Source organism: Stenotrophomonas sp. TWI809 (assembly GCF_039673205.1).
Lineage (GTDB): Bacteria > Pseudomonadota > Gammaproteobacteria > Xanthomonadales > Xanthomonadaceae > Stenotrophomonas.
Genome location: NZ_JBDJLE010000021.1, coordinates 1 through 57,671 on the forward strand (window position 1 = coordinate 1; position 57,671 = coordinate 57,671).

The following is a 57,671-nucleotide window of genomic DNA, read 5'->3' on the forward strand; positions in this document are numbered from 1 at the left end:
TTTCGCTCTGTTGCGGGCGCCCCGGCACCCCCCCCCCCTTTTCGCTTCCCCACCCCCCCCCCCCCCCCCCCCCCCCCCACTACCGGTCGCTGGCCGGCATTGAAGGCGTAGCGACCAACGCTCGCTACCTACCCGTGGGCTGGAGACCCACCGGTCGTTGTCACGCCAGCCAGACCTGGCCGTCGCGCACCTGCACCGGCACCGCGCGCAGGCGATCACCGCGGCACGGCCCGGCCACGCAGTCGCCGTTGTCCAGCGAGAATGAGGCGCCGTGCGCCGCGCACACCAGGTGGCCGTCCTTGCTTTTCAGGAACTGCCCCGGGGCCCAGTCCAACCGGCGGCCGGCGTGCGGGCAGATGTTCAGCCACGCGCGCACCTGGTCGCCCTCGCGATACAACACCACCGATTCGCTGTCGCCCTCAATGCTGGCATCGGTTTCGGCGAAACCCCCGTCGGCCATGGCATCCAGGGCAATGAGGGCGGTGGCGGTGGACTCAGGGTGGGACATGGCATCCAGACAGCAGGCAGTGGAGGCACAGTGTCTCACGCGCTCATGTCACTGGCTCCCGGATGAATACAAGTCATTGATTTGCAATGCGCGCGGGGTACGTTTAACGCTTTTTTCACTCAATCACAAAGGCCAGCACGGATACTCGTCCACTGCTGACCTCAGCCAAAAAGAGTGCCATGTACAGCCGCATCTTCCAGTTCAACCAGTTCCGTGCCCTGTTCGCGCCGCGCAAGCCGCGCCACCCGTTGGTGCGCGTTGCGGTCGGTCTGTTGGGCCTGGCGATCCTGGCCGCGCTGGTGTTCGTGGGTGTGTTCGTGGGCGCGGCGATGATCATCGCCGGTCTGGCATGGAAGCTGCTCGCCCAGCGCAAGAGTGCGCGCACCGTTCCGTCGCAGGTCGTGGACGGCGAATACCGGGTGGTCCGCAAGCAGGCCTTGCCGATGTCGCGTTGATCGACGCGCATTCCTCCTGATGACGGCCGCGCCCTGCGCGGCCGTTTCTGTTTGTGGCGGCGGGAAAACGCTCTAGACTGCGGCGAAACCTCTCCACAGGACGCGCGCATGACCGATGTAATTCCCACGCCCGAGCAGCCCCGAATTCCGGTCGCCGGCGGCGGTACCTTCCCGGTGCGTCGCATCTACTGTGTCGGCCGCAACTTCGCTGATCACGCGCGCGAAATGGGTGCGGCCGTGCCGGCCGCCGATGATCGCGGCCGCCCGATGTTCTTCAGCAAGCCGGCCGATGCGATCGTGGTCGGGCATGACGATGTGATCCCCTACCCGCTCGCCACCCAGGACCTGCACCATGAGGTGGAACTGGTGGTGGCGATCGGCAAGGACGCCCCTGCCGGCGAGCTGCCCGTCGATCAGGCCGAGGCGCTGGTGTTCGGCTATGGCGTCGGCCTGGACCTGACCCGCCGCGATCTGCAGGCGCAGGCCAAGGCCAAGGGCCACCCGTGGGATCCGGCCAAGGGCTTTGATCAGTCCGCGCCGGTGAGCGAGCTGGTGCCGGCCGGTGAAGTCGGCGATCTGGCCGCCCTCAATCTGTCGCTGGAGATCAATGGCGAGGTGCGTCAGCAATCACTGCTGGACCAGATGATCTGGAACGTGCCGGAGATCCTGCACGAGCTCTCCAAGCTGTGGGCGTTGCGCGCAGGCGACCTGGTCTTCATGGGTACGCCCTCGGGCGTGGCCGCATTGAAGCCGGGCGACCGTTTCAGTGCACGCCTGGAGAACGTGGCCGAGCGCCACGGCATCATCGCCGGATGACAATCGCTGCGTTACGCTGCGGCGTCATTTGATTCCCCCACTACGACAGGAGAGCCCGATGGGTGTACTGACTGAGTTCAAAGAATTCGCCATGCGTGGCAACGTCATCGACCTGGCGGTTGGTGTGGTCATCGGTGCGGCGTTCGGCAAGATCGTCACCGCGCTGGTGGACAAGATCATCATGCCGCCGCTGGGCTGGATGATCGGCCGCGTGGACTTCTCCGAGCTGGCCTGGACCCTGGCCCCGGCGCGGATTGCCGCCGATGGCAAAGAGATTCCGGCGGTGGTGATCGGCTACGGTGATTTCCTCAACACCGTGGTGCAGTTCGTGATTGTGGCCTTTGCGATCTTCATGGTCGTGAAGTTCATCAACCGCCTGGCGCGCAAGAAGCAGGCCGAGCCGGCCGCCCCGGCGGCGCCGAGTGAAGAAGTGCTGCTGCTGCGCGAGATCCGCGACAACCTCAAGCACTGAGGCAGCAACACCGGTAGTGCCGGCCGCTCGTCGGCAGCACGGATATCCTGCCTCGTGCGGAGCCGGCCAGCGGCCGGCACTACCGATCGAAAGCCCCGCTTTGGCGGGGTTTTCGCTTTTGGAAAACAGTATCCGCCGGGACATGACCTACCGCCCATGTGCGTGCCGGCGAGGCTGGTAAGCTCGGACGCTTCCGCCCCGTTTCCCGGAGTTCGTCCATGCGTCGCCGCGTCCTTGCCATCGCATCTTCCCTCGCCCTGCTGGCCGCGCCCGCATTCGCGGCGACCGGTATCACCACGCTGCCGCCGACGTCGCTGGCCACCGCCGCCGAGCTGCGCGAGCAGGCCCTCAAGGACGACACCGGCTGGAAGGTGGTCGAATCGCTCACCACCGAGATCGGCCCGCGCATCGCCGGCAGTGAAGCCGACGCACGCGCCGTGGCCTGGGCGGTGGCCAAGTTCAAGTCACTGGGCTTCGACAAGGTCTGGACCGAGCCGGTCACCTTCCCCAAGTGGGAGCGCCGCAGTGAGCACGCCGAAGTGATCGGCAAGCATGCCCAGCCGCTGACGGTCACCGCCCTTGGCGGCAGCCCGGGCGGCACGGTGGAGGCCGACGTCGTGCGCTTCGCCGATCTGGCCGCGCTGCAGGCCGCGCCGGAGGGTTCGCTGAAGGGCAAGATCGCCTTCGTCGATTACCAGATGACCGCCTACCGCGATGGCCGCGACTACGGCAACGGTGGCGCCGTGCGCAGCAAGGGCCCGTCCGAGGCGATCCGCAAGGGTGCGATCGGCTTCGTGATGCGCTCGGCAGGCACCGATTCGCACCGCGTGCCGCACACCGGCATCACCCGCTTCGATGACGGCCTGACCCCGGTGCCGGCCGCCGCGCTGTCGGTGCCCGATGCCAACCAGCTGGCACGCCTGGTCGCGCTCGGCAGCACCACGCTGAAGCTGAGCCTGGATTGCGGTTGGGATGGTACGGCCACGTCGCACAACGTGATCGGCGAGATCACCGGGCGCAGCCTGCCCAAGGAAGTGGTGGTGATCGGCGGTCACCTCGACTCCTGGGACCTGGGCACCGGCGCGGTGGATGATGGGGCCGGCGTGGGCATCACCATGGCCGCTGGCCATCTGATCGGCCAGCTCAAGCAGGCGCCCAAGCGCACGATCCGCGTGGTCGCGTTCGCCAATGAGGAGCAGGGCCTGTACGGCGGCAAGGCCTACGCCGAGGCACATGCCAAGGACGTGGTGCGGCACCAGCTGGCCGCCGAAAGCGATTTCGGTGCCGGCCGCATCTATGCCTTCAACACCGGCTCGCCGAACCCGGCCAATTCGCGCGAGGCCACCCGCCAGATCGCCGAGGTGCTCAAGCCGCTGGGCATCGAGTACGCCGCCGACAAGGGCGGCCCGGGCCCGGACGTGGGTCCACTGGCGGCCAAGGGCGGCGCGTGGGCATGGCTGGCGCAGGACGGCAGCGACTACTTCCACCTGCACCACACCGCCGACGACACGCTGGACAAGATCGACCCGGCGGCGCTGGCGCAGAACGTCGCCGCCTACACGGTGTTCGCGTATCTGGCCGCCGAGGCCGACGGCAGTTTCGGCAGCGAAGCCAAGCCGACCACGCCGCCGAACGAGTAATCCCGACACGCAGGCGGCAGGTACCGACCGTGGGTCGGCACAAAAAAAAACCCGGTCGCAATGCGACCGGGCTACCGGGATTCGTCACACCCCACGCGGTGAGCGCCGTACTACTTTCACGGTCCGGAGAAACGGACCGTCGCACTGCGTGGATGTCTCTCCTCATCTACGCAGCACAACGTCCACCCCGCACTGTGCTCAGTTCTCACGTCGAGCGCCATGCGGAAAATCCGAATCGGATGTAGTCACGACGCGTTCGGTGAAACCGATCACACCGCGGGTCCGGCGCAACGCGCCGTTCCCGACAAACGCACACCTTCCGATCAGCGCGAGCGGCTGCCGTACCAGTGCGCCAACAACACCGCCGTCGCCGAAGCGACGTTGAGGCTTTCCACGGCACCGGACCCGGGAATGGACACCTGCAGATCGCAGTCGTCGGCCAGATCGCGGTCCATGCCCTCGCCCTCGGCACCCATCACATAGACCAGGCGTTGCGGCAGCTCCGTGGCGAACAGGTCCTTGCCTCCCTCCACCAGCGTTGCCGCCAGGCCGATGCCGGCCGCGCGCAGCTGCGCCATCGCCTCGGGCAGTTCCGGCAGACGCACCAGCGGCACCGACTCGGCGCCGCCTTCGGCCACGCGCGCGGCCGCGCCGGACAATGCCAGCGTGGACCCCGGCGGCAGCAGCAGCCCGGCCACACCGAAATGCGCCGCCGAGCGCAGGATCGCGCCGAAGTTGTGCGGGTTGCCTACGCCATCCAGCCACAGCGCCAGCACCGGCGCGCCGGCCGGCAACGTGGCCAGCCATTCGTCCAGCTCCAGCATCGGCGCACGCAGCACGTCAGCCACCAGGCCCTCGTGGTGGGTGGTCGCGGCGAGCTTGTTCAGATCGCCGTCTTCCACCACACGGTAACCGACGCGGTTGGCCACGCACCATTTCAGCACCGGCTGCATGCGCGGGATCAGCGACTCGGTCAGGTACAGCTTGCGCAGCGCCTGCGGGCGATGCTCGAACAGTGCCTGCACGGCATTCCAGCCGTACAGGCGCAGCTCGTCGTTGCCGCGGCCGGGCGGCGGCGGCGTGCCACCTTCGCGCGGCGGCAACGGCGTGGCGCGCGGCGGCCGCAAGGACGGACGGCGCGCATTCTTCCAGGGATCATTCACTACGGGACAGCTCCAGCTTGCGTTGACGCCAGAAATCGGCGTTCTTGATGCCAAGTGCATCGGGGTCGAAGGTCGGATCCAGGCCGAGCTTCTTTTGACGTTCGTAGTCGCGCAGGGCCAGCATCGCCGGCTTCTGCACGATCAGGATCGCGATGATGTTCAACCACGCCATCAGGCCGACGCCGATGTCGCCCAGCGCCCACGCCATGCCGGCATTGTGGAAGGCACCGAAGATCACCATGCCGATGATGCCCAGGCGCAGCAGCAGGACGGTCAGCGGGCGCTTGGCGTTGTTGTTGACGTAGGTCAGGTTGGTCTCGGCCATGTAGTAATAGGCCATGATCGTGGTGAAGGCGAAGAAGAAGATCGCGATCGCCACAAAGGCCGCGCCGAAGCCCGGGATGACGGTTTCCACCGCCGCCTGGGCGTAACCCGCGCCTTCAGCGACACCGGCCAGGCCGGCGAACACGGGTGCGCCGCCCGGGACCGGGGAATACACGTTGTAGGTGCCCGCGGCCAGGATCAGGAACGCGGTGGCGGTGCACACCATCATGGTGTCGAAGTAGATCGCGAAGGCCTGCACGTAGCCCTGCTTGGCCGGGTGCGAAACCTCCGAGGCGGCCGCCGCATGCGGGCCGGTACCCTGGCCGGCCTCGTTGGCGTAGATGCCGCGCTTGACGCCCCACTCCACCGCCAGGCCCATCATCGCGCCGAACGCGGCATGCGCACCGAAGGCGCTGCTGAACACCGTGTGGAACATGTCCGGCACGCGGTCGTAGTTGATGATCATGATGACGATGGCCATCAGGATGAAGGCGGCGGCCATGAACGGAACGACCACCTCGGCGAAGTTGGCGATGCGCTTGACGCCGCCGAAGATCACCACGGCCAGCAGCAACGAGACCACGATGCCGATGCCCAGCTTGAGCGCCTGCACCGATTCCAGGCCCATGAACTGACCATCCAGTGGCCCGCACAGCGCACCGCCGCGGCAGGCATTGATGATGCTGTCGGCGATGGCATTGGCCTGCACGCCCGGCATCAGGAAGCCGGCGGCGATGATGGTGGCCACGGCGAAGGCCAAGGCGTACCACTTCAGGCCCATGGCCTTTTCGATGTAGTACGCCGGGCCACCGCGGTAGCGGCCTTCGGCATCCTTGGTCTTGTAGATCTGCGCCAGGGTGCATTCCACATACGAGGTGGACGCACCGAGGAAGCCCATCACCCACATCCAGAAGATCGCACCAGGGCCACCGAAGGCGATCGCGGTGGCCACACCGGCGATGTTGCCGATGCCCATGCGCCCGGCCATGGACATGGCCAGCGCCTGGAACGAAGACACGCCCGCCTCGGATTTCTCACCCTGCACGGTGAGCCGGCACATCTCCACGAACCCGCGGATCTGCATGAAACGGGTACGGGCACTGAAGTACAGGCCTGCGGCAAGACACAGGAAGATCAGGGCTTTGCTCCAGATGATCCCGTTGATGAAACTGACTACTTCTTCCACGCGCTCTCTCCAGTCGGCGGAAACAAAAGGAACGTCCCCGTCGGCTGGGACCCGGTCGATTCTCCACGATCCGCGCCGGACTGCGTAGTGGCAATTTCGATGAATGGGCGGCAATGCCGCCCATTCGGGTCAGGCATGGCCGCCGACCGAGGGGGTTTCCGCTTCCTGGCGGGCCAGTTCACGCGCCACGGCTTCCGGCGAGCGGGTGTACGGGGCCAGCAGCGAGTAGAACGCCGGCACCACGAACAGCGACAGGAAGGTGGACACGGTCACGCCGAAGATCACCACCACGCCGATCGTGCCGCGGCTGGCCGAACCCGGGCCACCGGCCACCACCAGCGGGATCGCACCGACCACGGTGGCGATGGAGGTCATCAGGATCGGGCGCAGGCGCACCATCGCCGATTCGACGATGGCCTGGTGCACGTTGCGGCCCTCATCGCGCAGCTGGTTGGCGAACTCCACGATCAGGATGCCGTTCTTGGCCGCCAGGCCCACCAGCATCACGATGCCGATCTGGCTGAACAGGTTGATCGTGCCACCACTGACATACAGCCCCAGCAGCGCGCCGAGCACGCCCAGCGGCACGGTGAGCATGATCACCAGCGGGTGGATGAAGCTCTCGAACTGTGCGGCCAGCACCAGGAACACCACCAGCAGGGCCATCGCGAAGGTCAGCAGCACGGCGCTGCCGGCGTTCTGGTACTCGCGCGATTCGCCCTTCCAGCTGATCTGCGCATGCTGTGGCAGCTCCTCGCTGGCCACCTGCTGGGCCCAGGCGATGGCCTCGCCCAGCGGATAGCCCGGGGCCAGGCCGGCGTTGATGGTGATCGAGCGCAGCCGGTTGAAGCGGTTGAGGCTGCCGGCTTCGGCCACTTCGCTGAGCGTGACCAGGTTGGACAGCGGGACCAGTTCGCCGCCACTGGCGCGCACGCGGATCGCGGCCAGATCCGACGGCGAGGCGCGGCCGTCGCGGCCGGCCTGGACCAGCACGTCGTACTCCTCGCCGTTGTCGACGAAGGTGGTGACGCGGCGCGAGCCCATCATGGTTTCCAGCGCGCTGCCGATCGCGGTGACCGATACGCCCAGATCGGCCGCACGCTGGCGATCGATGTTCACGCGCATCTGCGGGCGGGTTTCCTTGTAATCCGAGTCCGCACCGACCAGGCCAGGGTTGTCGGCCATGCGCAGCAGCATGCGGTCACGCCACTGCGCGATCTCCGCGTACTCCGGGCCACCCAGCACGATCTGGAACGGCTGGCCCTGGCTGCGGACCAGACCACCCCCGACCTGGGTGCGCACGCGCACGCCCCGCAGATCATTGAGGTGGGTCTGCAGCTCGGCCGCCACATCCGGGGTGGAGACATCACGTTGGCGCCAGGGCTGCAGGAACACGCTGATGCGGCCGGTGTGCATTTCCTCGCTGGAGCCCCAGCCGCCGGGCACGCGCGGGTTGGCGCGCACGATCGGCTCATCTTCGCCGACGAAGCCGGAGACGATCTTCTCGACCTGCTGGACCTGGCCGACGGTGTAATCGAAGCCGGCACCTTCCGGGCCATCGATCATGATCTGGAAGGAGCCACGGTCTTCGGCCGGGGCCAGCTCGGACGGCAGCACCTTGAGCAGCAGCGCGCTGGCCAGCAGCGACAGGATCATCACCACGATGTAGACCCAGGTGCGGGTCACGTGCGCTTCCAGGAAGCGCCCGTAGGCGGCCGACAGCCGATCCAGGTTGCGGTTGATCAGCCCGTGCAGGCCCTTCGGTGCCTGGCCGGTATGCGGCTTGAGCAGCTTGGAGGCCATCATCGGGGTCAGCGTGAGCGACACGAACGCCGACAGCGCCACCGCCGCGGCCAGCGCCACGGCCAGCTCGCGGAACAGGCGGCCGGTATTGCCTTCCAGGAAGCCGACCGGCAGGAACACCGCGACCAGCACCGCGGTGGTGGCGATCACCGCGAACGCCACCTGGGTGGTGCCGCGCTTGGAGGCGACCAGCGGCGGCTCGCCCAGATCGATACGGCGTTGCACGTTCTCCACCACCACGATGGCGTCATCCACCACCAGGCCGATACACAGCACCAGCGCGAGCAGGGTCAGCAGGTTAATCGAGAACCCGAAGGCATACAGCGCGATGAAGGCCGCGATCAGGCAGACCGGCACCGTTACCGCGGGAATCAACGCCGCGCGGAAACTGCCCAGGAACAGCCAGATCACCGCCAGCACCAGCAGCATCGCCTCGACCAGCGTGGCGTAGACGCGATCGACCGCGGCCTCGATGAAGGTGGTGTTGTCGAAGGCCACGAAGATGCGGGTGCCTTCGGGCAGCGTGCTGCTGATCCGGTCGGCTTCGGCGCGCGCTTCGCGGGCGACATCCAGCGCGTTGGCGGTGGAGGTCTTGACGATGCCCAGGCCGATGTTCGGCTCACCGTTGCTGCGGTAGTACGCGCGGCGTTCGGACGAGGCCAGTTCGATCTTGGCGACATCGCCCATGCGCACGACGTACCCATCGGCGCCCTTGCCCAGCGGAATGCCGGCGAAGTCTTCCGGTTTGACGTAGTTGCGCTCCACGCGCAGGGTGAAATCGCGGTCGGCCGATTCGATGCGGCCGGCCGGCAGTTCCACGTTCTCGTTGCGCAGTGCACTTTCCACATCGCCCACGGTCAGGCCGCGCGCGGCGAGCTGGTCGCGGTCCAGCCAGATCCGCATCGCATAGCGCTGGCGGCCACCGATACGCACCTGGGCAACGCCATCGAGGCTGGAGAAGCGGTCGACGATGTAGCGGTCGGCGTAGTCGCTCAGCTCCAGCGTATCCATCGAGGTCGAGCTCATGTTGAGCCAGATGATGGGATCGGCGTCGCTCTCGACCTTGGCGATTTCCGGCGGCCGCGCCTCTTCGGGCATGCGGTCGGCAACGCGGCTGACCGCATCGCGCACGTCGTTGGCGGCCGCTTCGATATCGCGGTTGGAGGTGAATTCGATACTGACCTGCGAGCGCCCGTTGGAGCTGCGCGCGTTGATCGTATCGATGCCTTCGATGCCGGCCAGCGCATCTTCCAGCACCTGGGTGATGCGGCTTTCGATGACCGCTGCCGACGCGCCGGTGTAATCGACCGAGACCGAGACGATGGGCGGATCGATCGCAGGCAGTTCGCGCAGGGTCAAGCGTGTGAATGACATGAAGCCCAGCACGACCAGCAGCAGGCTCATCACCACGGCGAAGACCGGCCGCTGGATGGAAACGTCGGAGAGCTTCATCCGGCAGTGTCCGGTTCGGCCGTCGTAGCGGCGGCCGGCGCGATCGGCGCGACCGGCGCAGCTTCTTCGGCCTGGATCTTCAGCCCCGGGCGCAGCTTGCCGGTGCCGTCCACCACGATGCGGTCGCCGGCGGCGAGCCCCTCACGGATTTCGACCACGCCGCTGCGGCGCGCGCCGGCGGTGATGTCCACGCGCTCCACGACCTGGTCCGGCGTGACCCGGAACACGTAGGAATCGCGCCCGACCTGCACCACCGCGATTTCAGGGATGACCAGCGCCTGGCGCTCGGGGCGGAACATGCGCACATCCAGCAGCATGCCTGGGCGCAGTGCGTGATCGGCATTGATGAAATCCGCGCGCACGGTGACCGCACGCGTGCCCGGATCCACGCGGGTATCGATGGTGGCGACCTGGCCTTCGAAGTTGCGGCCCGGATACGCCACGCTGGTCGCGTTGACCTTGTCACCGGTGCTCAGCGAAGCCAGCTCGGCTTCGGGCACCTGGAAGTCCACGTGCATGCGCTCGATGTCATCCAGGGTGGTGATCGCGGTGCTGGGGGTGACCAGCGAACCGGCGCTGACCTGACGGATGCCCAGCACGCCGGCGAACGGCGCGCGTACCCGGCGGTCGCCGATGTCGGACTGCATTTCGCGCACGCGGGCGTCAGCGGCATCGCGGATGGCGCGCTGCGTGTCCAGCGTGGAGCTGGCCACCAGCTGCTGGGCGGCGAGTTCGCGCTGGCGCTTGTACAGCTGGTCGGCTTCCAGGAACGTGGCCTGGGCCTGCAGCAGCGCAGCTTCCTGGGCTTGCCCGCGCAGGGTCACCAGCGGCGTGCCGGCACTGACCTGCTGGCCACTTTCGAAGTGCACCGTTTCGATGATTTCGCTGACCTTGGCGGTGACCGTCACCGACTCGCGCGCCTTGGCCGTGCCCAGGGCCTGCAGCGTGTCGCTCCATGCCGAAGCCTTCACCACCTGGGTGGTGACCGGTACGGCGTCTGCCTGCCGGCGAGCGGCCTCGTCTTTGCTGCCACACCCAGCCAAAGCGACCAAGGCGATGCCAGCGGCGAAGCGCGCTGCGATGCGTCCCAACATGTAATGCAATCCCGGTTGTTTCTCGACCGCCGAGTGTATAGAGGGGTCGAGCCGGGGCATATGTGCCAAGCGTTTACCGGCCTCTTCACATCTGCCGGTGACGGGCGAAGGCCTTTCCGTGCTGGGGCCTGCGCAGGATGTATCGCCATGTATCGACGCATGTCGAAGTGCGCGGCACGCGCCGGGGTGTCGGCCCCGGCGGCAGCGGGCGCCGGGCGGGCGAGATGTCCCCCGCCCGGCCAACGTGCTCAGTACCGATAATTCACTTTCAGCCAGGCGGTACGGCCGGGTTCGTTGATACGCACCGGATCGGCCGGGAAGCCGAAATCGGCGCTGCCGGCCAGGTTCAGATGCTCGCTGTAGGCGCGGTCGAACAGGTTGTCCACGCCTGCACTGACCAGGAGCGCCTCGTTGACCCGGTAGCTGGCGTTCACGGCCAGGGTGGCGAAGCCGGCGCTGGGGCCGAGATCGCGGGCGACCACGTTGCCCTGCCCCGCCGCGACCCGGCCCTGACGCGAGACCGCGCGTGCCAGCGCCCCCACGGTCCAGCGCTCGCGTTCCCAGACGGTGCTGAGCCGGGCTTCCAGCGGCGGCATCTGCGGCAGTGCGCCGCCATCACTGCGGTTCTGGCCCCAGGCATAGGCCAGCGTGCCGCCGAGTTTCCACTGCTGCGCCAGCTGCCACTCCACGCCCGCCTCGGCGCCGGCAATGCGCGCATCGACATTGCTGGCCTGGCTGGTGCTGCCCATCATGCCGCCGTCGCGGTAGGTGAACAGGATGTAGTCCTGGATGCGCCCGGCATACGCCGAGACCCAGGCGTTGAGGCGATCAGTGCGGTACTGCAGACCCAGATCGAGCTGGGTGGTTTTTTCCGGCTGCACACCGGTGAAGGCGTTGACCGCGCCGGCCGGGCCGAGCGTCGGCGAGAACAGTTCCCAGTAGTCGGGCATGCGCTCGCTATGACCGATACCGGCGTACCAGGTCAGTGCGGGGGCGATATCACGCTCGAACCGGACAAAACCGCTGCCGAGATTCTCGCGCCGGGTCTGCCCGGCAGTCGGATTCGGCATCGCCATCATGCCGCTGGTGGCGCGCTCGTCCTTCACCTCGGCACGGTCCATGCGCAGGCCACCCACCCAGCGCTGGGCAGTGCCCTCGCCCAGGGTGATCTCGGTGAACGCCCCCAGATTCCCGAAGCGCGCATCGGTGCGCCACGGCTGCTCCCGGTACGTGTTGCGCCCCATGGCATTGCGGCTGCGGTGACGGCTGTCCTGCGCGTCCACGCCGGCCACGATGGCGATGTCCTGCCAGCGCCATTCCGATGCGATGCGGCCCCCGGTGGTGCGACGGTCGACATTGGAGCCCATCGGCATCGGCATGCTGCTGGCCGGGTTCGGCGTGCGCAGCGTGTAGTTGTCCATCACGTGGTCGGCGTCGTTGTAGTACAGGTTCGCCTGCAGCCGGTCCCATGCACCCGGCAGATTGTCCTTTTCGAAGCGCGCAGCGTAGCTGGTGCGCTTGAACGAGGCGCCATCCATGCCGCGACCGGCGTAGCGCGCGATCGCATCGCCGGTGCCGGCCGACAGCTCCAGCACGGTATCGGCATCGGGCGTCCAGCCGACGGCGACATCGCTGTTCCACTTACGCCACCTGGAGGGCACTACATCCCCGTTGCCGTCCTTGTAGTCCTCCGATTCGGAGCGGTTGCCGTTGACCCGCACATAGCCCGGCGAAGCGCCGGCGGTGAGATCCAGCACCTGGTCGTTGCGGTTGCGCGAGCCGACCAGCGCGCTGGCGTTGATATCCACGCCCGGCTGATCGAAACGCGGGGTATCGCGCTCGAAGCGCACCGTGCCGGCCGAGGCACCGGCACCCCAGCGCACGCTCTGCGGCCCCTTGATGATGGTCAGCCGATCGAAGGTTTCCGGGGCGATGTAGGACAGCGGGTTGTCCATGCGCGAGGGACAGGCACCGATCAGATTGCCTTCGTTGCTGACGATGTTCAGGCGCGAACCGAACATGCCACGCAGCACCGGATCGCCGTTGGTGCCGCCGTTGCGGATCGCCGAGAAGCCGGGAACCGTCTTCAGATAGTCAGCGCCATCGCTGGCCGGCACCGGCTGCCGCGGCAGGCGCGGATCGGTGACCCAGTGCAGCGGCGAGGAGGGCGCGGTGGCGGTGACCACCAGCGTATCGAGCGTACGGGCGTCGTCGTTGGCGGCATGCAGCGGCAGCGCGACCAGGGCCAGCGACAGGGAAACAGACAGGCGCGTCAGTGCGCCCGCGCTGCGGGAAGAAACAGTCATGGTGGAACTCCAGAAAAGCACGCAGGCACGCGCCGCCATCACGGCGACACGGGCAGAAAGGGCGGTGGTCTCAGGAGAGCGCGGGGGGGCCGCGCGCGGCGTGGGCCGGCCAGCGCAGGCTGCGTGGCGTGCCCACCGCGCGCAGGACGCGTGGTGCGATGACCGGCAGCGCCGGCAGCAGCAGGATCAGCACCGCCAGCCACGGCATCAGCCGCGAGGCCATCATGCAGTACTCGCAGGCATCGCCGTGCCCGGCATGCTCGCTCATCGGTGGCGACGATGCGGGGGTGTCGTGGGCGCTTGGCAGGGCGTGCATCGGCATGGGCTGCATCGCCATGTCATGGCGCGCCATGTCGTGCTGCTGCATGCCGTGGTGGTGCACGTCGCGCCGCGCGATGTCGTGCGGCATGTCGTGCCCGGCGTGGGCATCGGGCGGCACGGGCATCGCGTGGGTCATGCCGGTCGGCATCAGCATCACCGGCGCCTCGGCATGCGCCTGTTGCCAGCGGCTGACCAGCGGCGCCAGCGCCATCAGCAACGTCGCCACGAAGGCAAGCTGCAGAAAGACGGCATACGGGCGACGGCGGACGTTCACCCCGTCATGGTAGCGCCCGAGCGTTGGCCGGCCGACCCGAAGCCCTGCGACCAACCGTCGCATTGGCCCTTTCGAAGCGCCCACCGACCCCCTCAACCGCTCTGGAGAAAAGCCCCCTTCTGTTGAAGGGGGCGCGCCAACGGCGCGGGGTAGAGGGGGAATGCGCGGGCAGCCATCACCGTCGCTAGACGGTGATGGTCTGCGTCAGCGATTCCCACGTCGGCGGCAGCGGCCAGTTGGCTTCCTGGTTGCCGTCGATCACCCGGCGCAGGTCGCGGGTATCGATCTGCGGGGCGAGCACGTGCACCAGCTCCAGCGCGTAATCGCGCAGCACGCGGTCACGCGGCAGCACCGCCCAGGCGATGCACTCGTCGATCGGCGTCGGGGCCGGCCAGGACCGCAGGTCTTCATCGCTGGCGTTGACCGCCATTTCCGCCAGCAGGCCCACGCCAAGACCGGTGCGCACATACGTCTTGATCAGGTCCGCATCGAGGGCGGTCAAGGCGATGTCCGGGGTCAGCCCGGCGCTGGCGAAGGCGCGCTGCAGCGAGGAGCTGCCGCGGGTGGAGGATTCGTAGCTGATCAGCGGGTGGCTGGCGAGCGCCTGCAGGTCCGGCGCGGCGCCCGGGCGGTCCAGCGCGTGCCCGCGCGGCACCAGCACCAGCCGACGCCAGCGGTACAGCGGAATGGCCAGGCCGGCAGTGGGTTCACCGCCGGCGGTGCTGATGATGGCGATGTCCGCGTCGCCCTGGCTGAGCAGGTCCAGCGCGTCGCTTTCGGCAGCCTGCTGCAGATGCACGCTGACCTGCGGGTAGGCCTGCTTGATCCGCGCCACCGCCGGCGGCAGCACGAAGCGCGCCTGGGTATGGGTGGTGGTGAGCACCAGCTGGCCCTGGCTTTCACGGCGCTGGTTGGCGGCATACGTGCGGATGTTGTTGGCCTCGCCAAGCACGGCGCGGGCGCGGCCGATCACTTCCACGCCGGCCGGGGTCACCGCTTCCAGGCTGCGACCCTTGCGCACGAACAGGAGAAAGCCGAGTTCATCCTCCAGCTGCTTGAGCTGCTTGGACAGGCCGGGCTGGGTGGCGTGCACACGGGACGCCGCCAGCGTGATGTTCAGCTCGGCGTCGGCGATGGCGACCAGGTAGCGAAGTTGGGTCAGCGTCATGGGCGGGCGATACGGCGCATGGAGAGGGGGCCATCCGACTGTAGGGCAAATGCCGTCACCAGCTTATAACCAAACGTTGTTTAAGAAGGTAATCAGGTCATTTCGCGCGGTCATATGCCAGCGGTACGGTCTGACCGACCCCGGCCCGGCCGCGCGCGGGCGCCTTGCGCCGCCACCGGCCCGACCCTTTCCCCCTGCCGCACGGCCCCCGGGCGGCAACGACTTCTCCGGAGCATCCCCATGGCCCTGTACGACTCCATCCTGGACACCATCGGCAACACCCCGGTGGTGCGCCTGCACCGTCTCGCCCCCGAGCACGTCACCCTGTATGCCAAGGTCGAGTCGTTCAACCCCGGCGGCTCTGTCAAGGACCGACTGGCGCTGGCGATCATTCTCGACGCCGAAGCCAAGGGCCTGCTCAAGCCCGGCGATACCATCGTGGAAGCGACCTCGGGCAACACCGGCGTGGCGCTGGCGATGGTGGCCGCCGCGCGCGGCTACAAGTTCGTGGCCACGATGGTGGAGACCTTCTCGATCGAGCGCCGCAAGCTCATGCGCGCCTATGGCGCCAAGGTGATCCTGACCCCGGCCGCCGAGCGCGGCTCGGGCATGGTGCGCCGGGCGAAGGAACTGGCCGAGGAACATGGCTGGTTCCTGGCCAGCCAGTTCGCGAACCCGGCCAATCCTGCGTATCACCGCAACACCACCGCACCGGAAATCCTGCGCGACTTCGCCGGCAAGCGGCTGGACTACTTCGTCACGGGCTGGGGCACCGGCGGCACCCTGACCGGCGTCGGCGAGGTGCTCAAAGTGGCCCGCCCGGAGACGCGCATCGTTGCCACCGAGCCGGAAGGCGCCGCCCTGCTCAAAGGCGATGAGTGGAAGCCGCACAAGATCCAGGGCTGGACCCCGGACTTCGTGCCGGAGGTCCTCAACCGCGGTGTCTACGATGAACTGCTGACCATCGACGACGCCCGCGCGATCGAGACCTCGCGCCGGCTGGCGGCCGAGGAAGGCATCTTCGTCGGCATCTCGGCCGGTGCCACGGTCGCCAGCGCGCTGGACATCGCTGCCAAGGCCGCACCCGGCGCGGTGATCCTGGCGATGCTGCCCGACACCGGCGAGCGCTACTTCTCCACCCCGCTGTTTGCCGATATCAACGAAGGCTCCGACGACGACTGGCTGGCCGGTCTGCCCTGATCTGCCCGTTGGTCCGTAGGAACGAAGCGCCCGCCCACATCGGCGGGCGTTTTGCATGGGGCGCTTCATCTGCGGTGAAGCGATCCGGCGGCATCGTGTGAAGGTCAGCCAGCGCTCGGGCGGGTCGCACTGCCTGAGACGACGATGACGCAGCCTAGATGTCCTGCCGGGTAACGTGCAGGTCAGGCACGTCATTCCGTTGTATGGACCCGGTAACAGTCAGTAAGGAGCGGTACGCATGAAGATCGAAGTGTGGCAGGGCGACATCACGACCCTGGCGGTGGATGCGATCGTCAATGCGGCCAACGAATCCCTGCTCGGCGGTGGTGGCGTGGACGGCGCGATCCATCGTGCGGCCGGCCCTCAGCTGCTGGAGGCCTGTCGCGCCCTGCCGGAGATCCGCCCGGGCATGCGCTGCCCGACCGGCGAAGTGCGCGAGACGCCAGCGTTCGAGCTGCCGGCGAAGCATGTGTTCCACACCGTCGGCCCGGTCTGGCAGGACGGTCTGCGCGACGAGCCGGCGCTGCTGGCCAACTGCTACTGGAAATCGCTGCAGCTGGCCGAAAAACTGGATCTGGAATCGATCGCCTTCCCGGCGATCAGCTGCGGCGTGTTCGGCTATCCGCTGCACCAGGCCGCGCACATCGCCGCCACCGAGACCCTTACGTGGCAGCGCTCGCATCGCCAGCCGCGCCGGATCATCCTGGTGGCGTACAACGCGGCGACGTACAAGGCCTACCAGTCGGCGCTGGCCGCGCTGGGGCAGCCGGTCGAGCCGTCAACCTCGGCGATCTTCGCGCCGCTGGCGCTCGGGTTGCCGCCGGCGGCGGCGCACTGAGCAAACCACCGCGCAAACAAAAACGCCGGCCCAAGGCCGGCGTTTTCGTTGAGGCTGGTCAGGCGTGAATCAGCCGTTCCACTTGCCCAGGGCAGCCTGGCCGTTTTCCTTGGCGCGATCGAAGATCGTCTGCTGCGCCTTGGCAACGTTCGCCTTGGTGTCCTTGGCCCACAGCTTCAACGCAGCCTGCTGCATGGCGCGGCCGTAGGAGAAGCTCAGCGGCCACGGCAGGTTGCCCATCTGGTTCATGGCATTCAGATGCGCGGTGGACTGCTCATCGCTCTGGCCACCGGACAGGAACACCACGCCCGGCAGGATCGCCGGCACGGTGCTCTTGAGGCACATCACGGTCGACTCGGCCACTTCCTCGACGTCGGCCTGCTCTTCGCAGCCCTTGCCGGAGATGACCATCGAGGCCTTCAGGATGGTGCCTTCCAGCAGCACGTTCTGCTGGTACAGCGCGTCGAACAGCGAACGCAGGGTGGCTTCGGTGACTTCGTAGCAGGTCTCGATGTCGTGGTCGCCGTCCATGATCACTTCCGGCTCGACCATCGGCACCAGGCCGCATTCCTGGCACAGCGCCGCATAACGGGCCAGCGCGTGGGCGTTGGACTCGATGCAGGTGCCCGACGGGATGCTTTCACCGATGTTGATGACTGCACGCCACTTGGCGAAGCGCGCACCCAGCTTGTAGTACTCCTGCAGGCGCTCGCGCAGGCCATCCAGGCCTTCGGTGACCAGTTCGCCCGGGCAGCCGGCCAGGGCATGGGCGCCCTTGTCGACCTTGATGCCCGGGATGATGCCCTGGGCCGCCATGTACTTGGCGAACGGGACGCCATCCTTGGTGGACTGACGGATGGTCTCGTCGTACAGGATCGCGCCGGAGATGTGCTCGTTCAGCTTGGGCGTGGTGAGCAGCAGTTCGCGGTAGGCGCGACGGTTCTCCTCGGTGTTCTCCAGGCCCACGCTGGCGAAGCGCTTGCCGATGGTGCCGGTGGATTCGTCGATCGCGATGATGCCCTTGCCCGGGGCGACCATGGCCTGTGCGGTTTCAGCCAGCTGTTCGATGCTCATGTACTTCCTGTGGCGGGTGCGGGAAAACCCCAATTATAGACCCCGCCTCCCGTGAACTGACCGTCCACGGAATCTGGAAACGATTCCATCTGAAACGACGAACCCGCGCGGCCGTGAGGCCACGCGGGTCCGGGTCTTGCGGGGTGGGTCGGTTAGAGTTCGCCCAGGCCGCTCGCACGGCCGTCTTCGCCCACTTCCAGCAGGCGCAGCGTGTTGGTGGCGCCATGGGTTTCCATGTGCTCACCGCTGGTGAAGACGACGCGGTCGCCGCTCTGCAGCTGGTTCGCTTCGAACAGCAGGCGGATGCTGCCGCGCGCGGCTTCGCGCGGGGTCAGGCCGCGGCTGTCGAAGTTGATCGGGAACACATCGCGCATCAGCGCCATCTGGCGGCGGGCGCCGTCATGGCGGGTCACCGCGAACACCGGTGCCGAGGCACGGAAGCGCGACAGGTAACGCGCGGTGCCACCGGATTCGGTCATCGCCACGATCGCGCGCACGCCCACGTGCTGGGACAGGAACATGGTGGCCATGGCGATCGCCTGGTCGGCACGTTCCAGGTTGCGCGGCGAGGCGCCGAAGTCGGTCTCGGTCTGGAACTGGCGTTCGGCACCGAGGCAGATACGCGCCATCGCTTCGACCGCCTTGACCGGGTACATGCCAGCGGCGGTTTCGGCCGAGAGCATCACCGCATCGGTACCGTCGATGACCGAGTTGGCCACGTCCAGCACTTCGGCGCGGGTCGGGATCGGGCTTTCGACCATCGACTGCAGCATCTGGGTGGCGGTGATCACCACCTTGTTCTGCGCCAGCGAGGCCTTGATGATCTTCTTCTGCAGGCCCGGCAGTTCGGCATCGCCGATTTCCACGCCCAGATCGCCACGCGCGACCATGACCACGTCACTGGCGTCGACGATCTCTTCGAGGTTCTCGATCGCTTCGGTGCGCTCGATCTTGGAGACCAGCGCGGCGTAGCAGCCGTGCGACTCGGCGATCTCGCGCGCGTCGTTCATGTCCTGCGCGTTGCGGCAGAAGGAGACGGCGATGAAATCCACGCCGATCTTGGCCACGATGCCGATCAGTTCTTTGTCGCGCTCGGTCAGCGCGCCCAGCGACAGGCCACCGCCCTGCTTGTTCAGGCCCTTGCGGTCGGACAGCACGCCATCGTTGAGCACCGTGTTGATGATGCGCTCGCCCTGCACTTCGATCACCTGCAGCTGCATCAGGCCATCGTCGAGCAGCAGCACGTCACCGGCCACCACGTCCTGCGGCAGACCGAGGTAGCTCACGCCGACCTGGGTGGTGTCGCCCGGCGGCGGGGTGGCCGAGGCGACCAGGTCGAAGCGGTCGCCCGCCTTGAGCTTGATCTTGCCTTCGGCGAAACGCTCGATACGGATCTTCGGGCCCGGCAGATCGGCCAGGATGCCCACTTCCACGCCCACGCGGGCGGCGGCGGCGCGCACATCGGCAGCGCGCTTGGCCTGGCCGGAGGGGTCACCGTGACTGAAGTTGAGGCGAACCACGTTCACGCCGGCGCGGAAGAGATCCTCCAGCACGCCCGGCGGGTCGGTCGCCGGTCCGAGGGTGGCAAGGATCTTGGTGCGACGCTGACGCTCAATCATGGTTAATGGGCTCCCGTTAAAGGAGTGAAATTAGCACACCCATCACGTCCCATGAATACGATTACACCGCTGGCACGCTTGGGTTTCGCTGTTGTCCTGCAGACAGCCCGAGACGACCGCGCGGACAGTCGTTTGACCGCCCGGCGGCCAGCGCCAATCGCGGCGGGGCTTTGCGCAGGACATGCGGCGGCGTACGGATCGCCGCCGCGCCCCTCAATCGATCAGGGTGAGCAGGTCGTCCGGTGCCTGCGCGAGGTGCGCCGCCCCGGCCGCCGTGAGCTCTTCGGCACCGCCGAAGCCCCACAACACGCCGATATTGCGCAGCCCGTGATGACGCGCGCCTTCGATATCCATGCGCCGGTCGCCGATCATCCAGCACTGCGCCGGGGTCAGCGACAGCCGGCGCAGGGCCTCGGCCACCAGCTGCGGCTTCTCGCTGCGGCTGCCATCCGGGGTGGCCCCGATCACGTCCTCGAAGCAGTCGCCGAACGGCAGGTGCTCGACGATGCGACGCGCGTGCGGCTCGTTCTTGGCGGTGACGATCGCCAGCCGATGGCCGCGATCCTTCAAGGTCTGCACGACCTGGCCGATCCGCGGGTAGACCTCATGCTCGCGCCAGCCGATCACGTCGAAGCGCTCGCGGTAATACGTCACCGCCTGTTCGACGTCGGCTGGATCGTTGAACAACGGCGCGAAACTGGTGCGCAGCGACGGCCCGATCCAGCGCCGCAGCTGGGCCTGCGGCGGGACCGGTTGGCCCATCTGCGTGAGCGCATGCGCCACGCACCCGGTGATCCCGACGGCCGAATCGATCAGCGTGCCGTCGAGATCGAAGAACAGCACATCGCGGCTCACGAGCCGCGGGCCTCCAGCGCGGCGACGGCCGGCAGGGTCTTGCCTTCCAGGAACTCCAGGAACGCGCCGCCACCGGTGGAGATGTAGCTCACCTGGCCCGCGATGTCGTACTTGTCGACCGCGGCCAGGGTGTCGCCGCCCCCGGCGATCGAGAACGCCGGCGAGGCCGCGATGGCACGGGCCAGCGCTTCGGTGCCATGGCTGAAGGCTTCGAATTCGAACACGCCGACCGGGCCGTTCCAGACCACGGTGCCGGCCTTGGCGATCAGGCCAGCGTAGTGCTGGGCCGTCTCCGGGCCGATATCCAGGATCAGGTCATCCTCGGCCACGTCGGCGACAGCCTTCACCGTGGCTTCGGCGTCCGGCAGGAACTGCTTGGCCACGACCACGTCGGCGGGCAGCGGGATGTCCGCGCCACGCGCCTTGGCATCGGCCACGATCTTCTTCGCGGTGTCCAGCAGGTCCGGCTCATACAGCGACTTGCCGACCGAGTAACCGGCCGCCGCGATGAAGGTGTTGGCGATGCCACCGCCGACGATCAGCTGGTCGACCTTGCCGACCAGGCTGGAGAGCAGTTCGAGCTTGGTGCTGACCTTGCTGCCGGCCACGATCGCCAGCAGCGGCTGGGCGGGCGCGAGCAGCGCCTTGGCCAGCGCGTCCAGTTCGGCCATCAGCAGCGGACCGCCAGCGGCGACCGGAGCGAAGCGGATCACGCCGTGGGTGGAGGCCTGCGCGCGGTGCGCGGTGCCGAAGGCATCCATGACGAACACATCGCACAGCGCGGCGTACTTCTTCGCCAGCGCTTCATCGTCCTTGCCTTCGCCGACATTCATGCGGCAGTTTTCCAGCAGCACGATGGAACCGGGCGCGACGTCCACGCCATCGACCCAATCACGCACCAGCGGCACCTCGACCCCCAGCAGCTGCGACAGGCGCAGCGCCACCGGGGCCAGCGAGTCGGCTTCACTCCACACGCCTTCCTTCGGACGTCCCAGGTGCGAGGTCACCATCACGGCGGCGCCCTTCTCCAGCGCCAGCTTCAGCGTCGGCAGCGAGGCGGTGATGCGCTGCTCGGAGGTGATCTGGCCGTTGTCGATCGGCACGTTCAGATCCTGGCGGATCAGCACGCGCTTGCCGGAGAGATCGAGGTCGGTCATGCGAACGATGGACATAAGCAACTCTTTGGCTCTGGAGAAGGAAGGGCGCCGTGCGGCGCAGACGATCATTGTCCCGGCTGCGCGGGTGCATCGCAAATCCATGACCGGGACGGAGGTAGGCGGCGACCGTTGGTCGTCGCACGCGGACATGCCGTACCGACCAACGGTCGGTACCTACCCGTTCCGGTTTGGCTGACGCAGCAGGCTGACCGCGAACCCGCCGACGATCAGCACGCCGATCACCAGCAGCGCCCACAGCAGCCACTGTTTCCAGTCGCGCTGCGGGGCCACTGCGGCATCGCCGGCGAGCACTTCCGGTGCACCCTGCACGGTGGCCTGTGCCGGCTGCCACTGCGCGCCATGCTGTTCGCGCAGTTGGGCGATCACGGTGGCGACCGGCGCGTCCTGGCGCTCGGCGCGCACGCTGCCGGCGGCCACCGCATACGGCGGCTCGCCCTGGCTGAGGAACACCAGCGTTTCGGGCTGGTAACCGAGCTTGAGCGTTGGCGCCGGCATCGACTGCGGCTGGCCCGCGATCAGTTTCCAGTAACGGTCGCGCGTGCTGCGCGTCAGCGGCTGGGTCTGCGATTGGCGACGGTCGGCGGCGTCCTGCAGCTGGTAGGCCACCCACGGGCCGGCGCGCACCTGCCACGGCTGATCGGCATCGTCGCGGCTCAACAGCGTCCACTGCACCACGCTGTTGTCGGCGGTGGCGATATCGGCCTGCGCGATCGGGAAGCGCCCGTCCAGCTGATACTCGAATTCACCGGGCTTGCCAGCGGTACCGGTCAGCGACTGCCAGCGCCACGCGATCGCCTGCGCGGTCGGCGCCAGCTCGGCCTGCACCGTGGACAGCGCCGGCAAGGCATCGGCGCCGATCGGCAGAATGCGGAAGTACTTGGCCTGGCGCGCGATCTCGATGCGGCGCTGCTGCAGCCGGCGACCTTCGTGCTGCAGATCCACCAGCGGCACGTCGTCGGCGATGCGCAGCCAATCGCGCAGATCGTTGCTCATCTCCACGCGCACGCGCGCCTGCAGTGGCGACTGTGTCTGCCAGTCCAGGCGCAGCGCCTGCACGCCGGTGTTCAGCGCGCTGGCGTCGATCAGCCAGCCGGCCGGTTGCCCGGCCGCGCCACCGCGCCCCAGCCGCGCTTCCACCCGGCGCACGCTGCCGTCGGTATTGCGCTCGGTCAGCAGCTGCAGATCGTCGCCAGAGGTGCCGGCCATCGGCGGCAATGGGAACCATGACAGCGTCTGCCATTGCGGGGCCTGCGCCAGTGGCTGGTCGGCCGCCAGCAGGGCCGAGGGCAGTGCCTGACCTTGTGCATTGAACACCTGCACATCGGCCAGGCGTGGCGACACTGCGGTGCGGTAGACGCCATCGTCGAGCGTCAGCCGGTAGGCACCGGCCTGTGGCTGCGCGAGCTGCAGCGGCCACTGCTGGCGATAGGCCTGGCGGTCATCGGCGGCCTGGGCCTGGGCCAGCGCCGGAAGCGCCAGCGCGGTGAGGAGGATCAGCGGGCGAAAGGTCGTCAAGACTGCGGCTCCACGGCGGGGTCCGGCGCGCGCGGCGGCGCCGGTGCCAGATAGCCCACGACCGTGCACAGCAGGCCGTAAGCAATGAAAGAAGAAATGCCCAGCAGGTTGCCCAGGTGCTGGCGGTCGATCAGCACCAGCTTGGCCAGCACCACGCCCATCAACACCGCACCGACCAGCCACAGCACGCGTTGCCCGCGGCGCGAGCCCCACACCCAGCTGATCACGCCGAGCACGCTCCACACCACGGTCAGGCTGGTCTGGGCCAAGGTCGAGGACCACAAGCGTTCGTTCCACGGCACCCCGCCCCAGTGATGCACGGCGTGCAGGGTGATGCTGGTCAGGGCGACAAAGCCGGCAATCGCCAGCACCGGTATGCGCATCGCACGCAGGCCCTCCGGCGCCTGCGTGGACCAAAGCCAGCGCGCGGCGAGCACCAGAACAGCGAGCTGCGCCAGTTCCACGGGGTTGAGCAGTGGCAGCCACGGCAGCGGTGCAGCGCCGGCCGGGACCAGCAACAGGCCCGCCCAGCTCACGCCAAGCACCGCGAACAACGTGCCCTGCAGCGGCGTACGCATCGGATCGAAACGTTCGCCGAGCGGCACCGTCAGCCAGCGCCAGCGCAACAGCGCCACCGCGGTGACGAGCAGCCACGGCAGCAGCATCAGGGCCAGGCCCCACCCCTGTGCCAGCGCGAAACGGTCGGCCAGCCACAGGCAGGCCAGCGACACCACGCACGGCCACAGCAACCACCACAGGGACTGCGCCGCCAGCGACGTGCGGTCGTCGCCCGCGCGCAGACACCACAGGCTGCGCACACCCAGCAGCGCGAACACCGCCCAGGCCAGCGCGCCATACCCGGCGAACGGTTGGTCGTGCACGTCCGCCTGCCACAGCGCCAACGGGAACGCGGCCAGCACCATCGCCAGCGTGGTGAGCACCAGGGCGCGTGCCGGCCAGCGTCGATGCATCTCGGCGGCCAGCCAACCGGTGACGGCCGCGGCGATCAGCAGCGCATCGGGTTCGCTGCGGTGCGCGACGAAGCGCAGGATCTCGTGGGTGCCACTGCCCAGCCACCACAGCAGGCCCCACAGGTAGTAGACGATGGCCGGTGCGTCGCGCTGCGCACGGCGATAGCTGAAGGCCGCGGCAAAACCGGCCAGCGCCAGCAGCAGGCCGCTCATGAAGGTCGGGTTGGCGATGGCCGTGGCATCGAGATGCCAGTAGTCCGCGCCGACCACGAAGCCGAACGCGGCGCCCAGGGTCAGCAGCGCACCGGCGATCTGCGGCAGCCAGCGCTGCTGGCGCAGGCCCAGCCAGGCCAAGGCGGCCCCTTCCAGCGCGAACACGCTGGCGGTGGCCCGTGCGGACAGCGCCAGCGGCACCGCCAACGTGGCAAAGCCCACTGCGAGCACCGCATGCGACTGGCCCAGCGCGGCATAGCGCTCGCGCTTGATCAGCACCCACGCCAGCCCCGCATACAACGCGGCCAGTGCCAGCGAGCACAACGCCAGCAGCAGGCGGTCGTCCTGCAGCAGGCCGGCCTGCAGTGAGAACGCGATCAGCGGCGTGCCGAACACCAGGCTGCCATCGATCAGGTCGCGCTTGCCCGCGCTCTGCCGACGCGCATAGAGGATCGGAATCAGCAGGTAGAAGGCGAAGAACAGCAGCAGGAACGGCTCGGTGCTGGCGAACTTGTCCGCGCTGTACTGGAGCACGCCCCAGGCCGTACCGATGCCGAAGGTGAAGGCAAAGCCGAGCAGGTTCAGCGCGCGCCACGGTCGCCACCAGGCAATCGCCAGGATCGCCGCATTGAGCACCGCGTAATACGAGAACAGCGCGACATGGTTGCCGCTGCCGGTGGACAGCCATATCGGCGCCATGAAGCCGGCCAGGATGCCGAGCACGGCCAACGTGCGCGAGTTCTGCACCACCGCCAGCACGCCCATGCCGGCGATCAGCAGCACGCTTAGCGCGAACGCCGGCACGGCGGGAATCAGGTCGTAGCGCTTGAACGCGGCGAAGATGGTCAGCAGCAGGACGCCGATCGCCCCGCCCTGCAGCGCCAGCGCGAACAGGCGCCGGGTATCGCGCTGCACCCAGCCGAACACCAGCCCGGCCAGCGCCGCCAGCGCGATGGCGGCCAGGCGCAGCTCGATCGGGGCGTTCAACCAGCCCTGGTCGCTGGCGTACTTGAGCAGCGCGGCCACACCGGCCAGCAGCACCAGCATGCCGATCTTGACGGGCACGTTGCCTTCGGTGAACCACTGTTTGAGGGTGCCGACGATGCGCTCGCCGATACCCGGGCGCTGCGGTTCAACCGGCACCACCGGCGGCGCGGGCCTGGGGGGAATCGACGCCGAGGACGGCAGCGGGGGCGGCATGGCGGCCGCCGCTGCGGGTGCAGCCGTGGTATCCGCGGTCTCGACCGGCGGTTTAACCCCGGGCTGCATGCCGACGTCCAGCGGCGCGGCCACGGTGTCGACGGATTGGATATCCGTCCAGCGCAGCGGCCGTTCGGGTTCGGCTGGCACCGGCGTGGCGTCCCAGGCCGAACCTGTCGCGCGTTGCTCCAGCGCGGCCACGCGGCGGCGCAGGCCGGCGATCATCACCAGCGCCACGATCAGCAGCAGCGGGATCGCCAGCAGTACCAACACCAGCAGGACAATCAGAGCTTCCATTCCAGGCCATCCTCAAGAGGTCGCCCCGGCTGCACCCGGCAGGCGCAGTGCCAGGGCACGCGGGCCATGCTAAAGGATCGGCGGCACACGCGGGATCAAGGCCTGGCGGGCGCCCTGAAACGACAGACCCCGGCACGGGGCCGGGGTCTGTGGAATGACGCAGGGGCAGCGCTGGCTTACGCCGCGACGACCTTGACCATTTCCAGGCACTTGTTGGAGTAGCCCCATTCGTTGTCGTACCACGACACCAGCTTGACGAAGGTGCTGTCGAGCGCGATGCCGGCATCGGCGTCGAACACCGAGGTGTGGGTTTCACCGCGGAAGTCGGTCGCCACGACCTTGTCTTCGGTGTAGCCCAGGATGCCCTTCAGCGCGCCTTCGCTCTGTGCCTTCACTTCAGCGCAGATCTCGGCATAGGTGGCTTCCTTTTCCAGCTCGACGGTCAGATCGACCACCGACACGTCCGAGGTCGGCACGCGGAAGCTCATGCCGGTCAACTTCTTGTTCAATTCCGGGATCACCACGCCGACGGCCTTGGCCGCGCCGGTGGAGGACGGAATGATGTTTTCCAGGATGCCACGGCCACCGCGCCAGTCCTTGTTGGACGGGCCATCGACGGTCTTCTGGGTGGCGGTCGCGGCGTGTACGGTGGTCATCAGGCCACGCTTGATGCCCCACTTGTCGTTGATGACCTTGGCCAGCGGGGCCAGGCAGTTGGTGGTGCACGACGCGTTGGAGACGATCGCCTGGCCGGCGTAGGTCTTGTCGTTCACGCCGAACACGAACATCGGGGTGTCGTCCTTCGACGGTGCCGACAGGATCACCTTCTTGGCGCCCGCATCGATGTGCTTCTGCGCGGTTTCCTTGGTCAGGAACAGGCCGGTGGATTCGATGACGACGTCCACGCCGACCTCGTCCCACTTCAGGTTGGCCGGATCGCGTTCCTGGGTCAGGCGGATCTTCTTGCCGTTGACCAGCAGGTGGTTGCCGGAGACTTCCACGTCGGCCTTGAAGCGGCCATGCACGGAGTCGTACTTCAGCATGTACGCCAGGTAGTCCGGCTCCAGCAGATCGTTGATGGCGACGATTTCGATGTCATTGCCGAAGTTCAGCACGGCCGAGCGCAGCACGTTGCGCCCGATGCGACCGAAACCGTTGATGCCAACCTTGATTGCCATGTTCACAAGCTCCTGCAGCCGCGAGGGTGCGGCGCCGATGGAAAGGGGCGTTCATTCTAGCAGGGCCGGAACCGGCCCGGCCCGGGAATGACGAATGGGAACCGGTTACAACGGTAAATACCCGGATTGATCCGGATCAAGGCGCGCAGGCGCATGGACGGGAAAACTGGCGCCATTCCAACCCGCCACGAGACCGTCTCATGCGCAAGACCTCCCCCCTCCTGCTCTCCAGCCTGGCCGCCGCCCTGGCGCTGGCCGCCGCCCCCGCCATGGCCCAGTCCAAGGGTGACTGGACGATCGGTGCCGGCGTGCACCAGGTTGCCCCGAAGTCCAACAACGGCTCGCTGGCCGGCGGCACGCTGAAGGTCGATGTCGACAACGACATCAAGCCGACCATCACCGGCGAGTACTTCATCGCCGACAACCTGGGCATCGAGCTCCTCGCCGCGCTGCCGTTCAAGCACGACATCACCATCGCCGGCCTGGGCAACGTGGGCAGCACCAAGCACCTGCCGCCGGTGGTGTCGCTGCAGTATCACTTCAACAGCAAGGGCAAGGTGTCCCCGTTCCTGGGCGCCGGCATCAACTACACCACCTTCTTCAGCGAGAAGACCGGCGGCGCGCTGGCCGGCAGCACGCTGAAGATGGAAGACTCCTGGGGCCTGGCCGCCCATGCGGGCCTGGACTTCGCGATCAACGACAAGGGCTCGCTGCGCGTCGATGTGCGCTGGATGGACATCGACAGCAAGGTCAAGCTCGATGGCGAAAAGATCGGCACCGTCAATATCGACCCGCTCGCCTACGGCGTGTCGTACGTGTTCAAGTTCTGATCGGCGGATCAGAACCCAACAAGGCAACACCCTCGCAGCAAGACAGTTTCCCCGGCTTCGGCCGGGGTTTTTTTTTGGCTCATTCGGCCAACAGATGCCGCGCCGCTGCCTGCGCATGCAGCGTCGTCGTATCGAACACCGGCACCGTTGCATCCTGCGCGCCGACCAGCAGCATGATCTCCGTGCAGCCCAGGATGATGCCCTGTGCACCGCGGTCCACCAGTCGCTGCATCACCGCCCGGTAGGTCTCCCGCGAGGCCGGCAGCACCTGCCCCTGCACCAGCTCGCCATAGATGATCCGATGCACCGCCGCGCGGTCATCGGCCTCGGGAATCAGCACCTGCAGGCCATGCGCCTGGGTGAGCCGCCCCGTGTAGAAATCCTGCTCCATGGTGAACGCGGTGCCCAGCAAGCCCACCCGCTGCAGCCCGGCGGCCTTGATCGCCGCTGCCGTGGGATCGGCAATATGCAGCAGCGGAATCGCGATCGCCGCCTGCACCGCGTCGGCCAGGCGGTGCATCGTGTTGGTGCAGATCACGATGGCCGTCGCACCCGCGCCCTGCAGGCGCTGGGCCGCATCGATCATCCGCTCGGTGGCGGTGTCCCAGTCGCCGGCATGCTGCAGCGCCTCGATCTCAGCGAAATCGAACGACCACAGCAGGATCCGGCCCGAGTGCAGGCCGCCCAAGGTGTCGCGCACCTGCGCGTTGATCAGCCGGTAGTAGTGGGCCGAGCTTTCCCAGCTCATGCCGCCGATCAGGCCAACGATGTGGGCCATGGGAACCTCCGGATTCCGCCCGATGCGGGCACCCGGCGAGACTAGCCCACGCCGCCGGATTCTGCAGCCGGCCAGATCCCGGCAAGCCCGCGCGCGGCCAGCCCGCTAGAATGCCGCGGATGAAAATGCCTTCCCTGCTCCCGGCCACCGCCCTCGCGCTGGCCCTCACCTTCGTTTCCACCGATGCCCTGGCCTGGGGCGCACAGGGCCACCGCCTGGTGGCGCGGATCGCCGAGACCCGGCTGACCCCGCAGACCCAGGCCGAGGTTGACCGTCTGCTCGCCGCCGAGCCGGACCCGACACTGCACGCCATCGCCCCCTGGGCCGATCAGCTGCGCGCCAAGGATCCGGACCTGGGCAAGCGCTCGGCCGGCTGGCACTACGTCAACATCGGCGAAGACGATTGCCACTATGAAGTGCAGAAGCACTGCAAGAACGGCAACTGCGTGGTCGAGGCGCTGAAGGTACAGACCGCGATTCTCGGCGACCGCAGCAAGTCCGATGCAGAGCGCGCGCAGGCGCTGAAGTTCGTGGTGCACTTCGCCGGCGACATCCACCAGCCGATGCATGCCGGCTACGGCCACGACAAGGGTGGCAACGATTTCCAGGTGCAGTTCAACAACCGCGGTACCAACCTGCACTCGCTCTGGGACAGCGGCATGCTGAATGAGCAGACGCTGGATGACGACCAGTACCTCAAGCGCATGCTCGCGCTGCCCAAGCCCGCATTCGGCAAGCGCTCCAACATCACTGTCGACGCCGCGCAGTGGGCCGAAGCCAGCTGCCGGATCGCCATTGCACCTGGCGTTTACCCGGACAAGCGTACGCTGGGCCCCAGCTATGCGGCGACCTACCGCCCGGTCGCCGAGCGCGAGCTGCGCCTGGCCGGCGAACGCCTGGCGGTGCTGCTCAACGACACCCTGGGCAAGCGCTGAGGTCAGTACCATGTCATTGCACGTCGCCAGTTTCTTCCACCCGGACAGCCATACCTTCAGCTACGTGGTGCATGACCCGGCGACGTTGCAGGCGGCGGTGATCGATCCCGTGCTGGATTACGACCCGGACACCGATGCCCTCGGCGCCGGGCCGCTGCAGCCGTTGCTTGCGCATGTGCGCGGGCACGGCCTGCAGGTGCGTTGGCTGCTGGACACCCATGCCCACGCCGACCATGTCAGTGCCGGGCGCTGGCTGAAATCCCAGTGGCCGGACGCGACGCTGGCGATGGGCCAGGGCATCGTGCAGGTGCAGCGCACCTTCGCACCGCGTTACGCGCTGGATGTGCCGACCGACGGGTCGCAGTTCGATCATCTGTTCGCCGATGGCGAGCGCTTCACGCTCGGTGATATCGACGCCGAAGTGATCGCAGTGCCGGGCCACACCAGCGACAGCGTCGCCTATCGGATCGGCGATGCGCTGTTCACCGGCGACTCGCTGTTCATGCCCGACGGCGGCACCGCACGCTGCGACTTCCCGGGCGGTGACGCGGCGCAGCTGTACCGTTCGATCCAGCGGCTGCTTTCGTTGCCCGATGCGACCCGTGTGTTCATCTGTCACGACTACGGACCCGGTGGCCGCAAGGTCGCCAACCAGACCACGATCGGCGAGCAGCGCGCGCACAACATCCACCTGCGCGATGGCATCAGCGAGGCGGACTTTGTCGCCACCCGCCAAGCCCGTGATGCCACGCTGCCCGAGCCGAAACTGATGCAGCCCTCGGTCAAGGCCAACCTCCAGGGCGGTCCGGAAAGGTAGCGCCGGCCGCTGGCCGGCACCCCCTGTTGCCCGGTTGGCACAGTGCGCCTAACCTGTTCAGCGTCCTTGCCGCCGCACCACGTGTTGCCCTTTCACGATCTCGAACGTGAAGCCGTACAGCAGGCTTACCGGCACCGGTTCGATGCGCTCGGCGCCTTCGCAGTCTCCCCGATCCGTCGGCACGCGCTGCGGGGGAAAATGACAGACCGCTGCGGGGGTGTAGCGCCACATCGCCACCGCTTCCTGCGCCGCCTGCATGAGTGGCGCGTTCTCCGGCGCATTGCCGGCCGCGCATTCGCTGCGATCACTCAAGGGCACGCTGCGCTCCACCCTGCCCTGCGCATCGATCACCACCTGCAGGCACACCATGGTCGGTGCCAGCTCGCGCCGAGGGTCACGCTCCCCGACCACCGGATCGGGCGCGGCGTAGAGCTGCGGCATGCGGTAGCCCTCGGTGGGGCCGAGCTGATACGTCCCCACCTGCGCGCTCCCGGTCGCGCCCGTGTTCGCCTGCAGACGCTGGTGGTCCACGTTCTCGGCGCGCGTGTCCACCGTGGTGATCTGATCGTGGCCGGCACAGCCTGCCACGGCCACCGCCAGCCCGATGATGACCAGCGCCTGCTTCACTGCGTGGTGCCCGGTTCGTCCATTGCGAAGGTCAGCGGAATCTTCACCGCCGAGGCGACCGCCTTGCCATCCTTGAGGGCAGGCTCGAAGGTCCACTTCTGCGCAGCCTCGATCGACACCGCATCGAACACGCCCGCTGGCGTCGAACTGAGCACGCGGATCGCACCGGCCCTGCCCGTCGCATCGACCTCCACGCGCAGCTCTACCTTGCCGGTGATGCTCTGCTCGAACGCCGCCTTGGGGTACCTCGGCGGCCCCATCTCCCGCGCCTTCGCCTGCACGTCCACGTCCTGCGTCGCCGCGGCAGTGCGCTCACCCGCTGCGCCCTGACTGGCCCACGCCACGGTGCCCAGCCCCACGCACATCCCGACCACCAGCACCTGGCCGGTCAACCACGGCAATGCCTTCCGCTTATGCTCCTTCAACATGGCAATACGCTCCTTCAACATCGGTTGGCTGCGCCAGTGGCAGGCCATCGGTGCAACCGGGTGGACCAACTGCGCCTTGAGCAGCGCGTTGGCGTAGAGCCGGCGCAGCGCCGGATGCGGGTCGACCGTGCGCGCGTCGCAGGCCAGCTCCTGGTCACGCAGGAAGCGGCGCGCCGCCCACGGCAGCAACGGGTGAAACCAGAACACGCAGCGCAGCAGGGCCAACGCGGCGTTTGCCCAGGGATCACCATGACGGCGATGGCTGTGTTCATGACGCAGGATCAGGTCCTGCTCGGCCGGGCTGAAACGCTGCTCGAAGTCGGGGCCGACCACGATCCGCGGGCGCCACAGGCCGACCAGCGCCGGCAGGCCCGGGTCGCCACTGGCCTGCCAGCTGCCATCCGCGCGCGGCTGCAGCGCGCCCAGGGCCTGCTCGAAGCGGCGCTGCGCGCGCCAGCTGATGCCGGCCATCGCCACCGCGCCCAGCAGCCACACCGTCAACAGCAGCAGTGGCCACTGGGAGGCATCGTGAGGCACGGCAGGCGCGCGCAGCGCCGAGGCCATGACCATCACCGGGGCGGTCTCGGTGATCGTCAGCGGCGGCACCGGCAGGGACGGGACAACCAGCATCAGCGGCAGCAACCACCAGCTGCGGTAGGCCAGCGCTGCGCCCCCCAGCCGCAGCAGCAGAGGCCTGGCGGCGGCCAATACCAGCGTCGCCACCGACAGCCATACGCTGGCCTGCAGCAGCCCATCGAGCAGGTCAGTCATGGTCCAGCGCCTGGATGAGTTGCTTCAGTTCGGCGATGTCCTGCGCGCTGAGCTCCCCGCGCTGGCTGAAATGCGCCACCAGCGGCGCGACGCGGCCGTCGAACACGCGCTCCAGGAAGCCCTCGCTCTGCTCGGCCACCCAGGCCTGCCGTTGCAGCACGGGCGAGTACAGATAGCGACGCCCCTCGCGGCTGGCACTGACCGCCCCCTTGGTCAGCAGCCGGTTGAGCAGGGTCTTGATGGTGGGCTCGGCCCAGTCACGGCTGGCCAGCGCGGCCACCACATCATCAGCGCCCAGCGGATGGTGGCGCCACAGCACCTCCATCACCACGGCTTCGGCTTCACTGATCTGGCTCATCATTTACATCCGTAATCGACGATTCGATTACGCCCGTAATCAGCACGGGTGTCAACCCTTCGACAGCCGGTTCATGCAGCCACTGCCAGCATCGGCGCATGCCCCGCGGAGCCCTCGATGAGACGCTACCGAAAATTCGATTACCCAGTGGACGATGTGCGCCGCTTCCTGGAACCCGGCCCGGTCGTGCTGATCAGCTCGGCCTGGAAAGGCCAGCGCAACATCATGACGCTGGGCTGGCACATGGTGCTGGAGTTCACGCCCTCGCGCCTGGCGACCATGATTTCCACCGGCAGCCACAGTTTCGAGCTGATCCGCCGCAGTGGCGAATGCGTCATCAATGTACCCACCGCAGAGATGCTCGATACGGTGATCGGCATCGGCAACAGCAGCGGCGTGGAGATCGACAAGTTCGCGCATTTCGGCCTGGACGCAGTGGCCGCCAGCGAGGTTGCCGCCCCCTTGATCGCCCAGTGCCACGCCAGTTTCGAATGCCGGCTGGCCGACCGCAGCCAGATCAAGAAGCACGGTCTCTTCATCTGGGAGGTGGTCAAAGCACACGTCGCACGCGCCCCGAAACTGCCGCGCACGGTGCATTACCGCGGCGATGGCCAGTTCATGCTTTCCGGCGATGAACTCTCGCGTCGCCGTCTGTTCAAACCGGAAATGCTGTAATGACCCGCATGATTTCGCAGGATAGCGCCGCATGACCGAACACCTGACCGACCTGGACGCCGCCGTCGACTGGCTGCTGCAGCGGGTCGATGGCCCCCTGCGCATTGGCGCCCCGCTCGCCTTGGGCAAGCCGCACCGGCTGCTCAACGCGCTGTATGCCCGTGTGGAAAACGACGCCTCGCGGCCGCTGCAGCTTTACACCGCACTGTCACTGAACCCACCACGCGGCGGTGCCGGGCTGGAAGCACGCTTCATGAAACCTTTCGCCGAGCGTCATTTCGGTGAGGACTTTCCGCGGCTGGCCTACGCCGATGCAATGGTGCGCGACCAGCTGCCAGCGCATGTGCAGGTGGAAGAGTTCTACATGCAGTCCGGCGCATTGTTGAATTCCTCGCAGGCCCAGCGCAGCTACACCAGCCTCAACTACACGCACGCCGCCGATGCGGTGGCCCAGCGCGCGCCGCATGCGATCGTGCAGAAAGTGGCGATGCGCGCGAATGATCGGCGCCTGTCGCTGTCATGCAACAACGACATCACCCAGGACACGCTGGATGCGATGGTCGCGCGCGGGCTGCCACGCCCGCTGATGATCGCCGAGATCGATCCGCAGCTGCCCTATCTGGCCGGCTCGGCCACGGTGGATGTGTCGTTCTTCGATCTGGTGATCACGCCGCCGGGGCCGTACCCGGCGCTGTTCGGCCTGCCCCGCCAACCGGTCAGCGATGCCGATTACGCCATCGGCCTGTACGCCAGCACGCTGGTGCGCGATGGCGGCACGCTGCAGATCGGCATCGGCACGCTGGCCGATGCGCTCAGCCATGCACTGGTGCTGCGGCATACCGACAACGCCCGCTACCGGCAGATCCTGCAGGCGCTGGATCCCGGCCTGGCCAGCCACCCGACCGTGCTGGAGTGCGGTGGCCTGGAGCCGTTCGAGATCGGTCTGTACGGCTGCAGCGAAATGCTCAACGAAGGCTTCCGCCGTCTGGTCCAGACCGGGGTGATCCGGCGCAAGGTGCATGACGATCTGGCCTTGTTGCAGCGGATCGAGAACGGCACCGCGTGGACCACCGACTACGCCACGCTCGAGGCCGAGGGCGAGTACCTGCACGGCGCGTTCTATCTGGGCTCGCCGGAGTTCTACCAGTGGCTGCGCGACCTGCCCGATGAGGAGCGCAGCGCGATCGGCATGCGCCGCATCAGTGAGATCAACCAGCTCTACGGCGGCGATGAAACGCTGGAGCGGATGCAGCGCCGCGATGCGCGCTTCTTCAACTCCTGCATGATGGCCACCGCGTTGGGGGCTGCGGTTTCCGATGCGCTGGAAGACGGCCGTGTGGTCTCCGGCGTGGGCGGCCAGTACAACTTCGTGGCGATGGCGCATGCCCTGCCCGGCGCCCGCAGCGCGCTGATCTTCCGCGCCACCCGCGAGGACAGGGGCGTCCTGCACTCCAACGTGCGCTGGAACTACGGCCACACCACGATCCCGCGGCACCTGCGCGATCTCTACATCAACGAGTACGGCATCGCCGACCTGCGCAACATGACCGACGAGGACTGCGTGATCGCGATGGCTGCGATCACCGATGCACAGTTCCAGGCCGCATTGCTGGACAAGGCGAAGGCCTCGAAGAAACTGGCGACCGGTTTCACTCCGTCCGCCGATGGACAGCGCAACACCGCTGCGGCGGTCAGTGCGTCGCTGGCGCCGTTCCGCCAATCCGGGCTGCTGCCGGATTATCCGCTGGGCAGCGATTTCACCGAGGTCGAGCAGCACCTGGTCAAGGCGCTGGGCTGGCTGAAGCAGAACACGCAGACGCCGATGGCCAAGCTGCGCACGGTGCTGTCAGCGGTAACGCAACCGGCCGGCGATGGCGATCAGGCGTATCTGCAGCGGATGGGGCTGGAGGCGCCGAAGACATTCGGCGAACGCATCGAGGCGCGGCTGGTGCGGTTGGGATTGGCGCGCACTGCAGCCGGGTGATGTAGATCCACGCCATGCGTGGATGCGTGTTGATCACGGGTCAGCAATGGTCGAGGGTACGCCAACAGCATCCACGCATGGCGTGGATCTACCCTTGATCAAGGATGCCGTGGTGTTTGCCCTTCAACAAACGAAAAGGCCGGCTTTCGCCGGCCTTCCGCTTGATGGCGCCGAGCATGGCTCGACGCTATCCAGCCGTCATCAGTTCGCCAGCTGCGCCTTGGCCGCAGCCACGACGTGCTCGGCGGTGATGCCGAAGTGCTTGTACAGCGCCTCCGCCGGGGCCGACGCACCGAAGGTGTCGATACCCACCACCGCACCGTCCAGGCCCACGTACTGGCGCCAGAAACCGGTGACACCGGCTTCCACGGCCACGCGGTTGCGCACGGCGTTGGGCAGCACGGACTCACGGTACGCCGCGTCCTGACGCTCGAAGACGTCGGTCGACGGCATCGACACCACGCGGGTCTTGATGCCGGCGGCATCCAGCTCCGCCTTGGCGGTCACGGCCAGGCCCACTTCCGAACCGGTGCCGATCAGGATCACGTCCGGCACGCCGCCTTCCGCATCGGCCAGCACATACCCACCGCGCGCGATCTGTGCGACCTGCTCGGTGCTGCGCGGCTGGTGCGGCAGGTTCTGGCGGCTGAACACCAGGCAGCTCGGGCCGTCGGTGCGGGTGATCGCCGACTTCCAGCTGACCGCCGATTCAACCGCATCGCACGGGCGCCACACATCGTTGTTCGGGATGTAGCGCAGCGAGGCCAGATGCTCCACCGGCTGGTGGGTAGGGCCGTCTTCGCCGAGGCCGATCGAATCGTGCGTGTACACGTGGATCGCGTGGGCCGGGATCAGCGCGCTCATGCGCACGCCGTTGCGGGCGTAATCGCTGAACACCAGGAAGGTGGCGTCGAACGGAATGAACCCGCCATGCAGGGCCAGGCCGTTGGCGATCGCGGTCATGCCGAACTCGCGCACGCCGTAGTACACGTAGTTGGCGTTCGGGTCATCGGTGGCGACCGACTTGCTGGCCTTCCACAGGGTCAGGTTGGAGTGCGCCAGATCGGCCGAACCGCCCACCAGTTCCGGCAGCAGCGGCGCGAACGCTTCGATCGCCAGCTGCGAGGCCTTGCGCGAGGCGATGGTCTGGCCATCGGCCTGGACCTGGGCGATGTAGGCATCGGCCTTGGCGATGAAGTCGGCCGGCAGCTCGCCGTGCGAACGACGGATCAGCTCCTCGGCTTCGGCCGGGAACTGCGCGGCGTACTTGTCGAACTGCTGTTCCCACTCGGCCTGGCGCAGGGTGCCGGTACCGCCGGCACGCCAGCCGGCGTAGATTTCTTCCGGAATCTCGAACGGGCCGTACGGCCAGCCCAGCTGCTTGCGGGTCGCGTCCAGCTCATCCTTGCCCAGCGGGGCGCCGTGGCTGGATTCCTTGCCGGCCTTGTTCGGCGAGCCGAAGCCGATGGTGGTGCGGCAGCAGATCAGGGTCGGCTTGTCGAACTGCGACAGCGCGCTGTCGATGGCGGCCTTGATGCTGTCCGGATCGTGGCCATCGACGCCGCGCACCACGTTCCAGCCATAGGCTTCGAAACGCTCGGGGGTGTTGTCGGTGAACCAGCCATCGGTGTTGCCATCGATGGAGATGTGGTTGTCATCCCAGAAGCAGACCAGCTTGGACAGGCCCCAGGTGCCGGCCAGCGAGGCGGCTTCATGCGAGATGCCTTCCATCAGGCAGCCATCGCCCAGGAACACCCAGGTGCGGTGGTCGACGATCTCGTGTTCCGGGCGGTTGTAGCGCTGAGCCAGCAGCTTCTCGGCCAGGGCGAAGCCCACGGCGTTGGCCAGACCCTGACCCAGCGGACCGGTGGTCGTCTCCACGCCGGGGGTTTCATGGTGTTCCGGGTGGCCGGCGGTCTTGCTGCCCAGCTGGCGGAACTGCTTGAGCTGCTCGATCGGCAGGTCGTAGCCGCTCAGGTGCAGCAGTGCGTACTGCAGCATCGAGCCGTGGCCGTTGGACAGCACGAAGCGGTCGCGGTTGAACCACTTGGGATTCTTGGGGTTGTGACGGAGATAGTCGTTCCAGAGCACTTCGGCGATATCGGCCATGCCCATCGGCATGCCGGGATGACCGGACTTGGCGGTTTCGACCGCATCAGCGGCAAGGAAGCGGATGGCATTGGCCAACTGGCGGCGGGTAGGCTGCGTCATGGTTCTGTCGGAGTCGGGAGGCTCCCGCGGAGCTGCGGGCAGCCCATTGTCCCACAGGTGATCGGCGGGGTCAGGCCGGAGACAGGCCAGGCCCTTAACGACAACGCCCCGCACAAGGCGGGGCGTCGGGAACCCACAGCCTGCGCAGGCTCAGTCGCGCGGGGCGGGGGCCGGGGCCGGGGCCACCGCGGCCACGACCGGACCATCGTCCACTTCGCCCTTGGCCACCAGGGTGGTCAGGGCCAGATCGCCGGTGACGTTCAGCGCGGTACGGCACATGTCCAGGAAGTGGTTCACGCCCAGGATCAGGCCGATGCCCAGCGGGTTCACGCCGACCATGGCGCAGATCATGGCCACCACCGGCAGCGAGCCGGAGGGCACGCCGGCGGTGCCGATGCCGCCCAGGATGCAGACCGCCATGACCATGAACTGCTGGCCGATGCTCAGGTCCACACCGAAGAACTGCGCCAGGAAGATCACCGTCACGCCCTCGAACAGCGCGGTGCCGTTCTGGTTGGCGGTGGCGCCCACGGTCAGCACGAAGCGCGAGACCTTCTGCGGCAGGCCCATCTGGTCGGCCACGCGCAGCGCGGTCGGCAGGGTGGCGTTGCTGGAGGCGGTGGAGAAGGCCATCACGGTGGCCTCCTGGGTGTCGCGGAAGAACGCCAGCGGCGAGCGCCCGGACAGCCACACGGCCACGCCGTAGGTCACCACCATATGCAGGCCGAGCGCCAGCACCACCACGCCCACGTAGGCACCCAGGCGGATGATCAGCTCGAAGCCGAACAGGGCGGCCAGGTTGAACATGAAGCAGGCCACCGCGTACGGGGCCAGGCGGATGACCAGGTTGATCAGGGTCATCGAGACTTCGAAGATGCCTTCGATGGCACGACGCAGCGGGGCCACCTTCTCTTCAGGCGAAAGCACCATGCCGATGCCGAACATCAGCGCGAAGAACATCAGCGACAGGATCGCGCTGTTGCTGGACGCGGCCTCGACCACATTGCCCGGCACGATCGACAGCAGCATGTCCATGCCCTTCGGCGTGCCATGGATACCGGCGACGATTTCCTTGCTGCGTTCGGCGTTCTCGGCCAGCATCTGCGCGGCCACGACCGGGTCCACGCCCACGCCGGGCTTGAGCACGTTGACCAGCACCAGGCCGATGCCCACGGCGATGCCGGACAGCACGATGGTGTAGGCCAGCGTCTTCCAGCCGATGCGGCCAAGGGCGCGGATGTCGCCCATCTCCGACACGCCCATGATCAGCGCCGAGAAGATCAGCGGCACGATCAGCATGAAGATCAGATTGAGGAACAGGCCCGAGGCCGGGGTGGTGATGTAATCCATCACCCACTTGGCACCGGTATGCAGGCCGTCGATGCTGCCACCGAGGGCATGGACGGTCAGCCCGAGGACCAGGCCGATGATGAAGCCAATGCCCATTTTCCAATGCAAAGGCAGTTTCTGCCGGGTCGTTGCAGCCTCAGTCATGGAGCGGCGTTCCTCGAAAAAATGAAATCAGCTTAGCAAAGCCGGCCGCCCTGACCGACACGCCTTTTTATGAATGCGCGGATGGGTACAACGGCGCGAGGCCATTGTTCTGCGCGGCCGCACGGGCCCGCCAGTGCGGTCCGTCATGGAAGGCGCGCCGCAGCGCCTGCCGTGCCTGGCCCACATCACCGCCCTGCCCGCCCCAGCGGACCGCCTGCATCTGGAGCAACGTGTCGCGCTGCTGGGGGTTGTCGAGGCGCTCCAGCACCTGCTCCAAGGTCTGCACGCCGCCCATGCCAGCCAGCACGGCGATGATCTCGTCCAGTCCACCCGCCTCCATCGCGCGGCGCAGGTCGGCACGCGTGTACGGGCTCCCGGACGGAGCGACCGGCACACCCGCTTCGGCACCGGGCACGGCGACAGGACGACCGCGTCGGCGCCAGCCCCAGACCAGGGTCAGCAGCCACAGCAGGGCCAGGCCCGCCGACAGCGCGATCCAGCCCCACGGCCGCGGCGCGCCCTGCGCCGGCGCCAGCTGCAGATCGGTGGAGGCCGCCGCCGGTTCGCCCGGCAGCGCCGAGGTAGTGTCCACCGGCAGCGCCGGCGCGGTACTGCCGGCCACCCCGGCAGCGATGTCCAGTGGCAGGTCCGGCAGGCTGGCACTGCGCGGCTGCCCGGCGGCCACATCCCACCACGCCATGCGCAGCCCCGGCACGGTCAGCGGCCCGGCCTGGCGCGGCACGATCGCAAAACGCCGGGTCAGCTTGAGCTGCGGGGTGTTGCCGTTGAAGGTTTCATCGAACTGCGGCGGCTCGGCGAACACCTGCGCGCCGGGGCCGACATCGGGCACGGGCAGCTCAGGGAACTGCGCCCTGGTCGCGCCGTCGGCCACGGCCTCCACCACGATCGTGGCCGCCTCACCGGCACGGCCGGTGGTGGGCGCTGCGGTGTAGCGCAGGCGCAGCCCGTGCAGTGGCAGCCACGGCTGCGGTGCAGAGGCGGGTTGCGCCTGGACCTGCAGCGTGCGCTCGGCCGATGCGGCACGCAGGCGGCCATCGCCGCCGAACATGTCATTGAAGAAGCCGCCCGCGCTGCGCCCGTTGAACTGCGCGGCCGGCAGCACCAGCGGCCCGCTGCGCTCGGGAATCAGCAGGAAGCGCCGTTCCACCACGTTGTAGCGGCGCCCATTGACCTCGCGCACCAGGGTGCGGTCATCGCCCACCCGCTGCAGCGAGGCGCCGGGCGGTGTATCGAGCACCAGTTCGCCACTGAGCAGTTGCGCGGCGTAGAACAGGCGCACCACCACGCCGACACTCTGCTGCACATAGGGCGTGGGATCGTCGACCTCGGTTTCGAGGAAGGCCGCGGCATCACCCCTGGCGGCCGCGGGGGCGGACGCGCTGCCGGCGCCGACCTGCAGGGTCAGCGGCTGGGTGCGGCTGCTGCCCACCTGCAGCGCAGGAATCTGCAGGGTGCCGGTGCGCTTCGGGCTGAGCGCGACGGCATACAGCGCGCGCGAGGTCATCGCGCCGTTGCTCCACTGCACCTGGCGGCTGCTGGTCTGGCTGCTGAGATCGAAGTCGGTCCGCAGCGGGCCATAGTCCGGCGCGCCGCCGCCCGCATCGGATTCGATGTTGAGGGTGACGGTATCGCTGTCGGTGATCTGCTCGCGGTCGAGCCAGGCGCGGGTCTGCGCGTGCGCGGCCATGCTCGCGCACAGCAGCAGGGCAAGCCCGGCGCGCAACCAGCGCTGTATCGTGGAATGTGTCATCGCCCTTCCCGTTTCCTGCGTTCGTTTTCCAGCTGGAACTTGGCCCGCAGCAGGCTGCCGGGGTCATCCGGTACCCGCCGCATCCACGCCTCGACCGCCTGCTGCTGCTCACGCTGCTGCGGGGTGCCGCTGACCTGGCCCTGCGCCTTGTCGTTGCCGTCGTTCTGCCCCTGGCGCTGCATCGCCTGCTGCATGCGCTCGCGCTGGGCCGCGTCAGCCTGGGCCTGCGCCTGGCTGTCGGCGGCCTGCGGCGACTTCCCGCCCTCGGATTGGCCATCCTTTGGATCACCGGATGCCGGCGGCGGTGATTGCCCCTGTTCGCCCTTGTCCTGCGGCGGCGAGGACTGACCGTCGTTACCCTGACCCGGGTTCTTGCCGGGATCGGGCGGGTCGGAGGGCGGCTTTTTCCCGTCCTTCTGATCGTTGTTCTGATCGTTGTTCTGTGGCGGCTTGCGCTTGCGGGCGGCATCGACGGCGGCGCGGTTGGCGACCGCATCGGCCATGCCCGGATGCTGCTTCAGCGCACGGTCGTAGGCCTCGATGGCGGCGTCGTACTGGCCCTGTCGCGCCAGCGCGTTGCCCAGGTTGTACCAGCCGGCATCCGTATCGATGCCCTCGAACTGCTGCTGCGCCGCCTTGAAGTCACCCTTGCGGTACGCATCCACACCGGTGGACAGGCGTTGCTGATCGACCTGGTCGGCGCGTTGCCACCACGTTCCCTCGGCGGCATGTGCCGTCGTCGGCAGCGCCATCGGCAGCGCCGCCATCATCACCAGCACGGCCAGCGCGCCGCGCCGCCGGAAGGCGAACAGGGCCAGCAGCATCAGCGGTGGCAACAGCCAGAACCCTTCATCGCGCCACGTGCGGCCCTGCCCTTCGCGGCTGTCATCGGCACTGACCCGCGGGGTCAATGCGTCCAGCGCCGCGAGATCCTTGTCATCGGAGGCGATACGCGCATAGCGGCCGCCGCCACGGCTGGCGACACCCCGCAGCGTGCCCTCCTCCAGCCGCGCCGGCACGATCTGACCCTCGCCGTTGCGGTAGGCCGCGCCCTGCGGCGTACCCAGCCCGAGCACGGAGACCACGAAGCCCTGCGCGCGTGCCGAGGCAGCAGCCTGTTCGGCATCCGCATCGGCGCGATCGGTCAGCAGGAGAATGTCGCCACCGCGTGCGCCGGATTGCTGCAGCAGCTTCACCGCCGTCTCCAGCGCACGGTCGGCACGCTGGCCATCGCGCGGCATCACATCCGGCGCCAGCGCATCCAGATACAGCGCGACATTGGCCATGTCGTCGGTCAGCGGCGCCACGGTGTAGGCATCGTCGGCGTAGACGAGCAGCGCGACTTCGCCGCCCTGGCGCTCGCGCAGCAGCGTGGCCAGCTTGGCGCGCGCCTGCAGCAGGCGCGACGGTGGCAGATCGGTCGCGGTCACCCGCGAAGAGAGATCCAGCGCGACCACCAGCGGCGACGGCGTCTGCCACAGCGGCTGTGCGACCTGTCGCCATGAAGGACCGGCCAGCGCCACGATGGCGGTCGCCGTACCAAGCAGCAGCAGGATCAACCCGCCCCAGGCGCGACGGTCGCGGCCGACCAGCAGATGGCGCAGCAGATGCGCATCCACCGTCTGACGCCAGACATTGGCGCGACGGCGACGCAGCCACCAGATCGCGACCAGCAGCGGCAGCACGAGCAGCGCCCACAAGGCATCGGGGCGGACAAAATGCAGGGCGTTCCAGCTCGCGCTCATGTCCAGCGCCTCGGCAACAACCCCGCCAAGCCGGCCAGCAGCAACGCCAGTGCCAGCGGCGGGGCGTAGCGTTCGATCCGCGGCCGCACCGCCGGGCCCGCCGATTTGACCGGCTCCAGCCGTTCCAGCTCGGCATAGATGCCGGCCAGCTCATCGGTATTGCGCGCACGGAACGAGCGGCCGCCGGTGAGCTCGGCAATCTTGTTCAGGGTTGCTTCGTCGACCGGGTCTTCGCCGGGGGCGATCTGCACGCCAAACAGGCTGATGCCCCCGTCGCCGCCGAAGGCGACCGTATATACGCGCACACCTTCGGCCTGGGCCAGCTCGGCCGCGCGCAGCGGTTCGAGCACGCCGGCATTGCTGACCCCGTCGGTGAGCAGGATCAGCACGCGCTGCCCTTCCGGCTGTTCGCGCAGGCGTTTGACCGCCAGCGCGATCGCATCGCCGATCGCGGTCTCGCGCCCGGCCAGGCCGACCACGCTGTCGCGCAGCTGGTCACGCACGCTGGTGAGGTCGGCCGTCAACGGGGTCAGCGTATAGGCACGCTCACCGAAGATCAGCAGGCCGACACGATCGCCCACACGGCGATCGAGGAAATCGGCAAGCACGGCCTTGGCCGCGGTCAGCCGCTCGACCACCTGATTGCCAAGCATCATGTCCGCTTCGCTCATGCTGCCGGAGACGTCCACCGCCAGCATCATCTGCCGGCCCTGCTGTGGCGGCGTCACCGCTTCGCCCAGCTGCTGCGGTCGCGCGGCGGCCACGCACAGGCAGGCCCACGCCAGCCATAGCAGCGCGCGTCCCAGTCGTGGCCCGGCACCGCCCGAGGCAGCCCCGAGCGACTGCAGCTGATCGGCCGCATACGGCACCCGCAACGCGGCCCCCGCGCCGGGCCGCGATGGCCACCAGTGCATCAGGATCGGCAAGGGCAGCGCCCACAACATCCAAGGCCACGCCAGGCTGTCCACCCAGTTCAACCACGTGGGCATCGTCATCGCGATCATCGGCGCCGCTCCGTCAGCAACGACAAATAACGGCGGCGGGCCAGCACGCGCAGCCGCTGCACCGCCTCGGCATCCACGCTCGGTCGATAGCCACCATCGAGCAGCAGCGCACCATCGCCCTCGGAAAACGCCCGGCTGTTCTTCTCATCCAGGAACGCGAGCCACGCGTCGCCCTGCAGACGTTCCGCCCCGGGCTGGGACTGACGTGCCGCGCGGCGCAACAGCTCGGCGATCGCCGCCACCTCCAGCACCGGCGAACCGGCCTGGGCCACCTGTGCATCGAACAGCGCCAGCCAGCGCTGGCGCGCGCGCCGCCGGCGCCAGTGCCAGACCCAGATTCCCGTCACCACCAGCACGATCGCGCCGAACACCAGCCACCAGCCCGGCGCGGGCGGCCACCAGGGCGGTGACGGCGGCAGCTGCACATCGCGCAACGGCAGCGATGCGGCGGCGCTCATGCCACCACCGCCGTCGGCAAGGGGCTGAGCCAGCTGTCACTGGCATCGTCGGTGGCCACCACATGCACCTGGATGCGCCGAGCCGCCAAGCGGTTCTGCAGCGCTTCCAGAGGCGCAACGAAGCGTTCGCGCCAGTGCTCACGCACCGCGGCGCTACCCAGATCCAGCAGCACGCGACGCCCCTGCGAAAGAAACGGCAGCGCATCGGCCGGCGGTGCCAGCTCCAGCGGATCGACCAGCAGCATCACCACCACCTCGTGGTGCATGGCCAGTGCGGCCCAGCGTGCGCTGCTGATGGTGGCGGCGCGCGCCGGATCGGCCAGCACCACCACACGGGCACCGGGGCGCAGCAGACGTGCCGCCTGCTCCAGCGCCCGATCCAGGCCGGCGTCCTCGGCAGGCGGATCGGCATACCAGCGGGTCAGGGCGTCAAGCACGCGCAATACACCGCGGGTGCCGCCGGCCGGTGCGATCGGCGGCTCCTGGGTGCTGCCACGCACCGCAGCCAGGCGGTCGCCCTGGCGCTGCGCCAACCACGCCGCAACCGCACCGACGCGCGCGGCCTGCACGGATTTGAAGCGGACCCGGGTGCCGAAATACAGCACCGGATCGGTATCGGCGACCAGCAGCGTCAAGCGTTCGCGCTCGGCCTGAAAGAGTTTGGTATGCGCGCGCCCGGTACGCGCGGTGACGCGCCAGTCGATATGCCGCGCGTCATCGCCCGGTACATAGTCGCGGGACTCGGCGTATTCCATCCCACGCCCGCGCGCGGGCGACGGCGCACTGCCGGCGTGACCCAGACGGCCACGCCGCGCCGGCGGCGCGCGGTGCGCACTGCGGCGCAATGCCACCAGCTCGGCCAGACGCGGCCGCAGGCCATCGCCTTCAAGCGGCGTGGCCGTATGCACGGGCGTATCCATCGCGCTCAGGGCGCCGGCACGCGGGCCAGCAGCTCGGCGACCAGGCGCTCGCCATCCCAGCCTTCGGCGGTGGCTTCATAGCTGGGCAGCACGCGGTGCCGCAGCACGTCGGGCGCAACGTTGCGCACATCTTCCGGGGTGACGAAGTCGCGGCCGGCCAACCAGGCCCGGGCGCGGGCACAGCGCTCCAGCGCGATCGAGCCACGGGGGCTCGCGCCCCACGCGATGCGCCGGGCCAGCGCCGGGTCGTAACGCGCGGCATCGCGCGAGGCCAGCACGATCTCGATGAGATAGCGCTCCAGCGCGGGCGCGACATGCAGCGAGAGCACGGCCTTGCGAGCGGCGAACACATCGCTCAACGGCATGCGGGCGGGCGCGGCGGCCGGGGTGGACAGCGCTTCGCGCGCACGCTCGCGGGCCAGGCGCAGGATTTCGGTTTCCGCCTCCGAATCCGGATAACCGATCCTTACATGCATCAGGAAGCGGTCGAGCTGGGCTTCGGGCAGCGGGAAGGTGCCCTCCTGCTCGATCGGGTTCTGGGTGGCCATCACCAGGAACAGCGACGGCAGCGGATAGGTATGGCGGCCGACGGTGACCTGGCGTTCGCCCATCGCTTCAAGCAGCGCGGACTGCACCTTGGCCGGGGCACGGTTGATTTCGTCGGCAAGCAGGATCGGATGGAAGATCGGACCGGGCACGAATTCGAAGCGGCCTTCCTGCGGGCGCCAGATCTCGGTACCGGTCAGATCGGCCGGGAGCAGATCCGGGGTGAACTGCACGCGTGAGAAATCCGCATCCAGCCGGGCGGCCAGCGCACGGATCGCGGTGGTCTTGGCCAGGCCGGGGGCACCCTCGACCAGCAGGTGACCATCGGCCAGCAATGCGGTCAGCAGGCGCTCGACGAGCGCGCTCTGGCCGACGATCTCGGAGGACAGGCCGTCGCGCAGCGCGCGGAAGGCCTCATGCAGGCGGTCGTGCTCCACCGGAGCGGGCGTGGGGGTATCGGGCATGGGGGGCGGCAGATTCATGGCATCCATGTGACCTCCACGGTGGGCAGAGGTTCCATCGCCATGATGGCAGGACAGCGCCGGTTACGACATCAAGATTGGCTGAACGCAGAAAGGGCCGCACGGGGCGGCCCTTTCGTCATTGCAGCAGCGCTGCGGCTCAGTTGACGGCCGGATTGGCCTTGGCCACGCGCAGCACCTTCGGGGTCACGAACACCAGCAGTTCGGCCTTGTCCTTGTTGCGGCTGCGCTTCTTGAACAGATTGCCCAGGAACGGCACGTCGCCCAGGAACGGCACCTTGTTGATGCTGGTGCGGTCGGTGAACTCGTACACGCCACCGATCACCACGGTCTGGCCGTCGTCCACCAGCACCGCGGTATTCACTTCGCGGCGGTTGATGGTCGGGACCTGGCCATAGCCTGCCAGCAGGATGTAGCTCTCCACTTCATCCTTCTTGACCGCCATGTTGAGGAACACACGGTTGTCGTTGGTGATGGTGGGGGTGACCTTCAGCTCCAGCACCACTTCCTTGAACTGGACGTTGGGCTGGGCCGCGGCGCCGGCCGCACCACCACCGCTGATGGTGACGTAGCCGATTTCCTTACCCTGCTTGATCACCGCTTCGCGCTGGTTGGTGGTCACCACGCGCGGGTTGGAGATGACTTCGCCGCGCGATTCGGCCTGCATCGCCGAGAGCTCCACATCCAGCAGGTACCCGGCATTGAGGATCGACAGCGCCAGCGAACCGGGGTTGTTGATCGCCGCCACCGGCAGGTTCCAGTTCAGGCCTTCGGCGAACTTGGTCGCACCACGCACCGGGATCGCGCCGGTGCGGCCACCGGCCACCCACTCGTTGATCGCCTTCTGGTACTCGGTGTCCTTGGTGCCGCGGTCGTTGATGTTGTTGTGGTTCTGATCGGTGTTGGCCCCGAAGAACACATCCTGGCGGCTGCCGCTGATGCCGAACTTGGCGCCGAGTTCACGCGCGAAGGTATCGGTGGCGATCACGATCCGGCTTTCGATCAGCACCTGGTCGACCGGGCGGTCGATCACGCTGATGAGCTCACGCATGCGCGCGATCTTCTTCGGAATGTCGCTGATCATCAGGGTGTTGGTGCGCTCGTCGGCCACGATACGGCCGCGCGAGGACAGGAACCCGCTGTCTTCCTGCGAGCTGCCACCACTGCCACCGCTGCTGCCGCCGATACCCTTGGCTTCGGTCAGCGCTTTGAAGATCGCCCCGGCGTTGTGGTAGTTGATCTGCACGTAATCGGTGACCAGATCCTCGCGGTTCTCGATCGCGATGCGCGCGTCTTCCTTGTCCTGCTCGAACTTGGCCAGTTCCGGCTGCGGTGCCACCCAGATCACGCCGCCATCGCGACGCTTGTCCAGGCCCTTGGCCCGCAGCACGATGTCCAGCGCCTGGTCCCACGGCACGTTGATCAGGCGCAGGGTCACGTTGCCCTGCACGCTGTCGGAGGCGACCACGTTGAGGTTGGATTCCTCCGCGACCAGCTGCAGCACGGTGCGAACCGGCACGTCCTGGAAGTTGAAGGTGACCGGCTTGCCGCTGTAGCCGCGCTGGCCCAGGGCCGCCGCGGCCTGACTGACCGAGCTGGCGGTGACCGCGCCCGTCGCCGGGGCGGCCTGGCGCGGGCTGATCTCGACCACGTATTCGTTGCCGCTCTGGTAGGCCAGCGACTCGAACGCGGTGTTGGTGTTGAGCACCAGCTGCGTGCCGCCGCCATACGGCTTGGGATCGATGCGCTGCACGGGCGTGGCGAAGTCGGTCACGTTGATCGACTTCTGCAGGTTTTCCGGCAGGCGTGCGTTGCCGACGTCGATCACGACGCTGTTGCCCTGGCTGCGCAGATCCGGGCTCGCGCCCTGGCCATCGAACTGCAGGATCAGCCGGCCGGCGCCATCGTCGCCGCGCTTGAAGTCGATCTTGGACACCGACAGCGAGGCCGGCGCGGTGGTGGCCGCCGGTTTGGGCACTGCGCCGCTGGGCGTGGCCGCCATCAGCGTGCCGTTGGCCACCATGAGCGCGACTCCCAGCGCGCACAGGTGAAGCAACTTCTGGCGCCGGACGGAACGCAGCCGCATGGCGTTGGAAAAGGTCATCGTGCTATCCCCATAATCATTCATTGATCTTCAAGCGCGAGCGTTGCCGGCCGTTCCAGCCAGCCACCCGCGCCATCCGGCACCAGTTCAATCAGCTCAATCCGGTCCTCGAAGACCCCGGTCACCCGCCCGTCGCTCTGCCCCAGATAGACGCCCGGACGCACCCGATAGGTGACCTTGTCCGGTGCCATCACCAGCACGACGAGTCCGCCCCCACGGCCGATCGAACCCACCATGTCCAGGCTGTCCAGCGGGAAATCTTCCAGCGGCTCCTTGCGGCGGTTCGGATCCGGACGCAGCCCCGATCCCCCTTGCGGATTGGTCCAGGCGTCGGTGAACGGGTCGCGCATCCCCTGCGCGGAATATTCAAACGTCTCGAACTGCTGCATCACCGGCAGCGGCTCAAGCGGCGGTGCCGGACGTGCACGCACGTCGGCCACCCACTTCTCCAGGTTCGGTGCATCGCCGGGCGTACTGGTCACGCCGCGTGCGCAGCCGGCCAGCAGTACCACCATCAACAGACCACCTACCCGTGCGGTCGACGTCAGAGGGCTCATTTCCGGCCTCCCTTCGCAGCCTTTTCTTTCTCGGCGGCGGCCTTCTCCTGGGCTTCCATCTCCACGTCATCCAGGTAACGGTAGGTCTTGACCGTTCCGGACAACTCCAGGGCACCGCTGCGGGCGGTGATGCCGGTCTTGGGATCCTTCGGCTTCAGGTTGATGTCGTGCATGGTCAGGATGACCACACGCGGCAACGAGGCCACACCACTGACGAACGCGCCGAACTGGTGGTAACTGCCCACCATGCGCAGGGCGATCGGCTTTTCGGCGTAGAACTCCTTGGGCTGCTCCGCACCGGGCTGGAACAACTCGTTGGACAGGCCACTGGACAACGCGGTCTGGGAGATGTCGATGATCAGATCAGGCATCTCGGTCTTGCTGGGCAGCTGGCGCAGCATCTGCTGCAGCACCTGCTCCATCTGGGTCAGCTGCTGCTTGAGCGGCTCCAGATTGACCGCGCGGCCCTGTTCCTTTTCGAACTCGGTGCGCAGCTGGGTCTCGGTGCTTTCCAGCGACGCGAGCTCATCGCGCTTGCCGCTGATCAGCAGGAACCAGGCCATGATCACGATGAACAGCGCCAACAGCGCGCAGAACACGACCTTGGCCTTCTGCGGCCAATTGCCGATGTTGTTGAAGTCCAGCTCTTTGAGGTTGATCTTCTGGCTCATGCGGCGGCCCCCTTCTGGGCCGGGGCCGGCGCCGCCGGTTGTGCAGGTTGCGCGGAGGGCGTGGGCGGCACGATGCGGCTGTTGCCGGCCGGCGGGGCCGGATCAGCGGCATCGGGCGAGGCCGGTGCGTTGGGCGCCGGGGCCGGCGACAACGGGGCCACCGGCGGAACCGGGGTAGCGCCCGGCGGTGCCGGATCGGCGGTCGGCTCGATCACGCTGCCATCGGCGGCCAGCTCGGTAACGCTGCTCTGGGCCGGCAGATTGACCTTGACCACGAACATGTACGGCAGCGACTTGATGTCCGCCACCGGGCTGCTGGCGGCACCGGCCCTGTCACGCTCCGGCGCCTTGGCCTCGATGATCGACAGCTCCGGATTGGTCATCCAGCCCGAGCTTTCCAGGTTGCGCATGTAAGCACTGACACGGGCATTGGACTGGGTGCGGCCTTCCAGGGTCAGCACGTCGCCCTCCTGCTTGAGCGTGGTCAGCACCACCCCATCGGGGATGGTCCGGACCAGCGCATCGAACAGGTGCACCATCTGCGAGCGCTTGGCCTGCAGTTCCTCGATCACGGCCTTGCGCGCCAGCAGGCGGTCCTTCTGGCGGTCCAGGCGCTCGATCTCCTTGTTCTGCTCCTTGACCTTCTCGATCTCGGCCTGCAGGAAGGTGTTGCGATCGCTCTGCCCGCTGACCTGACGGTCGTAGTAGAACCAGATCAACAGCGACAGCAGCAACCCACCGATGGCGGCGGCACCGAGCATGGCGTAGAAGTCGCGCTGGCGTTGCTTGCGCCGCTCGGCGCGCCAGGGCAATAAATTGATGCGCGCCATCAGTCAAAGCTCCTCAGCGCCAGACCGGTGGCGATCATCAGCGCCGGGGCATCCTGGGCCAGGGCATGTGCCTGCACCTTCGGGCCGAGCGTCATCTGTGCCAGCGGGTTGGCCACCACGGTGGCCACGCCCAGCTGCTCTTCCACCATGTCCGGCAGGCCGGTCAGGGCTGCGCAGCCCCCGGCGAGCACGATGTGATCGACCCGGTTGAACTCGCTGCCGGCATAGAAGAACTGCAGCAGACGGCTGATCTGCTGGACCGTGGCTTCCTTGAACGGCTCGAGCACTTCCATCTCGTAGCTTTCCGGCAACCCGCCCTGGCGCTTGGCCAGCCCGGCTTCTTCGTAGGTCAGCCCATACCGGCGCATCACTTCGTCGGTCAGCTGCTTGCCGCCGAATACCTGCTCGCGGCTGTACAGGCTGCGGCCACCGCGCAGGACGTTCAGGGTGGTCATGGTGGCGCCGATGTCCACCAGCGCGACCACGCCATCACTGGCCACCGGCAGCTCGCTGGCGACCAGGGCAAAGGCGTTCTCGACCGCGAAGGCCTCCACGTCCATGACCCGTGCCACCAGCCCGCCCAGTTCCAGCGCGGACTGGCGCAGCTCGACGTTCTCTGAACGCGAGGCGGCCAACAGCACCTGGACCATTTCCGGGTTGTTCGGAATCGCACCCAGCACTTCGAAATCGAGGTTCACTTCCTCGATCGGGTACGGGATGTAGTTGACCGCTTCGAGCTCGACCTGGGCTTCCATGTCGTTCTCGTCCAGATCGGCAGGCATCGGGATCAGCTTGGTGATCACGGCCGAGCCGGCCACGGCGGCGGCGGCGTGCCGTGCCTTGGTTCCAGAGCGGTTCACGGCACGTCGAATGGCCTCCCCGACCGCTTCGACCTCCACGATGTTCTTTTCCACGACCGCATTCGGCGGAAGTGGTTCCACGGCGTAATGTTCCACGCGGAAACGATTGCCGCTGCGGGATAACTGCAACAGCTTTACTGCAGTCGAGCTGATATCGACGCCGATAAGAGGCGACTGGCTTTTTGGGATAAGCCCCACGGTTTCTCCCCTGCCGATGGGCACTTGGACGCAGAACCTGCGACCGCGCATTAATAACGTTTTTTTTGCAAATCGCAACCGTCAAGCTGCAAAACGAGCACTACGGCTCGTTTCACGCGTCCCCAGACGGTGATCGACTGCTCTCCCCGGGAACACCCCCAGCCGTTCCCTTGCGTAATCTATACTCTGCGACCACGAAATTCGCAATCGGAATCTGTCACTGATGACACGTCTTCGCCGTTGGCTGCGCTGGATGCTGGTCGCGTTCCTGGTCCTGGCATTGATCGGCGCCGCGGTTGCCGGTGGCCTGTATTACGCCGTCTCCTCCAAGCTCCCGGACGTGCAGACCCTGCGCGACGTGGAGATGCAGGAGCCCATGTACGTCTATGCCAGCGATGGCAAGTTGATGGCGGTGTTCGGGGAAACCCGGCGCACCCCCATCACCATGAAGGACGTCCCCGAGCGCCTCAAGCAGGCGTTCCTCGCCACCGAGGATGCCCGCTTCTACGAGCATGGCGGCGTGGACTACAAGGGCATCGGCCGCGCGGTCTGGCTGCTGGCCACCACCAATGACAGGCGCGTGCCCGGTGGCTCGACCATCACCCAGCAGGTCGCCCGCCAGTTCTTCCTGAGCTCGGAATACAGCTACACCCGCAAGCTGGCCGAGATCCTGCTGGCACGCAAGATCGAGAGCGAGCTGAGCAAGGACGAGATCTTCGAGCTGTACCTGAACAAGAGTTTCTTCGGCAACCGCGCATACGGCGTGGCCGCCGCGGCCGAGTTCTATTACGGCAAGAAGCTGGGGGAGCTGGACCTGGATGAGATGGCCTCGCTGGCCGGCATCCCCAAGTTCCCCTCCTCGGGCAACCCGATCAGCAATCCCGAGCGTGCCCGCGAGCGCCGTGACTTCTATGTGCTGCAGCGCATGGCCAGCCTGGGCTTCGTCTCCCAGGCCGAGGCCGACGCGGCCAAGGCCGTGCCGATGCATGCCACCGCGCACGAGCCGCCGGTGCAGGTCGAAGCGCCCTACGTGGCCGAGCTGGTGCGCCAGGAAATGATCGCCCGCTTCGGCGGCGACGTGGTCAACAAGGGTTACCACGTGACCACCACGATCAACGCCGAGCTGCAGACCGCGGCCAACCTGTCGGTGCGCGATGGCCTGCTGGCCTACGACCACCGCCACGGCTGGCACGGCGTGGAGCAGCACGTGGAGGTGCCGGCCGATGCCGATGCCGCCGCGCTGGCCACCAAGCTGTCCGGCATTCCGGCACAGACCGGCCTGCTGCCGGCGATCGTGGCAGCCACCGCTGCCGATGGCAGCGCGACCGTGGTGCTGGGCAACCGCAGCGAAGTGGTGCTGCCGGCCAGCGCCGCCCGCTGGACCAACAAGACGCCAGCCAAGCTGGTCACCCGCGGCGACATCGTGCGCGTGCGCGCCGGCGAGAAGGAAGGCGAGTGGCTGCTCGACCAGATCCCGCGCGGCCAGGCCGCGCTGGTCTCGCTGGACGCTGAAAACGGCGCACTGAAGGCACTGGTGGGCGGCTTCAGCTTCTCCGGCAACAAGTTCAACCGTGCCACCCAGGCGCGTCGCCAGCCGGGCTCGAGTTTCAAGCCCTTCATCTACGCGGCCGCCTTCGACAAGGGCTTCAACCCGGCCTCGATCGTGCTCGATGCGCCGGTCGTGTTCCGCGACCGCCGCGGCAAGACCTGGTCGCCGCAGAACGACGGCGGCGGTTTCCGCGGCCCGATGCGCCTGCGTGAAGCGCTGGTGCAGTCGCGCAACCTGGTCTCGGTGCGGCTGCTCGATGGCATGGGCGTGGATTACGCGCGCAAGTACATCAGCGAGTTCGGCTTCGCCGAGGCCGAGCTGCCGCCGAACCTGTCGATGTCGCTGGGCACCGCATCGCTGACGCCGCTCTCGGTGGCCCGCGGTTACGCGGTGTTCGCCAACGGCGGCTCGCGCGTGGACACCTGGCTGATCGACCGGGTGACCGACCGCGACGGCGTGGAAGTCTTCAAGGAAAACCCGGCCATCGCCTGCCGCGACTGCGCCGGCACCAGCGGGGTGCCGGTCAGCCAGGTGGTGGATGGCTTCAACTTCGGCTCCGCGCCGGCGGCCAATGCCGCGCCGGCCAAGCCGCAGCAGGCTACGTCCACCGCCGCCGCCGAAACGCCGGTGCCGGTGAACCCGGATGCCAAGGTCGCCCCGCGCGCGATCGATGCGCGTACCGCATACCAGCTCAACTCGATGATGCGCGACGTGGTCCAGCGCGGCACCGGCACCGCGGCCAAGGTGCTCGGCCGCGAGGACGTCGGCGGCAAGACCGGCTCGACCAACGATCACCGTGATGCGTGGTTCTCCGGTTTCGGTGGCCCCTACGCGACCACGGTGTGGGTCGGCCGCGATGACTTCCGCTCGCTCGGCTACCGCGAGTACGGCGGCCGCGCTGCCCTGCCGATCTGGATCGAGTACATGCGCGTTGCGCTCAAGGACACCCCGATCGCGCAGAACGAGCCGCCCTCGGGCATGGTCCAGGCCACCCTCAACGGCGCAACCGAGTGGGTCAAGGTGGAGGACATGGAGAAGCTGGAGGAGTACGACTTCAACAGCCATGCGCCGCAGGCCGACGACGCCGCGTTCGATATCTTCTGACCGCATGCGCCGGGTCCGCCCGGCACCCCATCGCCCCGGTAGAGCCACCCCATGGGTGGCTGCACGCAATCCCTGATCGCAGGCACAGCCACCCATGGGGTGGCTCTACCCGCCTGTCACATCGCCGGTGTACATTGCCGTGCAGGTCGCCAAGGAGTATCGGTCATGCATCGAGCCCGCCAGCATGCAGCCACGCAGACCCGTGAGCGCCGCCACCAGCTGGCGCACGAAGCCGCCCGGCTGATGGCCGAGGGCGGCATCCGCGACTATCACCAGGCCAAGCTCAAGGCCGCCACCCGGCTCGGCATCCACGATGATGCCTCCCTGCCCCGCAACACCGAGATCGAAGATGCCCTGCGCGAGTACCAGCGCCTGTTCGCCGGTGCCGACCATGGCGCGCAGTTGCGCCAGCGCCGCGAGGCCGCCCTGCGGGCGATGGACTTTCTGCAGGGTTTCTCACCCCGCCTGTGTGGCCCGGTACTGGAAGGCACCGCAGACGCCAACAGCCCCGTGCAGCTGCAGGTGCACAGCGACGATGCCGATGCCGTGCAGCGCTATCTCGATGAGCACGGCATTCCGGCCGAATCACGGACGCGCCGGCTGCGGCTGGACCGCGAGCGCAGCCTGGATGCGCCGGTCTGGGTGTTCAGCGCCGAAGACCTGACCTTCGACATCGCCGTGCTGCCGTATGACGGCCTGCGCCAGCCGCCGCTGTCGGCGATCGACGAGAAGCCGATGCGGCGCGCGTCGGCCACGCAGCTGCGTGAGCTGCTGGCGGACGGCGAGATCGAGGGTTATCTGGGCGGTCGCTGAAACGACGCCCGGCCTCCTTCAGGCCTCGGCGAACTTGACCAGAAAGCGCTCGATCGCCGCGACCAGGGCCAGCGGCGTTTCGTTCATCGGGTAGTGACCCGCATTCTCCAGCACCTCCAGGGTCGCCTGCCGATAGCGGTGCAGGTAGGTCCTGTCCATGAGGGCCGCGTTGAACACGGGGTCATGCTCACCGATCAGCACCTTCACCGGATGTCGGCCGATGATCTCCATGCTGAAGTCCGTGTCCGCCCAGGCCGGGAAGTACGCCGCGAATGCCTCCGGCGACGCGTGCGCCATCGAGTACTGCGCCTTCCAGTCCAGCCACGCGGCGGGCAACCGCCCACCGGTGCTGCGATCGATGATGCCCCGACGGATGCTCACGCTGCCTGCGGCCGCTTCAAGCACCTGCCGCGCGGGCGAATCGTAGGCGATGCCACCGCACGGCACGGGTGCCACGGCGACCAGCGCGCGCACGCGATCCGGGGCGAGCACCGCGATCCGCTCGATGGCCATGCCACCCATCGAATGCCCGACCAGGCTGAAGGTCGCGATGCCCAGCGTGTCGGCCAAGGTCAGCGCGTCATTGGCGATCTCGTCGATCGTGTAGTCACCGGGCACCCCGCGCATGCCACCGTAGCCGCGGCAATCCATGAAGAGGTAGCTGAACGCCTCGCCGGACAGCCATGGCTCGATCGGTTCGAAGGCGTGGGCGTCACCAAACCAGCCATGCAGGACCAGGACAGGATGGGCGCCAGCGCCGACGCGATGAAAGGTAGTAGTGGGCATGGCTGCACCGTGCGGACGTGAGGTCGGGCCGCGATGTTAGGTCGACTGCGCGTGGCCCGCCGTCGATATCAGGCCGATGGCGATAGAATCCGGGCCATGCGCAATACCCGGCTCGATCCCTTTGAAGATCTACCTCGCGCCGTGGTGGTCACCGCCAACGACTACGCCGCCGGATCCGTCTTCCCCGCCCACGCGCACCGGCGCGGTCAGTTCGCGTTTGCCTCGCGCGGCACCATCAGCCTCACCACACCCGAGGGACGCTGGCTGGTACCACCGCAGCGTGCCTGCTGGGTGCCCGCAGGCGTCGCCCACGCCATGGCGATGCGTGGCCCGGTCACGATGCTCAATGTGTTCGTGGCAGCGGACGAAGTGGCGGCGGTCCGGTTGCCTGCGCGCTGCGGCGTGTATGCCGTATCGGCGCTGCTGCGGCACCTGATGGACGATGCGGTCGACCTGCCGGCGATGTACGACCTGGACGGTCGCGGCGGTCGGCTGATGCAGCTGCTGGTCGCGGAGATCGCCGCGATGCCACGCCTGTCACTGCATGCACCGCTGCCCCGCGACCCGCGCCTTGTGCGCACCTGCCAGCAGCTGTTCGATGCGCCCTCGATCGCCGCCTCGCTCGATGAGGTCGCCGCCGAGGCGGGCATGAGCCGGCGCACGTTCACCCGCCAGTTCCGCGCGGACACCGGGGTGGGCTTTGCCGAATGGCGCCAGCAGGTCTGCCTGCTCGCCGCGATCGAACGCCTGGGTGCCGGGCAGCCGGTTACGCGGATCGCACTGGATCTGGGATACGCCAGCCCAAGCGCGTTTTCGTCGGCGTTCCGCCGCGTGCTGGGGGAATCGCCCAGCCGTTACGCGGAAGCACGCTGACGATCACCATGCGCTGAACGCCAAACGCCCCGCAATGCGGGGCATCCGACGGTGCAGGAGAATCAGCGCGTGCCGATGATCCGCACATGCTCCACATCGATATCGGTGGGCTTGAAGCGATGCGTATCGACTTCTCCCTGCAGCTCCACCACGGTCGTCGCGCTGACGGGCTGCCGGTCGGGCAGATCCTTGTCATCGATCTCGACGTCGATCTCGCCGGTGGCATCCTTGAAGCGATAGCGTTCGTGGCCGATCTTGGCGATCAGCGTGCCCTGCAGTACGACGGGCTGGTCATCGCGCTGGTCGCGGGCTTCAGCGACGGTGGTGACCGCGCTGGTCGCGCCAGGGCCGGTGTACTGGGCATGTGCGCCGGCGCTGACCACGCTCAGCGGTGCGGCGATGAGGACTACGGCGATCAGACGATTCATGAGGGACTCCATGGGCGTGAGGGTGACCGCCAAGGTTGTACCTCGATCGAAGTGAGGCCCATGCAAGAAGTACGAAAAGAGGTGACCGGCGGCGCCCAAAAAAAACGCCCCGCAGTGCGGGGCGTTTTCATCACAACCTGCCGGGGCGATCAGCCCTGGTAGTCGCGCACGTCGCTGCCGGTGTAGACCTGGCGCGGACGGCCGATCTTCATTTCCGGATCGACCTGCTGTTCCAGCCAATGGGCCACCCAGCCGGAGGTACGGCCCAGGGCGAACATGACGGTGAACATTTCGGTCGGGATCTGCAGCGCCTTGTAGATGATGCCGCTGTAGAAATCGACGTTCGGGTACAGCTTGCGGGCGACGAAGTAGTCATCCTGCAGCGCGGCCTGCTCCAGCTTGACGGCCACGTCCAGCAGCGGATCCTGCACGCCCAGCTGTTCCAGCACCTTGCCGGTCATCACACCGATGACCTTGGCGCGCGGGTCGAAGTTCTTGTACACGCGGTGGCCAAAGCCCATCAGGCGGAAGCCGGAGGTCTTGTCCTTGGCCTTGAGCACGGCGGACTCGACGTTGTCGGCCGAACCGATCTCTTCGAGCATCTTCAGCACGGCTTCGTTGGCACCGCCGTGGGCCGGACCCCACAGCGCGGTGACGCCAGCGGCGACCGACGCGTACGGGTTGGCACCCGTCGAACCGACGAGACGCACGGTCGAGGTCGAGGCGTTCTGCTCATGATCGGCGTGCAGGATGAACAGCAGATCCAGCGCCTTGACCACGTCCTGGTTCAGCTCGTACTGGCCATCGGCCGACTCGAAGGTCTGCTTCAGGAAGCGGCTGACGTAATCCAGCGAGGTGTCCGGCTTGTTGGCCGGCAGGCCCTTGCCGTGGCGGTAGATCAGGGCCGACAGGGTCGGCACCTTGGCGATCAGGCGCACCGCGGC

49 protein-coding genes (1 of these 49 running past the window's edge) are annotated in these 57,671 nt (G+C 67.6%); 14 read left to right on the forward strand and 35 right to left on the reverse strand.

Annotated features, from left to right (window positions below; translation table 11 throughout):
- Positions 1–160: 160 nt before the first annotated feature.
- On the reverse strand, positions 161–508 hold the full coding sequence (locus ABE472_RS14795; RefSeq protein WP_346464003.1) for a Rieske (2Fe-2S) protein: 348 nt from the start codon (positions 506–508) through the stop codon (positions 161–163).
- Positions 509–687: 179 nt separating this feature from the next.
- Between ABE472_RS14795 and ABE472_RS14800 the strand changes: the two genes are divergently transcribed.
- The 4 genes from ABE472_RS14800 to ABE472_RS14815 all read left to right on the forward strand — a co-directional run bounded on the left by ABE472_RS14800 (position 688) and on the right by ABE472_RS14815 (position 3,891).
- Entirely contained in the window at positions 688–963 is a 276-nt protein-coding gene (locus ABE472_RS14800; RefSeq protein ID WP_121039319.1) for a hypothetical protein, read from the forward strand.
- A gap of 108 nt (positions 964–1,071) precedes the next feature.
- Positions 1,072–1,779: a fumarylacetoacetate hydrolase family protein gene (locus ABE472_RS14805; RefSeq protein WP_019183922.1), complete on the forward strand. Its 708-nt coding sequence runs from the start codon at positions 1,072–1,074 to the stop codon at positions 1,777–1,779.
- A 58-nt stretch (positions 1,780–1,837) separates the two neighbouring features.
- Entirely contained in the window at positions 1,838–2,251 is a 414-nt protein-coding gene (mscL, locus tag ABE472_RS14810; protein ID WP_121039325.1) for a large-conductance mechanosensitive channel protein MscL, read from the forward strand.
- 218 nt (positions 2,252–2,469) lie between these two features.
- Entirely contained in the window at positions 2,470–3,891 is a 1,422-nt protein-coding gene (locus ABE472_RS14815) for a M28 family peptidase (protein ID WP_102788178.1), read from the forward strand.
- 323 nt (positions 3,892–4,214) lie between these two features.
- On the opposite strand, the gene ABE472_RS14820 is transcribed toward ABE472_RS14815, so the two are convergent.
- From ABE472_RS14820 to ABE472_RS14850, 7 genes are all read right to left on the reverse strand, one after another.
- On the reverse strand, positions 4,215–5,054 hold the full coding sequence (locus tag ABE472_RS14820; RefSeq protein ID WP_346466529.1) for a TrmH family RNA methyltransferase: 840 nt from the start codon (positions 5,052–5,054) through the stop codon (positions 4,215–4,217).
- Positions 5,047–6,564, reverse strand: a complete 1,518-nt coding sequence (locus ABE472_RS14825) for an alanine/glycine:cation symporter family protein (protein WP_102788179.1) — start codon at positions 6,562–6,564, stop codon at positions 5,047–5,049. The genes ABE472_RS14820 and ABE472_RS14825 overlap by 8 nt, the downstream gene beginning before the upstream one ends.
- A gap of 129 nt (positions 6,565–6,693) precedes the next feature.
- Positions 6,694–9,819 (reverse strand): efflux RND transporter permease subunit, encoded by a 3,126-nt coding sequence (locus ABE472_RS14830; RefSeq protein WP_313210047.1) that lies wholly within the window; start codon positions 9,817–9,819, stop codon positions 6,694–6,696.
- Entirely contained in the window at positions 9,816–10,913 is a 1,098-nt protein-coding gene (locus tag ABE472_RS14835) for an efflux RND transporter periplasmic adaptor subunit (RefSeq protein WP_346466530.1), read from the reverse strand. The genes ABE472_RS14830 and ABE472_RS14835 overlap by 4 nt, the downstream gene beginning before the upstream one ends.
- 248 nt (positions 10,914–11,161) lie before the next feature.
- Positions 11,162–13,219 carry a TonB-dependent copper receptor gene (locus ABE472_RS14840; RefSeq protein ID WP_346466531.1) on the reverse strand — a complete coding sequence of 686 codons (2,058 nt, stop codon included), beginning with the start codon at positions 13,217–13,219 and terminating at the stop codon, positions 11,162–11,164.
- Positions 13,220–13,289: 70 nt separating this feature from the next.
- Positions 13,290–13,814, reverse strand: a complete 525-nt coding sequence (locus ABE472_RS14845) for a hypothetical protein (RefSeq protein WP_346466532.1) — start codon at positions 13,812–13,814, stop codon at positions 13,290–13,292.
- A 184-nt stretch (positions 13,815–13,998) separates the two neighbouring features.
- Positions 13,999–14,982, reverse strand: a complete 984-nt coding sequence (locus tag ABE472_RS14850; protein WP_313219690.1) for a LysR family transcriptional regulator — start codon at positions 14,980–14,982, stop codon at positions 13,999–14,001.
- Positions 14,983–15,222: 240 nt separating this feature from the next.
- Here ABE472_RS14850 and cysK point away from each other — a divergent pair, with 240 nt between their 5' ends.
- Together cysK and ABE472_RS14860 are read left to right on the forward strand one after the other, a co-directional pair.
- The gene (gene cysK / locus ABE472_RS14855; RefSeq protein WP_121039348.1) at positions 15,223–16,182 is read left to right on the forward strand and encodes a cysteine synthase A; all 960 of its coding nucleotides are present in this window, start codon (positions 15,223–15,225) and stop codon (positions 16,180–16,182) included.
- A gap of 238 nt (positions 16,183–16,420) precedes the next feature.
- Entirely contained in the window at positions 16,421–17,020 is a 600-nt protein-coding gene (locus ABE472_RS14860; protein WP_313210039.1) for an O-acetyl-ADP-ribose deacetylase, read from the forward strand.
- Between the two features lie 69 nt (positions 17,021–17,089).
- On the opposite strand, the gene ABE472_RS14865 is transcribed toward ABE472_RS14860, so the two are convergent.
- The 7 genes from ABE472_RS14865 to gap form a co-directional block, all read right to left on the reverse strand.
- The gene (locus ABE472_RS14865) at positions 17,090–18,094 is read right to left on the reverse strand and encodes a class I fructose-bisphosphate aldolase (RefSeq protein WP_121039354.1); all 1,005 of its coding nucleotides are present in this window, start codon (positions 18,092–18,094) and stop codon (positions 17,090–17,092) included.
- Positions 18,095–18,246: 152 nt separating this feature from the next.
- On the reverse strand, positions 18,247–19,713 hold the full coding sequence (gene pyk / locus ABE472_RS14870; protein WP_123730337.1) for a pyruvate kinase: 1,467 nt from the start codon (positions 19,711–19,713) through the stop codon (positions 18,247–18,249).
- A 213-nt stretch (positions 19,714–19,926) separates the two neighbouring features.
- Positions 19,927–20,568, reverse strand: coding sequence for an HAD-IA family hydrolase (locus tag ABE472_RS14875; RefSeq protein WP_346463998.1), 642 nt, complete (start codon positions 20,566–20,568; stop codon positions 19,927–19,929).
- Positions 20,565–21,740, reverse strand: coding sequence for a phosphoglycerate kinase (locus ABE472_RS14880; protein ID WP_346466533.1), 1,176 nt, complete (start codon positions 21,738–21,740; stop codon positions 20,565–20,567). Before ABE472_RS14880 ends, ABE472_RS14875 begins: the two co-directional genes overlap by 4 nt.
- 159 nt (positions 21,741–21,899) lie before the next feature.
- On the reverse strand, positions 21,900–23,261 hold the full coding sequence (locus ABE472_RS14885; RefSeq protein ID WP_346466534.1) for a DUF3999 domain-containing protein: 1,362 nt from the start codon (positions 23,259–23,261) through the stop codon (positions 21,900–21,902).
- Positions 23,258–25,942: a DUF2339 domain-containing protein gene (locus ABE472_RS14890; protein ID WP_346466535.1), complete on the reverse strand. Its 2,685-nt coding sequence runs from the start codon at positions 25,940–25,942 to the stop codon at positions 23,258–23,260. The genes ABE472_RS14885 and ABE472_RS14890 overlap by 4 nt, the downstream gene beginning before the upstream one ends.
- Positions 25,943–26,118: 176 nt before the next feature.
- Positions 26,119–27,120 carry a type I glyceraldehyde-3-phosphate dehydrogenase gene (gene gap / locus ABE472_RS14895; protein WP_346466536.1) on the reverse strand — a complete coding sequence of 334 codons (1,002 nt, stop codon included), beginning with the start codon at positions 27,118–27,120 and terminating at the stop codon, positions 26,119–26,121.
- Positions 27,121–27,320: 200 nt separating this feature from the next.
- On the opposite strand from gap, the gene ABE472_RS14900 reads away from it, so the two are divergent.
- Complete coding sequence (locus tag ABE472_RS14900; RefSeq protein WP_346463994.1) at positions 27,321–27,950, forward strand: OmpW family outer membrane protein; 630 nt, start codon at positions 27,321–27,323, stop codon at positions 27,948–27,950.
- A gap of 79 nt (positions 27,951–28,029) precedes the next feature.
- Here the strand turns inward: ABE472_RS14900 and ABE472_RS14905 are convergent, their stop codons facing one another.
- Complete coding sequence (locus ABE472_RS14905) at positions 28,030–28,728, reverse strand: aspartate/glutamate racemase family protein (protein WP_346463993.1); 699 nt, start codon at positions 28,726–28,728, stop codon at positions 28,030–28,032.
- A gap of 119 nt (positions 28,729–28,847) precedes the next feature.
- On the opposite strand from ABE472_RS14905, the gene ABE472_RS14910 reads away from it, so the two are divergent.
- Both ABE472_RS14910 and ABE472_RS14915 read left to right on the forward strand, forming a co-directional pair.
- Complete coding sequence (locus tag ABE472_RS14910) at positions 28,848–29,663, forward strand: S1/P1 nuclease (protein ID WP_346463991.1); 816 nt, start codon at positions 28,848–28,850, stop codon at positions 29,661–29,663.
- A 10-nt stretch (positions 29,664–29,673) separates the two neighbouring features.
- Positions 29,674–30,480, forward strand: coding sequence for an MBL fold metallo-hydrolase (locus ABE472_RS14915; protein ID WP_346466537.1), 807 nt, complete (start codon positions 29,674–29,676; stop codon positions 30,478–30,480).
- A 57-nt stretch (positions 30,481–30,537) separates the two neighbouring features.
- Here the strand turns inward: ABE472_RS14915 and ABE472_RS14920 are convergent, their stop codons facing one another.
- Genes ABE472_RS14920 through ABE472_RS14930 form a run of 3 tightly spaced genes read right to left on the reverse strand, consistent with a single transcriptional unit; the run spans position 30,538 to position 32,664 of the window.
- Complete coding sequence (locus ABE472_RS14920; protein ID WP_346466538.1) at positions 30,538–31,107, reverse strand: hypothetical protein; 570 nt, start codon at positions 31,105–31,107, stop codon at positions 30,538–30,540.
- A complete protein-coding gene (locus ABE472_RS14925) occupies positions 31,104–32,306 on the reverse strand; it encodes a TonB family protein (protein WP_346466539.1) in 1,203 nt (400 codons plus the stop codon). Before ABE472_RS14925 ends, ABE472_RS14920 begins: the two co-directional genes overlap by 4 nt.
- Positions 32,299–32,664, reverse strand: a complete 366-nt coding sequence (locus tag ABE472_RS14930) for a BlaI/MecI/CopY family transcriptional regulator (RefSeq protein ID WP_313210006.1) — start codon at positions 32,662–32,664, stop codon at positions 32,299–32,301. The genes ABE472_RS14925 and ABE472_RS14930 overlap by 8 nt, the downstream gene beginning before the upstream one ends.
- Positions 32,665–32,781: 117 nt before the next feature.
- Here ABE472_RS14930 and ABE472_RS14935 point away from each other — a divergent pair, with 117 nt between their 5' ends.
- Both ABE472_RS14935 and ABE472_RS14940 read left to right on the forward strand, forming a co-directional pair.
- Positions 32,782–33,339 carry a flavin reductase family protein gene (locus ABE472_RS14935; protein WP_346466540.1) on the forward strand — a complete coding sequence of 186 codons (558 nt, stop codon included), beginning with the start codon at positions 32,782–32,784 and terminating at the stop codon, positions 33,337–33,339.
- Between the two features lie 31 nt (positions 33,340–33,370).
- On the forward strand, positions 33,371–35,323 hold the full coding sequence (locus ABE472_RS14940) for an acetyl-CoA hydrolase/transferase C-terminal domain-containing protein (protein WP_346466541.1): 1,953 nt from the start codon (positions 33,371–33,373) through the stop codon (positions 35,321–35,323).
- A gap of 201 nt (positions 35,324–35,524) precedes the next feature.
- Here ABE472_RS14940 and tkt read toward each other — a convergent pair whose 3' ends face one another.
- The 13 genes from tkt to ABE472_RS15005 form a co-directional block, all read right to left on the reverse strand.
- Positions 35,525–37,534 carry a transketolase gene (gene tkt / locus ABE472_RS14945; RefSeq protein WP_313209998.1) on the reverse strand — a complete coding sequence of 670 codons (2,010 nt, stop codon included), beginning with the start codon at positions 37,532–37,534 and terminating at the stop codon, positions 35,525–35,527.
- A 150-nt stretch (positions 37,535–37,684) separates the two neighbouring features.
- Entirely contained in the window at positions 37,685–39,028 is a 1,344-nt protein-coding gene (locus ABE472_RS14950; RefSeq protein WP_152152534.1) for a dicarboxylate/amino acid:cation symporter, read from the reverse strand.
- A gap of 67 nt (positions 39,029–39,095) precedes the next feature.
- Positions 39,096–40,799, reverse strand: coding sequence for a BatD family protein (locus tag ABE472_RS14955; protein WP_346466542.1), 1,704 nt, complete (start codon positions 40,797–40,799; stop codon positions 39,096–39,098).
- Positions 40,796–42,544: a VWA domain-containing protein gene (locus ABE472_RS14960; RefSeq protein WP_346466543.1), complete on the reverse strand. Its 1,749-nt coding sequence runs from the start codon at positions 42,542–42,544 to the stop codon at positions 40,796–40,798. The genes ABE472_RS14955 and ABE472_RS14960 overlap by 4 nt, the downstream gene beginning before the upstream one ends.
- Positions 42,541–43,539, reverse strand: a complete 999-nt coding sequence (locus tag ABE472_RS14965; protein ID WP_346466545.1) for a VWA domain-containing protein — start codon at positions 43,537–43,539, stop codon at positions 42,541–42,543. The genes ABE472_RS14960 and ABE472_RS14965 overlap by 4 nt, the downstream gene beginning before the upstream one ends.
- A 5-nt stretch (positions 43,540–43,544) precedes the next feature.
- Entirely contained in the window at positions 43,545–44,006 is a 462-nt protein-coding gene (locus ABE472_RS14970) for a DUF4381 domain-containing protein (protein ID WP_313209990.1), read from the reverse strand.
- Entirely contained in the window at positions 44,003–44,926 is a 924-nt protein-coding gene (locus ABE472_RS14975; protein WP_313209988.1) for a DUF58 domain-containing protein, read from the reverse strand. The genes ABE472_RS14970 and ABE472_RS14975 overlap by 4 nt, the downstream gene beginning before the upstream one ends.
- Positions 44,927–44,931: 5 nt before the next feature.
- On the reverse strand, positions 44,932–45,954 hold the full coding sequence (locus ABE472_RS14980) for a MoxR family ATPase (protein ID WP_121041204.1): 1,023 nt from the start codon (positions 45,952–45,954) through the stop codon (positions 44,932–44,934).
- Positions 45,955–46,093: 139 nt separating this feature from the next.
- A complete protein-coding gene (locus ABE472_RS14985) occupies positions 46,094–48,058 on the reverse strand; it encodes a type IV pilus secretin PilQ family protein (protein WP_313219671.1) in 1,965 nt (654 codons plus the stop codon).
- 20 nt (positions 48,059–48,078) lie between these two features.
- Positions 48,079–48,573, reverse strand: a complete 495-nt coding sequence (locus ABE472_RS14990; RefSeq protein WP_226956626.1) for a pilus assembly protein PilP — start codon at positions 48,571–48,573, stop codon at positions 48,079–48,081.
- Positions 48,574–48,611: 38 nt separating this feature from the next.
- Positions 48,612–49,286, reverse strand: a complete 675-nt coding sequence (locus ABE472_RS14995) for a type 4a pilus biogenesis protein PilO (RefSeq protein ID WP_121039421.1) — start codon at positions 49,284–49,286, stop codon at positions 48,612–48,614.
- On the reverse strand, positions 49,283–50,116 hold the full coding sequence (locus ABE472_RS15000) for a PilN domain-containing protein (RefSeq protein WP_346466544.1): 834 nt from the start codon (positions 50,114–50,116) through the stop codon (positions 49,283–49,285). Before ABE472_RS15000 ends, ABE472_RS14995 begins: the two co-directional genes overlap by 4 nt.
- On the reverse strand, positions 50,116–51,174 hold the full coding sequence (locus ABE472_RS15005; protein WP_019183880.1) for a pilus assembly protein PilM: 1,059 nt from the start codon (positions 51,172–51,174) through the stop codon (positions 50,116–50,118). The genes ABE472_RS15000 and ABE472_RS15005 overlap by 1 nt, the downstream gene beginning before the upstream one ends.
- A 223-nt stretch (positions 51,175–51,397) precedes the next feature.
- Between ABE472_RS15005 and ABE472_RS15010 the strand changes: the two genes are divergently transcribed.
- A complete protein-coding gene (locus ABE472_RS15010) occupies positions 51,398–53,827 on the forward strand; it encodes a penicillin-binding protein 1A (RefSeq protein ID WP_346463973.1) in 2,430 nt (809 codons plus the stop codon).
- 165 nt (positions 53,828–53,992) lie between these two features.
- A complete protein-coding gene (locus ABE472_RS15015) occupies positions 53,993–54,640 on the forward strand; it encodes a hypothetical protein (protein WP_313209970.1) in 648 nt (215 codons plus the stop codon).
- A gap of 18 nt (positions 54,641–54,658) precedes the next feature.
- Here ABE472_RS15015 and ABE472_RS15020 read toward each other — a convergent pair whose 3' ends face one another.
- Positions 54,659–55,426 carry an alpha/beta hydrolase gene (locus tag ABE472_RS15020; RefSeq protein WP_346463971.1) on the reverse strand — a complete coding sequence of 256 codons (768 nt, stop codon included), beginning with the start codon at positions 55,424–55,426 and terminating at the stop codon, positions 54,659–54,661.
- A 96-nt stretch (positions 55,427–55,522) separates the two neighbouring features.
- Between ABE472_RS15020 and ABE472_RS15025 the strand changes: the two genes are divergently transcribed.
- Complete coding sequence (locus tag ABE472_RS15025; protein WP_346463969.1) at positions 55,523–56,299, forward strand: helix-turn-helix transcriptional regulator; 777 nt, start codon at positions 55,523–55,525, stop codon at positions 56,297–56,299.
- A 62-nt stretch (positions 56,300–56,361) separates the two neighbouring features.
- Here the strand turns inward: ABE472_RS15025 and ABE472_RS15030 are convergent, their stop codons facing one another.
- Positions 56,362–56,727 (reverse strand): NirD/YgiW/YdeI family stress tolerance protein, encoded by a 366-nt coding sequence (locus ABE472_RS15030; RefSeq protein WP_070471146.1) that lies wholly within the window; start codon positions 56,725–56,727, stop codon positions 56,362–56,364.
- Positions 56,728–56,876: 149 nt separating this feature from the next.
- Positions 56,877–57,671: the 3' portion of a citrate synthase gene (locus ABE472_RS15035; protein ID WP_313219666.1), read on the reverse strand. It continues 483 nt past the right edge of the window; the window shows 795 of its 1,278 coding nt (coding positions 484–1,278); the start codon falls outside the window, past its right edge; it ends in the stop codon at positions 56,877–56,879.

Bases quoted from the DNA above. Each gene is read 5' to 3' on its own strand.
- ABE472_RS14900 (WP_346463994.1), top strand. From the start codon at position 27,321: ATGCGCAAGACCTCCCCCCTCCTGCTCTCCAGCCTGGCCGCCGCCCTG.
- ABE472_RS14910 (WP_346463991.1), top strand. From the start codon at position 28,848: ATGAAAATGCCTTCCCTGCTCCCGGCCACCGCCCTCGCGCTGGCCCTC.
- ABE472_RS14925 (WP_346466539.1), bottom strand. From the start codon at position 32,306: ATGACTGACCTGCTCGATGGGCTGCTGCAGGCCAGCGTATGGCTGTCG.
- ABE472_RS14970 (WP_313209990.1), bottom strand. From the start codon at position 44,006: ATGAGCGCCGCCGCATCGCTGCCGTTGCGCGATGTGCAGCTGCCGCCG.
- ABE472_RS14990 (WP_226956626.1), bottom strand. From the start codon at position 48,573: ATGGTGGTACTGCTGGCCGGCTGCGCACGCGGCGTGACCAGTACGCCC.
- ABE472_RS15030 (WP_070471146.1), bottom strand. From the start codon at position 56,727: ATGAATCGTCTGATCGCCGTAGTCCTCATCGCCGCACCGCTGAGCGTG.
- ABE472_RS15010 (WP_346463973.1), top strand. From the start codon at position 51,398: ATGACACGTCTTCGCCGTTGGCTGCGCTGGATGCTGGTCGCGTTCCTG.
- ABE472_RS14955 (WP_346466542.1), bottom strand. From the start codon at position 40,799: ATGACACATTCCACGATACAGCGCTGGTTGCGCGCCGGGCTTGCCCTG.
- ABE472_RS15020 (WP_346463971.1), bottom strand. From the start codon at position 55,426: ATGCCCACTACTACCTTTCATCGCGTCGGCGCTGGCGCCCATCCTGTC.
- ABE472_RS15000 (WP_346466544.1), bottom strand. From the start codon at position 50,116: ATGGCGCGCATCAATTTATTGCCCTGGCGCGCCGAGCGGCGCAAGCAA.
- ABE472_RS14980 (WP_121041204.1), bottom strand. From the start codon at position 45,954: ATGAATCTGCCGCCCCCCATGCCCGATACCCCCACGCCCGCTCCGGTG.
- ABE472_RS14815 (WP_102788178.1), top strand. From the start codon at position 2,470: ATGCGTCGCCGCGTCCTTGCCATCGCATCTTCCCTCGCCCTGCTGGCC.
- ABE472_RS14840 (WP_346466531.1), bottom strand. From the start codon at position 13,219: ATGACTGTTTCTTCCCGCAGCGCGGGCGCACTGACGCGCCTGTCTGTT.
- mscL (WP_121039325.1), top strand. From the start codon at position 1,838: ATGGGTGTACTGACTGAGTTCAAAGAATTCGCCATGCGTGGCAACGTC.
- ABE472_RS14860 (WP_313210039.1), top strand. From the start codon at position 16,421: ATGAAGATCGAAGTGTGGCAGGGCGACATCACGACCCTGGCGGTGGAT.
- ABE472_RS14965 (WP_346466545.1), bottom strand. From the start codon at position 43,539: ATGACGATGCCCACGTGGTTGAACTGGGTGGACAGCCTGGCGTGGCCT.
- pyk (WP_123730337.1), bottom strand. From the start codon at position 19,713: ATGATTGAGCGTCAGCGTCGCACCAAGATCCTTGCCACCCTCGGACCG.
- ABE472_RS14985 (WP_313219671.1), bottom strand. From the start codon at position 48,058: ATGACCTTTTCCAACGCCATGCGGCTGCGTTCCGTCCGGCGCCAGAAG.
- ABE472_RS14930 (WP_313210006.1), bottom strand. From the start codon at position 32,664: ATGAGCCAGATCAGTGAAGCCGAAGCCGTGGTGATGGAGGTGCTGTGG.
- ABE472_RS14905 (WP_346463993.1), bottom strand. From the start codon at position 28,728: ATGGCCCACATCGTTGGCCTGATCGGCGGCATGAGCTGGGAAAGCTCG.
- ABE472_RS15015 (WP_313209970.1), top strand. From the start codon at position 53,993: ATGCATCGAGCCCGCCAGCATGCAGCCACGCAGACCCGTGAGCGCCGC.
- ABE472_RS14800 (WP_121039319.1), top strand. From the start codon at position 688: ATGTACAGCCGCATCTTCCAGTTCAACCAGTTCCGTGCCCTGTTCGCG.
- ABE472_RS14960 (WP_346466543.1), bottom strand. From the start codon at position 42,544: ATGAGCGCGAGCTGGAACGCCCTGCATTTTGTCCGCCCCGATGCCTTG.
- ABE472_RS14975 (WP_313209988.1), bottom strand. From the start codon at position 44,926: ATGGATACGCCCGTGCATACGGCCACGCCGCTTGAAGGCGATGGCCTG.
- cysK (WP_121039348.1), top strand. From the start codon at position 15,223: ATGGCCCTGTACGACTCCATCCTGGACACCATCGGCAACACCCCGGTG.
- ABE472_RS14940 (WP_346466541.1), top strand. From the start codon at position 33,371: ATGACCGAACACCTGACCGACCTGGACGCCGCCGTCGACTGGCTGCTG.
- ABE472_RS15025 (WP_346463969.1), top strand. From the start codon at position 55,523: ATGCGCAATACCCGGCTCGATCCCTTTGAAGATCTACCTCGCGCCGTG.
- gap (WP_346466536.1), bottom strand. From the start codon at position 27,120: ATGGCAATCAAGGTTGGCATCAACGGTTTCGGTCGCATCGGGCGCAAC.
- tkt (WP_313209998.1), bottom strand. From the start codon at position 37,534: ATGACGCAGCCTACCCGCCGCCAGTTGGCCAATGCCATCCGCTTCCTT.
- ABE472_RS14995 (WP_121039421.1), bottom strand. From the start codon at position 49,286: ATGAGCCAGAAGATCAACCTCAAAGAGCTGGACTTCAACAACATCGGC.
- ABE472_RS14950 (WP_152152534.1), bottom strand. From the start codon at position 39,028: ATGACTGAGGCTGCAACGACCCGGCAGAAACTGCCTTTGCATTGGAAA.
- ABE472_RS14795 (WP_346464003.1), bottom strand. From the start codon at position 508: ATGTCCCACCCTGAGTCCACCGCCACCGCCCTCATTGCCCTGGATGCC.
- ABE472_RS14805 (WP_019183922.1), top strand. From the start codon at position 1,072: ATGACCGATGTAATTCCCACGCCCGAGCAGCCCCGAATTCCGGTCGCC.
- ABE472_RS14850 (WP_313219690.1), bottom strand. From the start codon at position 14,982: ATGACGCTGACCCAACTTCGCTACCTGGTCGCCATCGCCGACGCCGAG.
- ABE472_RS14880 (WP_346466533.1), bottom strand. From the start codon at position 21,740: ATGTCCATCGTTCGCATGACCGACCTCGATCTCTCCGGCAAGCGCGTG.
- ABE472_RS14835 (WP_346466530.1), bottom strand. From the start codon at position 10,913: ATGTTGGGACGCATCGCAGCGCGCTTCGCCGCTGGCATCGCCTTGGTC.
- ABE472_RS14830 (WP_313210047.1), bottom strand. From the start codon at position 9,819: ATGAAGCTCTCCGACGTTTCCATCCAGCGGCCGGTCTTCGCCGTGGTG.
- ABE472_RS14890 (WP_346466535.1), bottom strand. From the start codon at position 25,942: ATGGAAGCTCTGATTGTCCTGCTGGTGTTGGTACTGCTGGCGATCCCG.
- ABE472_RS14865 (WP_121039354.1), bottom strand. From the start codon at position 18,094: ATGAGCATCGAACAGCTGGCTGAAACCGCACAGGCCATGGTCGCCCCG.
- ABE472_RS14915 (WP_346466537.1), top strand. From the start codon at position 29,674: ATGTCATTGCACGTCGCCAGTTTCTTCCACCCGGACAGCCATACCTTC.
- ABE472_RS14935 (WP_346466540.1), top strand. From the start codon at position 32,782: ATGAGACGCTACCGAAAATTCGATTACCCAGTGGACGATGTGCGCCGC.